Annotated in this window: 56 protein-coding genes, 1 tRNA gene and 2 pseudogenes (1 of these 59 running past the window's edge); 18 read left to right on the top strand and 41 right to left on the bottom strand. The window is 68.6% G+C overall.

The annotated features are described in order from the left end of the window. Positions 1 to 76: 76 nt before the first annotated feature. Positions 77 to 274: pseudogene (locus AWB94_RS27640) on the bottom strand (MFS transporter); the annotation flags it as partial. Beyond that, positions 271 to 1,602, bottom strand: a complete 1,332-nt coding sequence (locus AWB94_RS27645) for an NAD(P)-binding domain-containing protein (RefSeq protein WP_062658424.1) — start codon at positions 1,600 to 1,602, stop codon at positions 271 to 273. The pseudogene AWB94_RS27640 and the gene AWB94_RS27645, both read right to left, overlap by 4 nt. Positions 1,603 to 1,756: 154 nt before the next feature. Between AWB94_RS27645 and AWB94_RS27650 the strand changes: the two genes are divergently transcribed. Continuing rightward, entirely contained in the window at positions 1,757 to 2,059 is a 303-nt protein-coding gene (locus tag AWB94_RS27650) for an ArsR/SmtB family transcription factor (protein WP_062658425.1), read from the top strand. Positions 2,060 to 2,180: 121 nt separating this feature from the next. Here the strand turns inward: AWB94_RS27650 and AWB94_RS27655 are convergent. After that, positions 2,181 to 2,263 (bottom strand) — tRNA-Tyr (locus AWB94_RS27655). Positions 2,264 to 2,371: 108 nt separating this feature from the next. On the opposite strand from AWB94_RS27655, the gene AWB94_RS27660 reads away from it, so the two are divergent. Next, a complete protein-coding gene (locus tag AWB94_RS27660; protein ID WP_062658426.1) occupies positions 2,372 to 2,863 on the top strand; it encodes a YajQ family cyclic di-GMP-binding protein in 492 nt (163 codons plus the stop codon). Positions 2,864 to 2,925: 62 nt separating this feature from the next. Here AWB94_RS27660 and AWB94_RS27665 read toward each other — a convergent pair whose 3' ends face one another. From AWB94_RS27665 to AWB94_RS27680, 4 genes are all read right to left on the bottom strand, one after another. Then, positions 2,926 to 3,426, bottom strand: a complete 501-nt coding sequence (locus tag AWB94_RS27665) for a hypothetical protein (protein WP_062658427.1) — start codon at positions 3,424 to 3,426, stop codon at positions 2,926 to 2,928. A 333-nt stretch (positions 3,427 to 3,759) separates the two neighbouring features. After that, complete coding sequence (locus AWB94_RS27670) at positions 3,760 to 4,206, bottom strand: hypothetical protein (RefSeq protein ID WP_062658428.1); 447 nt, start codon at positions 4,204 to 4,206, stop codon at positions 3,760 to 3,762. A 175-nt stretch (positions 4,207 to 4,381) separates the two neighbouring features. Continuing rightward, positions 4,382 to 4,849: a lipoprotein LppJ family protein gene (locus tag AWB94_RS27675; RefSeq protein ID WP_109762452.1), complete on the bottom strand. Its 468-nt coding sequence runs from the start codon at positions 4,847 to 4,849 to the stop codon at positions 4,382 to 4,384. Positions 4,850 to 4,895: 46 nt separating this feature from the next. Further along, entirely contained in the window at positions 4,896 to 6,728 is a 1,833-nt protein-coding gene (locus AWB94_RS27680; RefSeq protein ID WP_062658430.1) for an alpha/beta hydrolase, read from the bottom strand. Positions 6,729 to 6,832: 104 nt separating this feature from the next. On the opposite strand from AWB94_RS27680, the gene AWB94_RS27685 reads away from it, so the two are divergent. Next, complete coding sequence (locus AWB94_RS27685; RefSeq protein WP_062658431.1) at positions 6,833 to 7,858, top strand: NAD(P)H-dependent glycerol-3-phosphate dehydrogenase; 1,026 nt, start codon at positions 6,833 to 6,835, stop codon at positions 7,856 to 7,858. 18 nt (positions 7,859 to 7,876) lie between these two features. Here AWB94_RS27685 and AWB94_RS27690 read toward each other — a convergent pair whose 3' ends face one another. The 4 genes from AWB94_RS27690 to AWB94_RS27705 are packed head-to-tail and all read right to left on the bottom strand — an operon-like array spanning position 7,877 to position 10,913. Beyond that, entirely contained in the window at positions 7,877 to 8,422 is a 546-nt protein-coding gene (locus AWB94_RS27690) for a hypothetical protein (protein ID WP_234811904.1), read from the bottom strand. 18 nt (positions 8,423 to 8,440) lie between these two features. Continuing rightward, positions 8,441 to 8,668, bottom strand: a complete 228-nt coding sequence (locus tag AWB94_RS27695; protein ID WP_131805368.1) for a hypothetical protein — start codon at positions 8,666 to 8,668, stop codon at positions 8,441 to 8,443. Then, positions 8,665 to 10,134 carry a sensor histidine kinase gene (locus AWB94_RS27700; protein WP_062658433.1) on the bottom strand — a complete coding sequence of 490 codons (1,470 nt, stop codon included), beginning with the start codon at positions 10,132 to 10,134 and terminating at the stop codon, positions 8,665 to 8,667. The genes AWB94_RS27695 and AWB94_RS27700 overlap by 4 nt, the downstream gene beginning before the upstream one ends. Then, positions 10,131 to 10,913, bottom strand: coding sequence for a response regulator transcription factor (locus AWB94_RS27705; RefSeq protein WP_062658434.1), 783 nt, complete (start codon positions 10,911 to 10,913; stop codon positions 10,131 to 10,133). The genes AWB94_RS27700 and AWB94_RS27705 overlap by 4 nt, the downstream gene beginning before the upstream one ends. A gap of 344 nt (positions 10,914 to 11,257) precedes the next feature. Here AWB94_RS27705 and AWB94_RS27710 point away from each other — a divergent pair, with 344 nt between their 5' ends. Continuing rightward, on the top strand, positions 11,258 to 13,399 hold the full coding sequence (locus AWB94_RS27710; RefSeq protein ID WP_062658435.1) for a SulP family inorganic anion transporter: 2,142 nt from the start codon (positions 11,258 to 11,260) through the stop codon (positions 13,397 to 13,399). A 63-nt stretch (positions 13,400 to 13,462) separates the two neighbouring features. Here the strand turns inward: AWB94_RS27710 and htpX are convergent, their stop codons facing one another. Together htpX and grcC1 are read right to left on the bottom strand one after the other, a co-directional pair. Beyond that, positions 13,463 to 14,335, bottom strand: coding sequence for a zinc metalloprotease HtpX (gene htpX, locus AWB94_RS27715; protein WP_062658436.1), 873 nt, complete (start codon positions 14,333 to 14,335; stop codon positions 13,463 to 13,465). 72 nt (positions 14,336 to 14,407) lie between these two features. After that, positions 14,408 to 15,415, bottom strand: coding sequence for a nonaprenyl/(2E,6E)-farnesyl/geranylgeranyl diphosphat synthase (gene grcC1 / locus AWB94_RS27720; RefSeq protein WP_062658437.1), 1,008 nt, complete (start codon positions 15,413 to 15,415; stop codon positions 14,408 to 14,410). Positions 15,416 to 15,439: 24 nt separating this feature from the next. Here grcC1 and menJ point away from each other — a divergent pair, with 24 nt between their 5' ends. Then, the gene (gene menJ / locus AWB94_RS27725; RefSeq protein WP_062658438.1) at positions 15,440 to 16,657 is read left to right on the top strand and encodes a menaquinone reductase MenJ; all 1,218 of its coding nucleotides are present in this window, start codon (positions 15,440 to 15,442) and stop codon (positions 16,655 to 16,657) included. Between the two features lie 63 nt (positions 16,658 to 16,720). Here the strand turns inward: menJ and ppnP are convergent, their stop codons facing one another. From ppnP to AWB94_RS27740, 3 genes are read right to left on the bottom strand one after another with little or no spacing between them, the layout of a single operon-like run. Further along, on the bottom strand, positions 16,721 to 17,005 hold the full coding sequence (ppnP, locus tag AWB94_RS27730) for a pyrimidine/purine nucleoside phosphorylase (protein ID WP_234811905.1): 285 nt from the start codon (positions 17,003 to 17,005) through the stop codon (positions 16,721 to 16,723). 34 nt (positions 17,006 to 17,039) lie between these two features. Next, on the bottom strand, positions 17,040 to 17,984 hold the full coding sequence (locus AWB94_RS27735) for a CobW family GTP-binding protein (protein ID WP_234811906.1): 945 nt from the start codon (positions 17,982 to 17,984) through the stop codon (positions 17,040 to 17,042). Between the two features lie 11 nt (positions 17,985 to 17,995). Next, complete coding sequence (locus tag AWB94_RS27740) at positions 17,996 to 18,691, bottom strand: demethylmenaquinone methyltransferase (RefSeq protein ID WP_062658440.1); 696 nt, start codon at positions 18,689 to 18,691, stop codon at positions 17,996 to 17,998. Positions 18,692 to 18,788: 97 nt separating this feature from the next. On the opposite strand from AWB94_RS27740, the gene AWB94_RS27745 reads away from it, so the two are divergent. Beyond that, positions 18,789 to 19,613 (top strand): SDR family oxidoreductase, encoded by an 825-nt coding sequence (locus AWB94_RS27745; protein WP_062658441.1) that lies wholly within the window; start codon positions 18,789 to 18,791, stop codon positions 19,611 to 19,613. A gap of 19 nt (positions 19,614 to 19,632) precedes the next feature. Here AWB94_RS27745 and AWB94_RS27750 read toward each other — a convergent pair whose 3' ends face one another. Beyond that, positions 19,633 to 20,760 (bottom strand): glycosyltransferase family 4 protein, encoded by a 1,128-nt coding sequence (locus tag AWB94_RS27750; RefSeq protein WP_062658739.1) that lies wholly within the window; start codon positions 20,758 to 20,760, stop codon positions 19,633 to 19,635. Positions 20,761 to 20,847: 87 nt separating this feature from the next. On the opposite strand from AWB94_RS27750, the gene AWB94_RS27755 reads away from it, so the two are divergent. After that, positions 20,848 to 21,519, top strand: a complete 672-nt coding sequence (locus tag AWB94_RS27755; RefSeq protein WP_062658740.1) for a DsbA family protein — start codon at positions 20,848 to 20,850, stop codon at positions 21,517 to 21,519. Here the strand turns inward: AWB94_RS27755 and AWB94_RS27760 are convergent. The 4 genes and pseudogenes from AWB94_RS27760 to AWB94_RS27775 all read right to left on the bottom strand — a co-directional run. After that, positions 21,494 to 22,009 (bottom strand): DUF3592 domain-containing protein, encoded by a 516-nt coding sequence (locus tag AWB94_RS27760; RefSeq protein WP_062658442.1) that lies wholly within the window; start codon positions 22,007 to 22,009, stop codon positions 21,494 to 21,496. The genes AWB94_RS27755 and AWB94_RS27760 overlap by 26 nt on opposite strands. Then, positions 22,009 to 23,658 (bottom strand): 2-succinyl-5-enolpyruvyl-6-hydroxy-3-cyclohexene-1-carboxylic-acid synthase, encoded by a 1,650-nt coding sequence (gene menD / locus AWB94_RS27765; RefSeq protein WP_062658741.1) that lies wholly within the window; start codon positions 23,656 to 23,658, stop codon positions 22,009 to 22,011. The genes AWB94_RS27760 and menD overlap by 1 nt, the downstream gene beginning before the upstream one ends. 9 nt (positions 23,659 to 23,667) lie before the next feature. Further along, complete coding sequence (locus AWB94_RS27770) at positions 23,668 to 24,489, bottom strand: alpha/beta fold hydrolase (RefSeq protein WP_062658443.1); 822 nt, start codon at positions 24,487 to 24,489, stop codon at positions 23,668 to 23,670. A 10-nt stretch (positions 24,490 to 24,499) separates the two neighbouring features. Next, positions 24,500 to 24,832 (bottom strand): annotated as a pseudogene (locus AWB94_RS27775) (DJ-1/PfpI family protein); the annotation flags it as partial. Between the two features lie 117 nt (positions 24,833 to 24,949). On the opposite strand from AWB94_RS27775, the gene AWB94_RS27780 reads away from it, so the two are divergent. After that, a complete protein-coding gene (locus tag AWB94_RS27780) occupies positions 24,950 to 25,294 on the top strand; it encodes a type II toxin-antitoxin system HicB family antitoxin (RefSeq protein ID WP_062658742.1) in 345 nt (114 codons plus the stop codon). A gap of 89 nt (positions 25,295 to 25,383) precedes the next feature. Here AWB94_RS27780 and AWB94_RS27785 read toward each other — a convergent pair whose 3' ends face one another. The 9 genes from AWB94_RS27785 to AWB94_RS27825 form a co-directional block, all read right to left on the bottom strand. Then, positions 25,384 to 26,343 (bottom strand): o-succinylbenzoate synthase, encoded by a 960-nt coding sequence (locus AWB94_RS27785; RefSeq protein WP_062658445.1) that lies wholly within the window; start codon positions 26,341 to 26,343, stop codon positions 25,384 to 25,386. Next, complete coding sequence (locus tag AWB94_RS27790) at positions 26,327 to 27,910, bottom strand: AMP-binding protein (protein WP_062658446.1); 1,584 nt, start codon at positions 27,908 to 27,910, stop codon at positions 26,327 to 26,329. The genes AWB94_RS27785 and AWB94_RS27790 overlap by 17 nt, the downstream gene beginning before the upstream one ends. Positions 27,911 to 27,971: 61 nt before the next feature. Then, the gene (locus AWB94_RS27795) at positions 27,972 to 29,561 is read right to left on the bottom strand and encodes a gamma-glutamyltransferase family protein (RefSeq protein WP_062658447.1); all 1,590 of its coding nucleotides are present in this window, start codon (positions 29,559 to 29,561) and stop codon (positions 27,972 to 27,974) included. A 48-nt stretch (positions 29,562 to 29,609) separates the two neighbouring features. After that, on the bottom strand, positions 29,610 to 30,410 hold the full coding sequence (locus AWB94_RS27800) for an amino acid ABC transporter ATP-binding protein (RefSeq protein WP_062658448.1): 801 nt from the start codon (positions 30,408 to 30,410) through the stop codon (positions 29,610 to 29,612). Beyond that, a complete protein-coding gene (locus tag AWB94_RS27805; protein ID WP_062658449.1) occupies positions 30,407 to 31,195 on the bottom strand; it encodes an amino acid ABC transporter permease in 789 nt (262 codons plus the stop codon). The genes AWB94_RS27800 and AWB94_RS27805 overlap by 4 nt, the downstream gene beginning before the upstream one ends. A 6-nt stretch (positions 31,196 to 31,201) precedes the next feature. Continuing rightward, entirely contained in the window at positions 31,202 to 32,080 is an 879-nt protein-coding gene (locus AWB94_RS27810; RefSeq protein ID WP_234811907.1) for an ABC transporter substrate-binding protein, read from the bottom strand. Positions 32,081 to 32,228: 148 nt separating this feature from the next. Beyond that, the gene (locus AWB94_RS27815; protein WP_062658450.1) at positions 32,229 to 32,906 is read right to left on the bottom strand and encodes a TetR/AcrR family transcriptional regulator; all 678 of its coding nucleotides are present in this window, start codon (positions 32,904 to 32,906) and stop codon (positions 32,229 to 32,231) included. A gap of 12 nt (positions 32,907 to 32,918) precedes the next feature. Beyond that, a complete protein-coding gene (locus AWB94_RS27820) occupies positions 32,919 to 34,538 on the bottom strand; it encodes an amidohydrolase (RefSeq protein ID WP_062658451.1) in 1,620 nt (539 codons plus the stop codon). A gap of 56 nt (positions 34,539 to 34,594) precedes the next feature. Further along, positions 34,595 to 35,560 (bottom strand): acyl-ACP desaturase, encoded by a 966-nt coding sequence (locus AWB94_RS27825; RefSeq protein WP_062658452.1) that lies wholly within the window; start codon positions 35,558 to 35,560, stop codon positions 34,595 to 34,597. A 432-nt stretch (positions 35,561 to 35,992) separates the two neighbouring features. Between AWB94_RS27825 and AWB94_RS27830 the strand changes: the two genes are divergently transcribed. The 5 genes from AWB94_RS27830 to AWB94_RS27850 all read left to right on the top strand — a co-directional run bounded on the left by AWB94_RS27830 (position 35,993) and on the right by AWB94_RS27850 (position 41,363). After that, positions 35,993 to 36,448: a YciI family protein gene (locus AWB94_RS27830; protein WP_062658453.1), complete on the top strand. Its 456-nt coding sequence runs from the start codon at positions 35,993 to 35,995 to the stop codon at positions 36,446 to 36,448. A 96-nt stretch (positions 36,449 to 36,544) separates the two neighbouring features. Beyond that, the gene (fadD8, locus tag AWB94_RS27835) at positions 36,545 to 38,146 is read left to right on the top strand and encodes a fatty-acid--CoA ligase FadD8 (protein WP_062658454.1); all 1,602 of its coding nucleotides are present in this window, start codon (positions 36,545 to 36,547) and stop codon (positions 38,144 to 38,146) included. Positions 38,147 to 38,165: 19 nt separating this feature from the next. Next, positions 38,166 to 39,401 carry an RNA polymerase sigma factor gene (locus tag AWB94_RS27840; RefSeq protein ID WP_062658455.1) on the top strand — a complete coding sequence of 412 codons (1,236 nt, stop codon included), beginning with the start codon at positions 38,166 to 38,168 and terminating at the stop codon, positions 39,399 to 39,401. Between the two features lie 28 nt (positions 39,402 to 39,429). Further along, positions 39,430 to 40,668, top strand: a complete 1,239-nt coding sequence (locus tag AWB94_RS27845; protein ID WP_062658456.1) for a GNAT family N-acetyltransferase — start codon at positions 39,430 to 39,432, stop codon at positions 40,666 to 40,668. Between the two features lie 14 nt (positions 40,669 to 40,682). Further along, the gene (locus tag AWB94_RS27850) at positions 40,683 to 41,363 is read left to right on the top strand and encodes an HAD family hydrolase (RefSeq protein WP_062658457.1); all 681 of its coding nucleotides are present in this window, start codon (positions 40,683 to 40,685) and stop codon (positions 41,361 to 41,363) included. Here the strand turns inward: AWB94_RS27850 and AWB94_RS27855 are convergent. Genes AWB94_RS27855 through AWB94_RS27875 form a run of 5 tightly spaced genes read right to left on the bottom strand, consistent with a single transcriptional unit; the run spans position 41,360 to position 45,942 of the window. Then, positions 41,360 to 42,550, bottom strand: a complete 1,191-nt coding sequence (locus tag AWB94_RS27855) for an amidohydrolase family protein (protein ID WP_234811908.1) — start codon at positions 42,548 to 42,550, stop codon at positions 41,360 to 41,362. The two genes, AWB94_RS27850 and AWB94_RS27855, sit on opposite strands and share 4 nt — an antisense overlap. Positions 42,551 to 42,576: 26 nt before the next feature. Beyond that, positions 42,577 to 43,221 (bottom strand): GntR family transcriptional regulator, encoded by a 645-nt coding sequence (locus AWB94_RS27860; RefSeq protein ID WP_062658459.1) that lies wholly within the window; start codon positions 43,219 to 43,221, stop codon positions 42,577 to 42,579. Beyond that, positions 43,218 to 44,267 (bottom strand): isopenicillin N synthase family dioxygenase, encoded by a 1,050-nt coding sequence (locus tag AWB94_RS27865; protein ID WP_062658460.1) that lies wholly within the window; start codon positions 44,265 to 44,267, stop codon positions 43,218 to 43,220. Before AWB94_RS27865 ends, AWB94_RS27860 begins: the two co-directional genes overlap by 4 nt. Before the next feature lie 17 nt (positions 44,268 to 44,284). After that, positions 44,285 to 45,166: an ABC transporter permease gene (locus tag AWB94_RS27870; RefSeq protein WP_062658461.1), complete on the bottom strand. Its 882-nt coding sequence runs from the start codon at positions 45,164 to 45,166 to the stop codon at positions 44,285 to 44,287. Next, positions 45,163 to 45,942 (bottom strand): ABC transporter ATP-binding protein, encoded by a 780-nt coding sequence (locus AWB94_RS27875; protein ID WP_062658462.1) that lies wholly within the window; start codon positions 45,940 to 45,942, stop codon positions 45,163 to 45,165. Before AWB94_RS27875 ends, AWB94_RS27870 begins: the two co-directional genes overlap by 4 nt. A 285-nt stretch (positions 45,943 to 46,227) precedes the next feature. Between AWB94_RS27875 and AWB94_RS27880 the strand changes: the two genes are divergently transcribed. Beyond that, a complete protein-coding gene (locus AWB94_RS27880; RefSeq protein WP_062658463.1) occupies positions 46,228 to 47,394 on the top strand; it encodes a hypothetical protein in 1,167 nt (388 codons plus the stop codon). Then, positions 47,391 to 48,356, top strand: a complete 966-nt coding sequence (locus tag AWB94_RS27885) for an isopenicillin N synthase family dioxygenase (protein WP_062658464.1) — start codon at positions 47,391 to 47,393, stop codon at positions 48,354 to 48,356. Before AWB94_RS27880 ends, AWB94_RS27885 begins: the two co-directional genes overlap by 4 nt. Positions 48,357 to 48,362: 6 nt before the next feature. On the opposite strand, the gene AWB94_RS27890 is transcribed toward AWB94_RS27885, so the two are convergent. Next, a complete protein-coding gene (locus tag AWB94_RS27890) occupies positions 48,363 to 48,638 on the bottom strand; it encodes a hypothetical protein (RefSeq protein ID WP_024450767.1) in 276 nt (91 codons plus the stop codon). Positions 48,639 to 48,744: 106 nt separating this feature from the next. Here AWB94_RS27890 and AWB94_RS27895 point away from each other — a divergent pair, with 106 nt between their 5' ends. Then, positions 48,745 to 49,656 carry a 1,4-dihydroxy-2-naphthoyl-CoA synthase gene (locus tag AWB94_RS27895; RefSeq protein ID WP_062658465.1) on the top strand — a complete coding sequence of 304 codons (912 nt, stop codon included), beginning with the start codon at positions 48,745 to 48,747 and terminating at the stop codon, positions 49,654 to 49,656. Positions 49,657 to 49,665: 9 nt separating this feature from the next. After that, on the top strand, positions 49,666 to 50,523 hold the full coding sequence (locus tag AWB94_RS27900) for an SDR family oxidoreductase (protein WP_062658466.1): 858 nt from the start codon (positions 49,666 to 49,668) through the stop codon (positions 50,521 to 50,523). Between the two features lie 2 nt (positions 50,524 to 50,525). On the opposite strand, the gene AWB94_RS27905 is transcribed toward AWB94_RS27900, so the two are convergent. Genes AWB94_RS27905 through AWB94_RS27925 form a run of 5 tightly spaced genes read right to left on the bottom strand, consistent with a single transcriptional unit; the run spans position 50,526 to position 55,265 of the window. Continuing rightward, a complete protein-coding gene (locus AWB94_RS27905) occupies positions 50,526 to 51,404 on the bottom strand; it encodes a polysaccharide deacetylase family protein (protein WP_062658467.1) in 879 nt (292 codons plus the stop codon). Then, positions 51,391 to 52,362 carry an agmatinase gene (speB, locus tag AWB94_RS27910; protein ID WP_062658468.1) on the bottom strand — a complete coding sequence of 324 codons (972 nt, stop codon included), beginning with the start codon at positions 52,360 to 52,362 and terminating at the stop codon, positions 51,391 to 51,393. The genes AWB94_RS27905 and speB overlap by 14 nt, the downstream gene beginning before the upstream one ends. After that, positions 52,359 to 53,120: an SDR family NAD(P)-dependent oxidoreductase gene (locus tag AWB94_RS27915; protein WP_062658469.1), complete on the bottom strand. Its 762-nt coding sequence runs from the start codon at positions 53,118 to 53,120 to the stop codon at positions 52,359 to 52,361. The genes speB and AWB94_RS27915 overlap by 4 nt, the downstream gene beginning before the upstream one ends. After that, positions 53,117 to 53,815, bottom strand: a complete 699-nt coding sequence (locus AWB94_RS27920) for an SDR family NAD(P)-dependent oxidoreductase (RefSeq protein ID WP_062658470.1) — start codon at positions 53,813 to 53,815, stop codon at positions 53,117 to 53,119. The genes AWB94_RS27915 and AWB94_RS27920 overlap by 4 nt, the downstream gene beginning before the upstream one ends. Beyond that, the gene (locus AWB94_RS27925) at positions 53,808 to 55,265 is read right to left on the bottom strand and encodes an APC family permease (RefSeq protein ID WP_062658471.1); all 1,458 of its coding nucleotides are present in this window, start codon (positions 55,263 to 55,265) and stop codon (positions 53,808 to 53,810) included. The genes AWB94_RS27920 and AWB94_RS27925 overlap by 8 nt, the downstream gene beginning before the upstream one ends. 164 nt (positions 55,266 to 55,429) lie before the next feature. Between AWB94_RS27925 and AWB94_RS27930 the strand changes: the two genes are divergently transcribed. Further along, positions 55,430 to 56,423: the 5' portion of a PucR family transcriptional regulator gene (locus AWB94_RS27930; RefSeq protein ID WP_062658472.1), read on the top strand. The gene runs 344 nt beyond the window's last position; only the first 994 of its 1,338 coding nucleotides appear in the window; it begins with the start codon at positions 55,430 to 55,432; its stop codon lies beyond the right edge, outside the window.

Below are 56,423 nucleotides of genomic sequence, written 5' to 3' on the forward strand. Positions count from 1 at the left end.
CTCATTTTCGAGAGACCTCGACCTCTATCCCGGCAACGACGCGCCAACCACCTCTACACCCTCATCTGTGAAGAGCCACCAATCCGGCGGAGAAGGCCCCGGTCACCGCCGGCGCCGACCACCCGGTGCCGGTGCCGATGCGGCCCGACAGCACCGTGAAGGCGTAGTACAGCACTCCCCAGCTGGTGATTTCGGTGACGCAGAGTGTTAGCAGCACCGTGCGCAGACCGGCACCGCGGCCGGCCTGCGCGGGTTCTGGTTGTGGCGAGATCATCCGCCAATCGGGTTGAGCGACAACGTCAGTGGCTGCGGACTGACCGGGCCACCACAGCAGCCGCCTCCGTTGGCGGCACCGGGATCGTCGAACAGGCCCGCGCCCCCACACACCCCGGTGTCAGGCAGCACCAGCTCCACCCGCCGGGCCGCCTCGTGATCACCGGCCAACTCAGCGGCGACACTACGGACCTGCTCATAACCGGTCATCGCCAAAAACGTCGGCGCGCGGCCGTAGGACTTCATCCCGACGATGTACAGATCCGGTTCCGGGTGGGCGAGCTCAACTGCCCCGTGCGGGGCTACGCTGCCACACGAATGCAGATTCGGATCGATCTCGGGGGCGAGCTTGGCGGGGGCCTGCAGGATCGGATCGAGATCGATACGCATCTCGGACAGGAACGACAGATCCGGTCGGAACCCAGTCAGCACCACCACATGATCGGCGGCCGGGAGCGCCCGGCCATTCTCGGCGGTCACCACGGCCCGCCCTCCGGCGACCTCGACACGCTCGGTGCGGAAGCCGGTCACCAACCGGACCAGACCTTCATCGACAGCCTGACGGGACCGCACGCCCAACGCGCCACGCCGGGGAAGCTCGTCGGCAGCACCCCCGCCGAACGTGTCAGCGGTGACGCCCCGGCGCAACACCCACGACACCGTGGTCGCCGGCTCCTCGCGGACCAGTTCGGCCAGCTCGATCACCGCGGTCATCGCGGAGTGCCCACTGCCGATTACCACCGCATGCTTACCCCGCAGCGCAGCCACCTCGACCGGCGAGGGCGGAGTATAGGAAACCAACCCGGCTTCGGCGGCACCCCGCTCACCGAGGGCCGCAACACCGTCTGCACCAGCAGGATTGGGCTGGCCCCAGGTACCAGAGGCATCGATGACCGCCCGCGCATCCAGGCGCGACTCGACACCGTCTTCATCCACGACATGCACCACGAACGGTTGCTCCGCGCGGCCGTCACTGACCAAACGATCGCGCCCGCGCCGTGACACCGCCACCACCCGCGTCCGCACGCGAAGCCGTTGCCCCAGCGCACGGGCCAGCGGTACAAGGTAGGCGTCGATCCACTCGCGACCGGTCGGGTAACCCGTGTCCGGCGCCACCCATCCCGTGGACTCCAGCAGCCGTGCGGCGGCGGAGTCGATCAGCTCGGTCCACGGCGAGAACGTGCGGACGTGCGCCCACTGCTCGATCGCCGCACCGGCACCGCCGCCGGCTTCCACGACCAGCGGCTGCAAGCCCCGCTCCAGCAGGTGCGCAGCGGCGGCCAGACCCTGCGGACCGGCACCGATGACCACGACGGGCAAAGCACTCATCACCACTCCTCATATCGATGACCCTCGATGGATCAACCTTCTTCTACCCATCGATGTTTGTCAATGCGTATGCGATGATCGATTCATGTCGCGCACCGCCCAGCCTCTGGCGATCGGGGATCTTTCTGCGTGCTGTTCACCTCGAACCGGCGGTGTGATCAGCACCGAGACCGCTGAACGACTGGCCGCCGCCTGCAAAGCACTGGCAGATCCGGCGCGGGTCAAGCTCCTGTCGCTGATCGCGGCATCCAAGAACGGGGAAGCCTGCATCTGCGACCTGACCGCACCGCTGGGACTGAGCCAGCCCACCGTGTCGCACCACATGAAACAACTCGCGGACGGGGGTTTGGTGAACCGTGAGCAGCGCGGCAAGTGGGCGTACTACCGGGTCGAGACCGACGCGCTGACTCGACTCGGCGTCGCCATCGCCACCAATTGGACCTCGGACTCCCGCTGACGCGGCTTTCTGTCGCCACGGTGCACGGTCAGAGATACCGAAAAGACTCCAAAGGGTTTTCGGCGGCAGGTCATCTGCACAAAGAGGTCAGACCCCTCACAAAGAGGGGTCTGACCAGGCGTGGCAGGTACAGGATTCGAACCTGTGTAGGCGTTAGCCGACGGATTTACAGTCCGCTCCCATTGGCCGCTCGGGCAACCTGCCGGGTGTCGCACCGCCGGACTCCGGTTTGGTGCGAGGAGAAGACTACAACGAGGATGTACCGAAGACGAAAACGGCCCACGCCGAGACAACACGGAGAGGGAGGATCCAATGGCGGATTCCAGCTTTGACATCGTCAGCAAGTTCGATCGCCAGGAGGTCGACAACGCGCTCAACCAGGCAGCCAAGGAGTTGGCGACCCGGTTCGACTTCCGCGGTACCGACACCACCATCGCCTGGAAAGGTGAGGAGGCCGTCGAGATCGTCAGCTCCACCGAGGAACGGGTGAAGGCCGCGATCGACGTGTTCATCGAGAAACTGGTCCGCCGCGACATCTCGATGAAGGCGTTCGAGGCCGGTGAGCCGCAGCCGTCGGGCAAGACCTACAAGGTGACCGGCACGCTCAAGCAGGGCATCTCCAGCGAGCAGGCCAAGAAGATCACCAAGATCATCCGCGACGACGGCCCCAAGGGCGTCAAGGCGCAGATCCAGGGCGACGAGATCCGCGTCAGCTCCAAGAAGCGCGACGACCTGCAGGCGGTGATCGCCCTACTCAAGGGCGCCGACCTGGATGTGGCGCTGCAGTTCGTCAACTACCGCTGAGCCGAAAACACAGAGCCCGGCGACGGTGACCGTCTCCGGGCTCTGTCGATCCAGACGCGCTACTACTGGGACTCTGGGTCGGTTCCACCGTTCAAGATGGCGCGGACGAACTGACCCGGCGCGGCCGCGAGGCTGCCGGCGATCGTCTGCGGCGCAGTCGCAATCTGCTGCGCGCCGAGCGCGGCCTGCGCTGGCAGCGTCGCGATACCCGTGAAGAGCTGGCCGGGCACGGCAGGCAGGCCGCACTGTTCCACCCTGCCGCCATTGTCGTCAGGCGGGCAGCCCGTGCCCGCCAACAGCTGCTGCGGGGCACCCACCAAGCCGCAGGTGCTGTCCTGCTGAGCCGGCGCGTCAGGCTGCGCACAGCCCCGCCCGGCCAGATTCCCGGGCGCCACCGCCAGACCGTCGACGATCTGCTGCGGCGCCTGCACCACGTTGTCCGCGATGGTGCACGGAATGGACGTGAATCCCGGTGCACACGAGGCCTGGGCGGGCGCCGCGACGGTGAACCCACCGAGGACCGCGGCGCCGATCAATGCGGCGATGACGAAGATGCTCTTCACTGCTGCTCCTATGAGGAAGTTGACGTGATCGCCAACGCGCAAATGGAATACGCACAGCGTAGCGCCTCTATGGCTTTACTGTGAGCTTGTTTTGATCGCTACGAGGCTCGTTCCGGTCGCACGATCCATTCACTGACATGTCGTTATGTGCAGAACCCTGACGGAGCTGCAAGTTTGCGGTATCGACACCCGGCAGCTTTTTTGCATAGTCAATTAAATTTGCTGAAGCCCTTTTGCGAAGTCAAATACATCGAGGGGAATACGACCCGCGGTACAAATCGAAGAGCCCAGAGACATCTGATGTCTCCGGGCTCTTCGGTTGGCGCGAAAGGGCTACTGCGACTCGGGGTCGGTGCCGCCGTGGGTGATGGCGCGGACGAACTGGCCCGGCGCGGCCGCGAGGCCACCGGCGAGCTGTCCCGGAGCGGCCGCGAGGTTGCCCGCGATGGTCTGCGGCGCGGTGGCGATCTGGTTGGCGCCGACGACCGCCTGGACCGGCAGCGTCGCGATACCCGTGAAGAGCTGGCCGGGCACGGCGGGCAGGCCGCACGCGGTGTCGTTGCCGTCATCGTCCTTCGGGCAGCCGACACCGACCAACTGCGGCGCGGTGGTGGCCAGGCCGTTGGCCACGTCGACCGGTGCCGACGCGACGTTGGTGACGATCGTGCACGGGATCGACGTGAACGACGGCGCGCACGCCGCCGAAGCGGGCGCGGCGAACGCGAAACCGCCGGCGGAGGCGGCGCCGATCAGGCCGGCGACGATGAGGGTGCTCTTCACTACTTCTCCCCGAGATAGACGTGTTGTTGCATATGCAAGAGAATGAGGCTCAGCCTAACGCCTCGGTGCGAGATTTGTGCGCCGCTCGGACGACATCACTTGTCCGCCGGTCGGATGACTGATCCTGGCACGCCGAAGCGGCGACCGCAGGACGGTCGCGATGCCGTGCGAAGGGTCAGCCGTCGCCGAGAAGTTCCTCGGTGATCGGGCGGCCGATGGTGGCCCCGTCGTCGCGGTGGTCGGTGGTGTCGCGGCACTCCCCGAAGATGGTGTACGCGACGCGGCCGTCCACGTGGGCGCGTCCCATCACCACCATGACGCCGTCCTTGTTGATGACGGTGCCGTACGGCTTCTTGCCCGGCGGCGGCCCGTCGGTCCAGCCGGCGGCCACCATGGCGTCGGCGACCCGGCGCGCGTACGCGTCCGGCGCCATCCCGGCCGGCAGCACGGAGCTCATCTCCACCTTGCCGCGGTACGGCGGCTCGCCCTGGTCGTTACACGACTCGAACGAGAAACCGCCCGAGACCCCTTGTAACCCAGCGACTTTGCGCAACTGTCTGCCGACGTCGACCACCTGCTGGGTGGACTGGTCCGCGGTCAGCGGGTCGGCCGGCCAGTCGGGATCGGGATGTCCGGGATTCATCCCACATCCTCCTAACATCAACATGGCGGCGATGGTCGCCGTGGCCTTACCTGTATTCATGCTCTGTGGTCACCGAACTTCCTGCGCGCTCTGCCTCGGGGTCGATGAATGCCGGCGAACCGGGGATGTCGGAATCGAGGTGCGGCAACGGGATGTCGATCCCGAACGGCAGCTCGACGTGGCTGGGCGTGGTGATGTGCGGCTGACGGCGCGCGTCGGCCAGTAACCCATCCCCCGCCAGCCGGTCGGCGTTGCCGCTGGCGATATCGGTCATGGCGCGCAGTGATTCGCTGCCCATGTCGTAGTAATGCGAGTGGTCGTGCACGCTCCAGCCACCGTGGCCGGCCACTTCGGCGCGGAACCGCACCGACCCGAACTCGTCACCGGCGGGGTCGGCGCCCAGACCGGCCTGCAACCCGACCGGGTAGCCGAGTTGCTGATTGAGCACATTGGCCGGGATGGCACCCGGCGTGCCGATCCAGCTGACCGGGTCGGTGGATGCCGAACCGACGTACACCTTGCCACCGTCGAGGTGGAAGTCCGCCGCACTCTTCGCCAAATCCGTTCCGGGAGAGCCGATCAACACGGCGTCGTTGGCGCGCATCCCGCTGCCGGCGAACGCGTCGGCGACCGTGGTGGAACCGTAGGAATGCCCGATGACCGTCACGTGGGAGGCGCCCTCGTGGGTGGCGGACAGGCCGTTGACGTCCGCGGCCAACAGCGAGCCGCCGTAGCGGGCCAGATCGGGATTGGCCACCCGGGGATCGGTGAAGCCGTCCGGTGCGTCGTAACCCATCCACATGATGACGGCCGTCGGGTCGTCCGGATCCGCAAGCTGGGACTGGTCGTAGAGCTTGATGGCATCGTCGTGGCCGTCGGCCAGCCAGCCGTCCCGCACGCTGCTGCCGGTTCCCGGCACGATCACCGCCGTGTTGCGGGCCTTGTCCGGATTGCCGATCGCGATCGCGGCCCGGCCCTGCCCGTTGTCGGCCAGCGGCCGATAGCCCCACAGCAGCACCGGCCGCGGGTTCTCCGGATCGGCGCCACGCTGGTGCGCCAGGCCCTCGCTGGTACGCCGGGCGTTGTAGAACCGGGTCGCGTCTTCGGCGGTCAGCCCGTACTTGGCGGGGTCCTTGATGACGTCGTCCTCAGATATTCCGTTGCGGCCGGCGACCTCTCGCACGCGGTTCAGGTCGTCGTTCATCACCGCTCGGTTCACCTTGTCGCGGATCTCGGCCGGGATACCGTTGAGGTTGCCCAGTTCGGCGGGATGCTCGGCGACGTACGTCTGCCGCTGTTCGGCCGTCAGCGCGTCCCACCACTTCTTCACGTCCTCGGGTGTGGTGCCGGCCGCGGGGATCTGAGGCGGGGCCGGCACCCCGGGTGGCTGCTGCCCGACCGCCCCACCGGCCGCCGCCCGCACGGCATCCGCCGTCTCGCGGTCGATCTCGTCGTACAGTTCCAGCAGCTTCTTGACAATTGCGGTCCATGCCCGGCCCAGGCCGGCGAACACCGGAGGCAGGAACGGGGGCGGCGTGCACGTTCCGTCGTCGGCCACCCGCCACCCCAGCGCGCGCAGCCCGGACACGATGGACAGCAACCCGATCCGGGCCGAAGACAATTGGGCGCCGCCCCGCTGCAATGCCGCCCGGCAGGCCACCAGCCGACCACGCACCTGCTCCATGTCGGTGATCTGACGCTGCGCGCGGGCGACCGCGGCATCCGCGGCCGCACCCGTCCACGATCCACGCAGCGCGGCGATGATCTGCCGCTGGCCGGCGATGGCGGAGTCGAGCTGGGCGATCGCGCCGCCCAATTGGGTGGCTGCGGTCAGCAGCGTCTCCGGCTGTGACGCCGCCACCTGTGAGACTGAAGCCACCGAACCCCTCCACCGACTGAATTGATCGTCGCACAGCCCGCGGGGGTTTCCGCGCAACAATCGAATCGGCCCCCAACCGGGGACGCTCGACCTAACCTGGCCGCATGGCAGCCGTGCAACGCGAACCGAATGTCGTCGTCCTTGGTGGTGGCTCGTGGGGCACCACCGTCGCGTCGATCTGCGCGCGCCGCGGCCCGACCCTGCAGTGGGTTCGCTCGGAGGACACCGCCAAGGACATCAACGTCAACCACCGCAACTCCCGCTACCTCGGCGACGAGGTGGCGCTGCCCGACGGCCTGCGGGCCACCACCGACTTCTCCGAGGCGGCCAACTGTGCCGACGTCATCGTCATGGGTGTGCCGTCGCACGGGTTCCGGGGCGTGCTGGTGGAGCTGGCTCGCGAGCTGCGGCCCTGGGTGCCGGTGGTGTCCCTGGTCAAGGGCCTGGAGCAGGGCACCAATATGCGGATGAGCCAGATCGTCGACGAGGTGCTGCCCGGGCACCCGGCCGGCATCCTGGCCGGTCCGAACATCGCCAGGGAGGTCGCCGAAGGTTATGCCGCGGCGGCGGTGCTGGCCATGCCGGACCAGCATCTGGCGGCCAATCTCGGGAACTTGTTCCGTACCAGGCGGTTTCGCACCTACACCACCGATGACGTGGTGGGCGTCGAGATGGCCGGTGCGCTGAAGAACGTGTACGCCATCGCGGTGGGCATGGGCTACTCACTGGGCATCGGCGAGAACACCCGCGCCATGGTGATGGCCCGCGCCGTCGCCGAGATGTCCAAGCTCGGGGTGGCCATGGGTGGGCATCGCGATACGTTCGCCGGACTGGCCGGGATGGGCGACCTGATCGTCACGTGCACGTCGCAGCGCAGCCGCAATCGCCATGTCGGCGAACAGCTCGGCCGGGGTAAGTCCGTCGAAGAGATCATTGCCGCGATGAACCAGGTGGCCGAGGGCGTGAAGGCCGCCTCGGTGATCATGGAATTCGCCGAGGAGTACGGGATCACCATGCCCATCGCGCGGGAGGTGGACGGGGTGATCAACCACGGCGCCACGGTCGAAGACGCCTACCGCGGACTGATGGTGGAAAAACCCGGCCACGAGGTGCACGGCTCGGGATTCTGATAACCGCGAGCGCGACGGTCAGTTGAAGAACGGGTTGCGTGCGGTGCCCTCGGGACGGTCGACCAGCGGATTGGTCTGGTTGACGATGAAGCTGCCGGACGGGCTCAGCACGAAGCCCGACTGGTCGAACGAGTTCTGGCAGGTGGTCATCACGCCGTCGGTGCCGCACGTGATGTTCTTGTAGCTGATCTTGTTGTTCGGCAGCAGCGGGTTGATCTTGCCGACGAGCGACCCGTAGATCGAGGCGTTGGTCATCGCGAAGGCGGGTGGCCCGACCTGTCCGCCCGTCACGGCGTTGGCCTCGACCGGCGGGGCAGGGATCTGCCCGCCGCAGCCGTAGTCACCGGTGGTGCGCATCATGATGCAGGTGAGTCCGCCCGGCACGACGAAGGCGTACATCGATCCGTCGTTCAACATGAACTGTGAGGGCTTGGCCAACTCGTAACCGCTGATGTTCGGGGGCGGCGGTGGCGGCGGGGCCGGGTCGGCCGCGGAGATGCCGGGCACCCCGACCGCTGCCGCGCCCACGGCGCCCACCAGCGCGGTCAGCATCTTGCACAGCATGGCCACACCCTAACTCGGTCATCTCGCGCAGGCCAGATCAACGTAAACCGTGGTGCAGCGAACCACCTGCTGGGCGTTGCCGCGCGGGAACGCCGTGAGCTCGGTGCTACCGCGGCCCGGCCGCACCCCACTGGCGCTGCACCGGTCGATGGAGCCGGCGCCGACCTTGGTGGTGATCACGCGGTGGCCCTCGGCCTCCAACTGGTGCATATCAAATGCAAACAATGCAATTCCGGCCGAATTCATACCAATATCGGGGACGGAACCAGCGGCAAAACGACGGTGAAAGTCGTTTTATCAGAGGATGATTCGACGCTCACCGAGCCCTTGTGGGCTTCCACGATGGACGCCACGATGGCCAGCCCGAGTCCGGTGCTACCCAGCTCCCGGGACCGGGACTTATCGGCGCGGACAAATCTCCCGAACAGGTTCGGCAACAATTCCGTGTCAATTCCCGGACCGTCGTCGGTGACCGTCAGCCGGGCGTGGTCCCCATCGGTGCCCAGCCCGATCGTCACCGTCACGCCAGGCGGGGTGTGCATCCGCGCATTGGCCAGCAGGTTGCCCAGCACCTGGTGCAGCCTGGCCCGATCACCACGGACCCACACCGGCGCGTCGGGCAGTTGCGTCACCCAGTAGTGCGACGGCGCCGACACCGCGATGTCGTTCACCGCGTCGACCACCAGATCACCCAGATCGACGTCGTCGGTTTCCAGGTCCTGTCCTTCACCGAGCCGGGTCAGCAGCAGCAGATCCCCCACCAGACCCGTCATCCGGCGGGCCTCCGCCTCGATGCGCGCCAGGGCGTACTCGGTGGTCGGTGGCAGCTCGGCACTGTCCTGCCGGGTCAGCTCGGCATAGCCCTGGATGGCCGCCAGCGGGGTCCGCAGTTCGTGGCTGGCGTCCATCAGGAACTGCCGGGTCCGCCGGTCGGAGGCCGCCAGTTCGGACAGCGCGCTGTCCACGTTGGCCAGCAGCCGGTTCAACGCCTCGCCCACCACCCCGACCTCGCTGTCGGGATCGGTGTAGCGCGCCTGCACCCGTGCGGTGATGCGGTGATCGTCGGCGTCCAGACGCAGGGTGGCCACCTTGGCCGCGGTCGACGCGACCCGGCGCAGCGGCCGCAACGCGTACCGGACCACCATGACCGTGCCCAACGCCGTCACCACCAACGCGACGACGATGATCACCGCCAGCGTCACCGTCTTGCGGGCGATCACCTGGTTGGCGCTGTCCAGCGACACCCCGCACACCAGGAAGTCGCCGTCACTGGATGGCTCGGCGGCCATCCGGTAGGCGCCCAGCTCGGGCAGCTTCACCGTCCGCGGCCCTGCTCTGGACCAGTCCATATTGTCCAGCGCGGTCACCACCGCTCTCGGCGCGGGCCGCGGTTCACCGTCGGAGAACACCGCCGACTGCACCACCTCGCCGTCGCGCACGAGCGCGATGAGGTTGCCCGGGGCCTGCCCGACGAACGCCGACAGGGCGTCGGCGTCGATCACATGCCCTTCGTCATCCTGCTTGAGCCGGAACTTGTGGAACGAATGGCTGAACGCCGCCAGCGAGCGCGACAACTCGGTATCGCCCATGGTGCCCACATACGTGCGCAGGCTGTACACCGACAGCACGCCGACCGCCAACAGTACGACGGTGACGACGGCCGTCACACCGAGCACCAATTGCCGGCGCAACGACCGGGGCCACCAGATCACGCCGGATCGCTGGACGGCCGCAACATGTAGCCCACGCCGCGCACCGTGTGGATCATCGGCGCACGATCGGTGTCGACCTTCTTACGCAGATACGAGATGTAGAGATCGACGATGCTGGACTTGCCACCGAAGCCGTAGTTCCACACCCGGTCCAGAATCTCGGCGCGGCTGATCGCCCGGCCCGGATTGCGCATCAGGTACCGCAGCAGTTCGAACTCCGTGCCGGTCAGGGCGATCGGCGCGCCGTCCCTGGTGACATCGCGGCTGGCACCGTCGAGCTTGAGGTCGCCGACCGTCAACACCTCGTCGGCAGGCGGGATGGTGTGGCTGGACCGGCGCAGCAGGCCACGCAGCCGGGCCACCAGCTCTTCCAGGCTGAACGGCTTGGTCATGTAGTCGTCGGCACCGGCGGTCAGGCCGGACACCCGGTCCAGCACCGAATCCCTGGCGGTGAGGAACAGGGTCGGCGTGTAACCCTGAGCTTCCCGGACCCGCTGCAAGATCTGCATGCCGTCGATATCGGGCAGCATGATGTCGAGCACCACCACGTCGGGTTCGGTCTCGTCGAATTTGGCCACCCCGTCTTTGCCGTTGTGCGCCACGTCGACAACCCAGCCCTCGTAGTGCAGAGCCATCTTGACCAGATTGGTCAGCGCCGGCTCGTCGTCCACCAGCAGCACCCGGATGGGCGACCCGTCGGCGCGATGGATCTTGGGCAGCTGGCCCAGGATCGCCTGGCGCGGCTGATGGGTACGGGGAGGTAGCGACATCGTGGCCATACACCCATTCTGCGGACCGTGCAGGGCACTGTCACGGACTTCATAGCGAGTTCTTAGATGTTACAACGATATGACTCACGTCACTTTGCCCAGGGCCAAGTGACACGCAACGAAACAATCTGCGGTACAAAGCCTTTCACAGCACAATGAAAGGCAGCACACAGAAGAAGATTTGGGTTCGATATGCAAGTCCGGATCTTCCTTGACCGCACGTCAACACGATAAATACTCTCGCCCTTAGCAATTGCCCGCAGAACATCGTAAAAGTCTGCAATGCAAGCTATTTCGTTCCAACGGCGACAAAGACGTCGTTTGTGCCCACATTCCCGCGATGGAGTTTTCACATGCGACAAACAATTCTGCGGTATGACCTACCTGCCTCGCTGGTGGTGTTCCTGGTCGCCTTGCCGCTATCCCTGGGCATCGCGGTCGCCTCCGGCGCACCGGTGCTGGCCGGCCTGATCGCCGCCGCCGTCGGCGGGATCATCGCCGGCGCACTGGGCGGTTCACCCTTGCAGGTGAGCGGCCCCGCCGCCGGCCTCACGGTGATCGTCGCCGGCCTGGTGGCCGAGTTCGGCTGGAAGGTCACCTGCGCGATCACCGTGTGCGCCGGGATCCTGCAGGTGCTGTTCGGCCTCAGCCGCGTCGCCCGCGCGGCGCTGGCCATCTCCCCCGTCGTCGTGCACGCGATGCTCGCAGGCATCGGCATCACCATCGCGCTGCAGCAGGTGCACGTGCTGCTCGGCGGTAGTTCACACAGCTCGGCATGGGCGAACGTGACCGAACTGCCCGGCCAGATCGTCTCCGCGCACGGCCCGGGGCTGTTCCTCGGTGCGCTGGTGATCGCGATCCTGGTGGGCTGGCGTTGGGTACCGGCGCGCGTCCGCAAGGTGCCCGGGCCGCTGGTCGCGATCGTGGGCGTGACCGCGCTCAGCGTGGTCGCCTCCTTCGACGTGCCCCGGATCCAGCTCGACGGCTCGCTGCTGGACGCCTTCGCCCTGCCGAGCCTGCCCGAGGGCAACTGGGGTGCGTTCGTCACGGGTGTGCTGACGGTGGCCCTGATCGCCAGCGTGGAGAGCTTGCTGTCGGCGGTGTCGGTGGACCGCATGCACACCGGTCCGCGCACCGACTTCGACCGTGAACTGATCGGCCAGGGCGCGGCCAACATCGCCTCCGGTGCCGTCGGCGGGCTGCCCGTCACCGGCGTCATCGTGCGCAGTTCCACCAACGTCACCGCCGGCGCGAAGACCCGGGCGTCGGCCATCCTGCACGGCGTCTGGATCCTGGTGTTCGCGGTGCCGTTCGCCGGACTGGCCCAGCTGATCCCGTCGGCGGCGCTGGCCGGACTGTTGATCGTCATCGGCATTCAGCTGGTCAAGGCAGCGCACATCGAAACAGCCAGGCGCACAGGTGATCTCGCTGTCTACGTGGTCACCGTGCTGTGTGTCGTGTTCATGAACCTGCTGGAGGGTGTGCTGATCGGGCTGGCCCTGGCCGTCGCCCTGACGGTCTGGCGGGTGGTGCGCGCCAAGATCGCCGCCGAGGAGGTCTCGGACAACCACTGGCGGGTCGACATCGAGGGATCGTGCACGTTCCTGTCGCTGCCGCGACTGACCAGCGTGTTGGCCACGGTCCCCGGCGGCACACACGTCACGGTCGACCTGACCGTCGACTTCATCGACCACGCCGCGCACGAGGCCATCGAGGAATGGCGCCGCCAGCACGAGGCATCCGGGGGCACCGTGCACATCCACGACCTGGGCGCCGTCGAGATGGGCAGTGCGGTGGACGGGCCGCCCGAGCGCGGCTTCACTCCGTTCGACAAGCGTTCCGGCGTGGTGCCCTGGAGCTCCTGGCAGCAGAAGCAGGCGCCGTCGGTGCTGGACGGCTTGGCCACCTATCACCGCAGGACCGCGCCGGTGCTGCGCCCGCACCTCAAGGAGCTGGCCGACGAGCAGCAGCCGAAGACGCTGTTCCTCACCTGCGCGGACTCCCGGGTGGTGCCCAACGTCATCACCAGCAGCGGCCCCGGTGACCTGTTCACCGTCCGCAACGTCGGCAACATCGTCGCGGCCGGGCAGAAAGATGCCTCGGTGGAGGCGGCCATCGCCTTCGCGGTGGACCAGCTCGGCGTGTCCTCGATCGTGGTGTGCGGGCACTCCAGCTGCGGTGCGATGAAGGCACTGCTGCACGGCGCTCCGGACGACGCGCACCTGAAATCCTGGCTGGCACATGGCAATCCGACGCTCGAAGCGTTCGGCGACGGCGGCCATCCGGTCGCCCGGTCGGCGGCGGTCGCCGGCTTCGGCCGAGAGGACCAACTGTCGATGGTGAACATCGCGGTTCAGGTGCAGACCCTGGCGCAGCATCCCCTGGTCGCGGGCCGACCCGGCGTCGAGGTGATCGGGTTGTTCTACGACATCGCCAGCGCCGGCGTGCTGCGGGTCACCCCGACCTATGTCGAGACCCTGGTCGGCGCGGCCTGACCTGATGACTTCGGCGCGCTTACCCGCGGTGACCGCGGGTAAGCGCGCCGAACTCGCTGGGGGTCAGAGGCGGCGGCCCGCCATCCCCTCCAGGCGGCGGATCCGGTCCTCGATCGGCGGGTGGGTGGAGAACAGCTTGCCGATCTTCTCCCCGGCCCGGAACGGGTTGGCGATCATCAGGTGCGCCTGGTCGGCCAGCTGCGGCTCGGGCGGCAGCGGTGCGGCCTGCACACCGTAGGCGATCTTGCGCAGCGCGCTGGCCAACGCCAGCGGGTCACCGGTCAACTCGGCGCCGGACTGGTCGGCCTGGTACTCGCGCGACCGGGACACCGCCAGCTTCACCACCGTCGCGGCGATCGGGCCGAGCAGCGAGACCAGCAGCAGGGCAAACGGATTGGCACCGCCCTCGCGGTTCCCGCCGAACATGCCCGCGAACATGGCGATATTGGCCAGTGCGGTGATCACCGAGGCCAGGGCGCCGGCCACACAGGAGATCAGGATGTCGCGGTTGTACACGTGCGACAGTTCGTGGCCCAGCACGGCGCGCAGTTCACGCTCGTCGAGGATGCGCAGGATCCCGGTGGTGCAGCAGACCGCGGCATTGCGCGGGTTGCGCCCGGTGGCGAACGCGTTGGGCGCATCGGTGTCGCTGATGTAGAGCCGGGGCATGGGCTGGCGCGCGATGGTCGCCAGTTCCCGCACGATCCGGTACATCGCCGGTGCCTGCATCTCGGTGACGGGCTGCGCGTGCATGGCCCGCAACGCCATCTTGTCGCTGTTGAAGTACACGTAGGCGTTCATGCCGACCGCGAACAGCACCGACAACCACAGGATGGACGGGTTACGGAACAGCGACCCGATGAAGACGATCAGTGCGGACATGCCGACCAGCAGCACAAACGTCTTCATCCGGTTGGCATGGGGATGCCAGGTCATCGGTTTCCCTTCCTACGAAAGTCGTCGCAACATCTAACGCCGCGCAACCCCCGCAGGTTCCTCAGTACTCACTCAGCCGTGCCGGTTGACGGTGTAGTCCACCAGCGTCGCCAACGCGGCCCTCCCCGGCCCGTCCGGCAACAGGTCCAGCTCGGCGCGGGCCTGCCGGGCGTAGTCGGCGACCGCCTCCTTGGCCCGCGTCATGCCCGCCGACCGGCGCAGCAGCGCCAGCGCCTCGGCCACCTCGGCATCGTCGTCGACGGGGCCGTCCAGCAGCATCCGCAGCCGGTCACCGTCGGCACCGGGTTCCCGCAGGGCATAGAGCACCGGCAGGGTGTGCACGCCTTCCCGCAGGTCGGTGCCGGGCAGCTTGCCCGACTCGTCGGGATCGCTGTCGATGTCGATGATGTCGTCGGAGATCTGGAAGGCAGTGCCGACGATGCCGCCGAGACGGGCCAGCCGCTCGATCTGCTCCTCGTCGGCGCCGGAGAAGGTGGCGCCGAACCGGCCCGACGCGGCGATCAGGCATCCGGTCTTCTCGTAGACCACCTTCAGGTAGTGCTCCACCTCGTCGGCACCCGTCACCGCGCCGCGGGTCTCCCGCATCTGGCCGGTGACCAGCTGGGCGAAGGTGTCGGCGATCACCCGCACCGCGTCCGGGCCCAGCCGCGACACCAGCCGCGACGCCGTCGCGAACAGGTAGTCACCGGCCAGGATGGCGATGTTGTTGCCCCAGCGGGCGTTGGCACTGTCCGCGCCGCGGCGGACCTGGGCCTCGTCCATGACATCGTCGTGATACAGGGTGGCCAGGTGCACCAGCTCGATCACCGCACCCGCGATGGCCACATCGGGATGGTCGGGCCGCGGTCCCAGCGACGCCGAGAGCACCGTGAACAGCGGCCGGAACCGCTTACCGCCGGCCTGGAACAGGTGCTGGACGGCCTCGGCCATCAACTCATCGGCTTTGCCCAGCTCGGTGGACATCAGGTCCTCGACGCGGGCCACCCCCTCGCGTACCCGTGTGGCAAACTCCGGGTCCCCGAAGTCCACCCCCGCCACCACGCTCGCCGGTGTCCTCATTCGTCCAACATACTGTGAGGCGTTATGAGGCGAGCAGATGTGGTTGTCGTCGGGGCCGGGCCGGCCGGTTCCTCGGCGGCCGCATGGGCCGCCCGTGCCGGGCGCGACGTGCTGGTCATCGACTCGGCGCAATTCCCGCGTGACAAGGCCTGCGGCGACGGCCTGACGCCGCGCGCGGTCGTCGAGCTCGAACGGCTCGGGCTCGGCGACTGGCTGGACGGCCGGATCCGGCACCACGGTCTGCGGATGTCCGGATTCGGGGCCGATGTCGAGATCCGGTGGCCCGGGCCGTCGTTCCCGTCCACCAGCAGCGCCGTACCGCGCACCGAACTGGACGACCGCATCCGCATGGCCGCCGCCGACGAGGGCGCCAAGATGCTGTTGGGCACCAAGGTGGTTGACGCTGCGCGTGACTCGCGGGGGCGGGTGACCGCGCTGGTGCTCGCCGACGGCACCGAGATCGCCGTCGGCACCGTGATCGTCGCCGACGGTGCCCGCTCGACGCTGGGCCGCGTGCTGGGGCGGCGCTGGCATCAGGACACCGTCTACGCGGTGGCCATCCGCGGCTATGCCGGCAGCCCGCGCGCCGACGAACCGTGGCTGACATCACATCTCGAATTGCGTTCCCCCGAAGGCGATGTGCTGCCCGGCTACGGCTGGATCTTCCCGCTGGGCAACGGCGAGGTGAACATCGGGGTGGGCGCGCTGGCCACCGCGAAGCGGCCCGCCGACGTCCGGCTGCCGCGGCTGCTGTCCTCCTACGCCGGATTGCGGCGGGCGGAATGGGGTTTTTCCGCAGAGCCGCGGGCCGGGCTGTCCGCGCTGCTGCCGATGGGCGGCGCGGTATCCGGTGTGGCCGGCCCCAATTGGATGTTGATCGGCGACGCGGCCGCATGCGTCAACCCGCTCAACGGGGAGGGCATCGACTATGGGCTGGAGACCGGCCGGCTGGCCGCCGAACTGCTGGACTGCAGCGATCTGTCCGCCGCTTGGCCCGCCGTGCTCACCGAGCATTACGCGCGTGGGTTCTCGGTGGCGCGCCGGCTGGCCCTGCTGCTGACCTATCCGCGGTTCCTGCCGTCGACGGGGCCGCTGGCAATGCGGTCGGAGTTCCTGATGACCGTCGCGGTGCGGGTGATGGGCAATCTGGTCACCGACGAGGACGAGGACTGGATCGCCCGGGTGTGGCGGACGGCCGGGCGGGCCTCACGCCGGCTGGATCAGCGCAAGCCGTTCAGCTGAGCGCCCCCAAAATGCCACGTTCTGCGCCGTGTCACTGCGCAGACACGGCCGCTCGCGTGAGGATCAGCGGTACTCGCACAGGTAGGCGGTCTCGACCTCGGTGCGCACCCCGAACGAACTGTCGCCCGGCACGGTGAACTGCGTTCCGGCGGCGAAGGTTTCCCACTCGTCTCGGCCGGGCAGCTTGACGGTCAGAGCACCGGAGACGACGTGCATGATCTCCACCGACGAGGTGCCGAACTCGTATTCGCCGACGGCCATCACGCCGACGGTCGCGGGCCCGCCGGCCGTCCTGAAGGCGATCGACGCGACGTCACCGTCGAAATACTCGTTGACCTTGAACAACACGGCTCCTCAGTTTTCCGATGAGCGGTCAGGATACCTACACCACGAACTTCAGCACGCCGAGGATCCCCTGCTCGTCGGCGGGCACCCGGACGCACTCGTCCAGCGCGGACTGCAGCGCGTCGGTGTCGATCTCGGTACCGATGAACACCAGCTCGGTACCGGCCCGCCGCGTCCGCTCGAACCGCACCGAGCCGCCGACCAACTGCAGCAGGTACCGGTGCGCCGGGCCGAAGTCCACGAAACCCTTTGCGCGATAAAGTCCTTGGGGACGGTCCCGCAACAAGTTCATGAACAGGCGTGGATTCAGCGGGGTGTCGCACGGGAATTCGATGCTCTGATAGGCCGGGTGCTCGTGGTCGTCATGGTGATGCTCGTCGTGTAGCAACTCGTCGAAGGACATCTGCGCGCGCAGCGGTCGCGGTGCCGGGTCGATCAACAGCCGCGGGTCGACCTTGGCGAAATCCGTGGGCACGATGGGCGCCACCGGATTGAGCGCCCGCACCGCCTGCCGCACCGTCACGAGGTCCTCGGCGACCGACACCTTGTTCAGCACGATCAGATCGGCGACGCGCGCGCCGTGCTCCAGACCGGTGGGTGCGACGGCGTCGACCACCAGCACCAGGCCGGCATAGTGAAACCTGTTGTTGTCCACCGCCATGATGGTCCGGGCCAGCGCGGGCGGCTCGGCGATACCGCTGGCCTCCACCACGATGAGGTCGAGCCGGGGTTTCACCGCCGCCAGCTTGCCGAGCATCTCGGCCACCTCACCGTCGTCGGTGACACAGCAGATGCAGCCGTTGGTCAGTGCGGCCATCGCGTCGACCTGGCCGGCGACCAGCATGGCATCGATGTTGACGGCACCGAAGTCGTTGACCAGAGCGCCGATTCGCGCACCGGAGCCGTTGCGCAGCAGATGGTTGAGCAGGGTCGTCTTACCGGCGCCGAGGTGGCCGGCGACGGCCAGCACGGGAACACTCACGCCTGCCCGCCTCAGTCGACGGGCGGTTTCACCGCCGCGTGCAGCGCGACGATGCCGCCGGTGAGGTTACGCCAGCGCACCGAGCCCCAGCCGGCCTCGGCGATGCGGCCGGCCAACGCGGCCTGATCGGGCCACGCCCGGATCGACTCGGCCAGGTACACATAGGCATCCGGGTTGCTGGACACCGCCGACGCCATGGCCGGCAGCGCTTTCATCAGGTACTCCTTGTACACCGTCGCGAAGGCGCGGTTGGTGGGGGTGGAGAACTCGCACACCACCAGCCGCCCGCCGGGGCGGGTCACCCGGGCCATCTCCCGCAGGCCGGCCACGTGGTCGACGACATTGCGCAATCCGAAGCTGATGGTCACCGCGTCGAACACGCCGTCGGCAAACGGCAGCCGGGTGGCGTCCGCACCCACCTTCGGCACCGCCCGGCCCTTGCCCGCGGCCAGCATCCCCACCGAGAAATCGGCCGCCACGCACCAGGCGCCCGAGGCCGCCAGCTCCACCGTCGACACCGCGGTGCCGGCAGCCAGGTCGAGCACCGTGTCTCCCGGCCCGACACCCAGCGCCGCCCGCGTCTGCCGCCGCCAGAACCGGTCCTGCCCCAGCGACATGACGGTGTTGGTCAGGTCGTAGCGGCGAGCGACGGCGTCGAACATCGACGCCACCTCGTGTGGGTCTTTCTCCAGCGTCGCGCGGTTCACCGCTCCAAAACTACCTGTGAGTCTCGGGCTTGCGGGAATGGCCTCGACGGTGGGGGCCTTGAAAACGATCAGGTGCACCGAAGAAGAGAGGGACGATATGACGGAGAAAGTCTGGTTCATCACGGGGGCGTCGCGCGGCTTCGGCCGGGAATGGGCGATCGCCGCCCTGGAGCGCGGTGACAAGGTGGCCGCGACGGTCCGCGACACCGCCACGCTGGACGACCTGGTGGGCAAGTACGGTGACGCGCTGCAGCCCCTGCGCCTGGACGTCACCGACCGGGAGGCCGATTTCGCGGCGGTCGCGCAGGCCCATGACCGGTTCGGGCGGCTCGACGTGGTGGTGAACAACGCCGGGTACGGGCAGTTCGGCTTCATCGAGGAACTGTCCGAGGCCGAGGCGCGCGACCAGATCGAGACGAATGTGTTCGGCGCGCTGTGGGTGACCCAGGCCGCGCTGCCCTATCTGCGGGCGCAGCGCAGCGGCCACATCATCCAGGTGTCCTCGATCGGCGGCATCACCGCGTTCCCGCTGGTCGGCATCTACCACGCCTCCAAGTGGGCGCTGGAAGGCTTTTCGCAATCGCTGGCCCAGGAGGTGGCACCGTGGGGTATCCACGTGACGCTGATCGAACCGGGCGGCTTCTCCACCGACTGGGCCGGCTCGTCGGCCAAACACGCGACGCCGCTGCCGGATTACGCCGAGGCGCGCGAAGCCGCCCAGCGGGCCCGCGCCGCGCGCACCTCGAAGTCCGGTGATCCGAAGGCGTCGGCCGCGGCGGTGCTCAAGATCGTCGACGCGGACAAGCCGCCGCTGCGCGCGTTCTTCGGTGAGTTGCCGCTGACCCTGGCCAAGGCAGACTACGAAAGTCGGCTCAGGACATGGGAAGAATGGCAACCGGTGGCCATCGAAGCCCAGGGGTAGGCCCAGGGCTCGGTCGAGCCTAGGCGGCAGCGCGCCGCCGCAGGCCGATGACGGCCTCGTAGTGGCCCATCAGTTCGTCGCAGACCGCGGGCCAGGTGCGGGCCAGCACGCTGCGCCGGGCGGCCGCCGAATACCGGGACCGCTCGGCGATCAGGTGCTCGACGGCGCCGGGCAGCCGGGTTTCGAACTCGTCGACGCCCAGCAGCAGGCCGGTGTGCATCGGGGTGACCAGGTCGCGGGGCCCGCCGGCGTTGGGCGCGACCACCGGAACGCCGGAGGCCATCGCCTCTTGCACGGCCTGACAGAAGGTTTCGTGTTCACCCGGGTGCACGAACACGTCCATGCTGGCGTAGGCGGCGGCCAGTTCGGCGCCGTAGAGCGCCCCGGTGAACACCGCGCGGGGCATCAGGCCGGCCAGCTTGGCGCGGTCGACACCGTCGCCGACAATCACCACCTGCAGATCGTCGCGGGCGGCCAACCCGGCCAACCGTTCCACGTGCTTCTCCGGGGCCAACCGACCGACGAAGCCGACGATCGGCAGGCCGGCGGGTGAGAGCCTGCGGCGCAGCGCCTCGTCACGGGCCGACGGCACGAACCCGGCGATGTCGACACCGCGGCCCCATTTGTGCACCCGCGGAATGCGATGGGCCGCAAGGTCTTCCATTGCCGCGGTGGACGGCGCCAAGGTGCGGTCGGCCTTGCTGTGCAGCCGCCGGGTCCACGTCCAGGATGCCCGGGACAGCATGCCGACCCCGTAGCTCTGCGCGAACCCGGCGACATCGGTCTGGAACACCGCCACCGTCGGCACGCCCAGGTGCCGCGCGGCGTGCACCCCGCCCCAGCCCAGCAGTGCAGGCGAGGCCAGGTGCACCACGTCGGGATCGAATCCGCGCAGCACGTTGACGATTCGTGGGCGGGGCACACCCAGCGGCAGCGAGGTGACCTTCGGGAACATCATCGACGGGACCCGGTGGATACGGACGCCGTCGTGCACCCGGTCGGCCGGCGCCTGGCCGCGGGGGGTGTCGGGGGCGATGACGATGACCTCGTGGCCGGTGCGACGGAGATGCTCGATCACCCGAAGCACCGAGTTGGTGACGCCGTTGACATTCGGGAGGAAGGATTCGGCAACGATTGCAACGCGCACGAGCCCACTGTCGCAGCGGCGGTTGACCACGCGGTTGCGTGCCGGCATATGGCGTGCGAACAGCATGACAGCGGTACGGTTGCCCCTGTGCGTCCGTGGTTGGTGGTGCTGGCCTTGTTAACGCTGCTGGCCGGGGTCGGGTGCGCCAGGCAGGTCAGCGGCGCCGCGCAGCCCGATCCGGTACGCCCGATGACCGAGGTGAGCAAGGACGGCTTCGGTGTGGTCGCCGGATTCGCGGAGGCGCCGGCGCGGATCGAGATCTACACCGAGCCGCAGTGCACGCACTGCGCCGACCTGCAGCACGACTTCGGGGACGCCATCCGCTACTACATCGGCATCGGGGCACTCCAGGTCACCTACCGGCCGATGACCTTCCTGGACAAGGACGGCAATCACCATTCCGAGCGGGTTGCCAACGCGTTGTTCGTGGCCGGTGCCGGCAAGCACACCCCCGCTGTGGCATTCCAGCGGTTCGTCGAGGACCTGTGGGCCAATCAGGATCCGGGCGGTTTAGGCCCCACCGACGACGAGCTGGCCGCGATGGCCCGCAAGGCCGGGGTGCCCGACGAGCAGGCCCAGCAGATTGCCGACGGCGACGCGGCGGTGGACGCACAGGCGATGGAGGACATGAACTTCGAGTTCCTCTACGAGATCGACCCCACCGGCACCGGGACGCCGACCGTCTACGACCTCAACAAGGACCGCAAGCTCGACGTCTACGACGACGACTGGCTCAAGAAGCTGATCGACTCGGCGTGACGCGCCGGGCCACCACCTCGACGGCGACCAGCGCGGCACCGGCGACCAGCCAGCCGAGCACGGCGATGGATCCGGCCGGGACGATCGCCAACGCGGCGTTACGGTGCTGCACCCGGACCAGGTCCGGATCGGTCTTGTCGTATTCGACGTAGATGCGCATGCCGTTCTCCAGCTCCGACGGGTAGAGCACCCCGAGCTCGGGCCGGTAGGTGACGCGGTCGGGGGTGACGAATTCGATGGTCGAGCGGCGTGGGCCCGCGTCGAGCACCTCGGCGGCGGCCACCCCCATATTGCGTTCGATCTGCCGGTCGTTGACCCACGCGCCGATCACCAGCAGCACGGACTGGAACGTCACCAGTGCGGCCGCGAGCACGATGCCGACCCGGACGCGGCGCACCACCCGCTGCGCCCTGGTTTCGGTACCGTCGCCGAGAAGGTGCGGAACCACGATGCGCCACAAGGCTTCCAGCCGCCGGACCCAGGTCGGCACTAGAGCGCCGCCCTGATCGACGCGTGCAGTGCCCGCAGCGACGACCGGTCGGCCTTCACCTCCAGCACCCGCATCCCGTCATACGGTTCGGCCAGCGCCGTGGCGAGATCATCGGCCTCGATCTGCGCGCTGTCGACATGGTAGGCACGGCACAGCGCACCGACGTCCACATCGTGCGGGGTGCCGAAGACCCGCGAGGACACGTCGGAGAACCGGGGATCACCCTGTTCGAGCAATTCGAAGATGCCGCCGCCGTTGTCGTTGGACACCACGATGGTCAGGTTCTTCGGGTGCGGCTCGGTGGGACCGATCAGCAGGCCGGAACTGTCGTGCACGAAGGTCAGGTCGCCGATCAGCGCGACGGTTTTGCCCGGCGAAGCGCCGCCGCGCTCATGGGCCAACGCGGCCCCGATGGCGGTGGAGACGGTGCCGTCGATACCGGCGACGCCGCGGTTGGACCGCACCCGCACGCCCGGTGTGGCCAGTCCGACGAGCGCCACGTCGCGAACCGGGTTGGAGGCGCCCAGCACCAGCTGGTCGCCGTCGGCCAGGGCTTCGGCCACCGCGGCGGCGACGTGCAGGCCGGTGGTCAGGTGGTGCTGTTTCAGCTGGGTGTGCACCGCGGCCAGGGTGCGCCGGTGGATCTCGGCGCAGCGATTCAGCCAACCCGGCTCGGGTGCCCCGGTGGTGACCGCGCGGGTGCCGGTGGCCTGCGAATTGCCGGACACGTCGGGCCAGCGCGGGCCGGTGGTGAGCGCGAAGACCGGCACCGCGGGATCGGCCAGCAGCGCCGACACCGGGCGGTGCAGCGTCGGTCGGCCCAGCATGATCACGTGCTTGGGGTGCAGCAGCGGCAGGGCCAGCGGGTGCAGTGGGTTGGCCGGGACCGGCGCCGTGGGTTCGGCCACGGTGGGCAGTGCGGCCAGGTTGGGGTGCCGGCCGGCGCCGTGCCCGGCGATCACCACGGTGTCCGGGCTCAGGTCGATGTCCAGCGGCTGGTCGAAGCTGACCGGCGGGGTGTAGGTCCACGGTTTGCCGTCCGGCCGCCCCGCCGGGGTCTCGTCGCGGTGGTCGTCGGCATCGGGGACCAGCGGTTCGCGCAGCGGGATGTCGAATTGCACGGGGCCGGCGTTGGCGGTGCGCGCCCCGGTGGCGGCCACCAGTACCCGGCAGGTGGCCGAGCGCCATTGCGCGTTCAGGGCGGCCAGGTCGTTCTCGGCCCGGTGCTCGGCCAGGCCCAGGCTGATGTTGGCCCGCACCTGGCTGCCGAAATAGCCGAGCTGCTCCATGGTCTGGTTGGCGCCGGTGCCCAGCAACTCATAGGGTCGGTTGGCGCTCAGCACGATCAGCGGCACCCGGGCGTAGTTGGCCTCCACCACGGCGGGGCCGAGGTTGGCCACCGCCGTGCCGGAGGTCATCGCGATGCACACCGGGGCCATTCCGCCGCCGACCGCCAAGCCGATGGCCAGGTATCCGGCGGTGCGTTCGTCGATCCGGACGTGCAACCGGATGCGCCCGGCGCGGTCGGCGTCGTGCAGGGCGAAGGCCAGCGGCGCGTTACGTGAACCGGGGCACAACACCACGTCGCGCACGCCGCCGCGAACGAGTTCGTCGACGACGACGCGCGCCTGGGTCGTCGAGGGGTTCACCACGTCAGCCTATGCCCGGCCGGACGGGGTGGCTTCGATGGGCAACTCCGTGCGGCCTTCGCCGAAGAACTCCAAGATGGCGGTGTTGACGGTGTCGGGCTGTTCGATGAAACCGAGATGCCCGGCGTCACCGATCTCCAGATACCGGGCGCGCGGAATCGCGTCGGCCACCTCCCGGCCCAGGTGCGGGGGCATGACGACATCGTCGGTGAACCCGATGACCAGCACCGGCGTCGTGATGCTCTGGTAGGCGGGCAGCCGGTTGGTCTTCGGGGCGATGTCCAGCTGGCTGCGCAGGCCGGGGGTGGGCTTGGTGGGCCACATGGTGAACATCTCGGCCCAGTCCATCACCGCGCGGTCGTCGTTGAGGGTCTTGGGCGAGAAGCTCTCCAGCAACCGGATCTTGGCGTCGTAGGCGGGGGGCAGCGCGACGCCGGCGGCGGCGAGTTCGCGTTCGGCGGTGCTGAAGAACTCCCTGGCCTTGTCGTGCCTGCCGCGGGTGGCCATCAGCACGGCCTGGGTGACGAGGTCTGGGCGGGCCAGCATCAGTTCCTGCGCGATATAGGAGCCCATGGACACGCCGACGACGCGCACCGGCCCGCCGACGACGTCGTCGATCAGTTTGGCGGTGTCGGCGACCACCTGTTCGGTGGTGAAGCCGCTGGCGTTCTCGGTGGCACCGATGCCGCGGTTGTCGAAGGTGATGATGCGGTAGCCGGCACGCCGGAACGCGGGTACCTGGTGCAGATGCCAGGTGCGACCGGCGCCGCCACGGCCGGCGATGAACAGGACGGGATCACCGCTACCGCGGTCGTCGTAAGCCAGGTTCACCCGGCCGACCCTACTTGCGGGCGCGCACCTTCTTGATCGCCTGGTCCCACAGCAGCAACGTGCCGGCCTTCAGCGCGGCGGGTTTCAACAGCTCGCGCCACATCAGGGCGGCCAGCCACAGCCCGAGGTCGATACCTGCCGACACCCCGGCGCAGGTCACCACGTCGCCCTGGTGCACGATCCGCTCGTCGCCGACCGGTTCGACCCCGAACGTCTTGAGCACCGGCAGCGCCGCCCAGTGCGAGGTGGCGCGTTTGCCGTCGAGCACGCCAGAGGCGGCCAGGATGATCGAACCGGAACACACCGATGCCGTCCACGTCGCCGTGCGGCGGGCGCGCAACACAATGGCGGTTTGGGTCACCGTCTCATCGTGACCGCCGGCGGCCATGGCGTCCAGGACATGGGCTCAGAGCCGCTTGAGTACGCGATCGGTGTCGGTGCCGCGCGCGATGATCCGGCCATGCCGCGCTACACGTATCGCGCCGAGTGGTCTCCCGAAGCCAGGAAGTACATCGGCCTGTGCCTGGAATTCCCCACGCAGTTCGCCTACGGCCCCACCGCCGCGAAGGCGACCGCCGCGATCGAGCAGGAGGTGGGCGCCTATGTCACCGAGATGGTCGAGGACGGTTTCGACCCGCCGCCGTCGCTGACCGACCGCAAGTACAGCGGCCGGTTCGTGGTGCGCACCTCGCCGGTGCTGCACGGCAAGCTGATGGTGGAGGCGGCCGAGCAACGGGTGTCGCTGAATCAGTGGGTGGTGCAGAAGCTGTGCGGCCGCCCGCCGTCGCTCGACGACCTGTTCTGAGCCGCACTCGAGTCCGGAAAGCGATATCGCATGCGATATCGCTTTCGACAACCATGTGCCGCCCGGAACTGGGCGCCGCCACCCGGCCGTCACAGCAGCGGGTAGCAGTCCCGCACGCGGTCGATCCACCACTGCCGCCGATCCGCCGACACCGCCAACCCGGCCAACCGGGCCGGGTCGGGAGTGACCGACCCGACCGGCAGAAAGCCGTCGGTGGGCAATGCGACATCCGCCACGTCCTCGACGAACAACCCGCCGGTGCCCAATCCGCAGGCGTGCGGCAACTCCGGTAGGCACGCCGCGGCCAGCAGACCGCGGGACATCCCCACCGCCGAGTCCAGCGCACTCGACACCACCAGCGGGATGCCGATCGCCGCGGCGATGTCCAGCAGCCGGCCCACCCCACCCAGCGGGGCGACCTTGACCACCGCGATATCGGCCGCCTGCAGCCTGGCCACCCGGAACGGATCGGTGGCCTTGCGGATCGACTCGTCGGCCGCCACCGGCACGTCGATCAGCCGGCGCAACTGCGCGAGCTCTTCGGCCGTCGCACAAGGCTGTTCGAGATACTCCAAGGGCCCGAGACTGGCGGCCGCCCGCACCGCCTGGTCCACCGTCCAGCCCCCGTTGGCATCGACCCGGACGACGGGCACCAGGGCGCGCACCGCCGCCACCCGGTCGATGTCGTCGGCAAGGGTCTGCCCTGGCTCGGCGACCTTCACCTTCGCGGTCCGTGCGCCGGGAAACCGGGCCAGCACCTCGGGCACCTGCGCCGCGGGCACCGCGGGCACGGTCGCGTTGATCGCAATACGGTCCCGTCGCGGCATGGGCGAAACCCCGTACGCCGCTTCGATTCCGGACGCCAGCCAGTGCACGGCCTCGGGCGGCTCGTACTCCAGGAACGCCCCGAACTCACCCCAGCCCGCGGGCCCGTCGATCAGCGCCACCTCGCGCACGGTGATCCCGCGGAACCGCACCCGCATCGGCAGGGCGACGATGTGCAGCCGCTCCAGCAGGTCGTCGAGCGGTGCGTCAAACGGTGGCGCGATCGCGACCCTCCCAGTGTGGTGTGCGCAAGTCCTTCTTCATGATCTTGCCAGTCGGGTTGCGCGGCAACGCGTCGGTGAAGTCCACCGTCTTCGGGCACTTGTAGGCAGCCAGCCGTTGCCGCGCCCAGGCGATCAGCTCGTCCGCCGAAACCTCGCCGCCGGCCTCCCCGACGGCCTCTCTGTCCAAGGCGACGACGGCCTTGACGGCCTCACCCCACTTCTCGTCGGGAACCCCGAACACCGCCACCTCGGCCACCGCCGGGTGCTCGGCGAGCACCCGTTCCACCTCGATCGAGTAGATGTTCTCCCCGCCGGAGATGATCATGTCCTTGAGCCGATCCTCGACGAAGACGTAACCGTCGGCGTCGACCCGGCCGATGTCGCCGGTGCGGAACCAGCCGTCCGGGGTGATGGCCTCGGCGGTGGCCTCCGGCTTGTTCAGATATCCCTTCATCAACTGCGGTGTGCGGAACCACAATTCGCCTTGCTCTCCGTCGGGCACATCCTCGCCGGTATTCGGGTCGACCACGCGCAGCTGCGCCTCGGGGATCAGCGTGCCCGCGCTGATCAGGCGCTCCTCGTTGCCGCCGCGGTGATCTTCGGGCATCAACCGGGTCACCACACCGCACACCTCGGTGAGCCCGTACACCTGGATGAACTCGGTGTCCGGCCAGGCCTGCAGCGCCCGCCGCAACAGCGGCAGCGGCATGGGCGAGGCACCGTAGGCGTAGGTCTTGAGCGCCCCGAACAGCTGCACCGCGTCCGGGCCGGTGTCGAGCACCTTGGCCAGCACGGCGGGCACCAGGAAGGTCCGGTTGGCGCCGGCGAGGATGCCGCCGGCCAGCGCGGCCCCGTCGACATCGCGGGTCATGTAGCTGGGTACACCGTTCTGCAGGCCGTACTGCATGTAGGACGTGCCGCCGACGTGGAACAACGGCATGGCGACCAGATTCTTGTCGCCCGGCTCGGCGGTCCAGCCCTCGAAGGCGTTGACGGTGTGGGCGATGACATTGGCCTGCGTCAGCGCGACACCCTTGGGCCGGCCGGTGGTACCCGAGGAGTACATCACGATGCACACGTCATCGGGGGTGACCTCCGGGGACCGCCCGACCGGGCTGGCCGCGGCCAGCATCGCCTCGTACCCGTCATCTCCGTCGGGCTTGACCTCGACGATCTCGGTAACGGCCGGCAGCTTGTCGCGGATGGCCTCGACGGCCGGCATCAGTTCGGCGCCCACGAACAGCAGGGTGGCGCCGGAATCGTTGAGCACGTAGTCCAATTCCTCGGCGGCCAGCCGGAAGTTGATGATGGCGTTGGCCGCACCGAGCGACGCGGCCGCCAGTGTCGCCTCCACGCAGGCGGGGTGGTTCTTGTCCAGGAACGCGACGACGCCACCGCGCCCGACGCCGCGCGCCGCCAGCGCCCCGGCCAGCCGCCGGACCCGATCGTCCCATTGCGACCAGGTCCAGCTGCGCTGCAGATAGGTCACCGCCTCGGCATCGGGTGTGGTGGCCGCCCACCGCGCGACACGTTCATCGAGAAACCGGGGTGCGGGCAACTCTGACATGCCAGCAGCGTGCCATGACGGATCCCGCACCAGCCGGCTTTCCGGCAAACCTGTTCTGCGCTCAGGTCGCCCGGTGGTGGCGCGGGAACTGGGCCACCACAGCCGAGCCGTCCGCGCGGGGATCCGCCGCCGCGATCAACCGCCCGTCCTCGCCCACCTGCACCACGTTGGCCTGCCCCAGCCCTTCGGTGTGCGGTGGCACCTGTACCACGTCGAGACCGGACGCGGCCAGTGCCGCAGTGGCGGCGGGGTCGAGCCCGGTCTCGACGACGACCGTGTCGTCGGTGCAGCCCGCCACCTGTTGCCCGACCACCGCACGGGGCGCGGAGACCGCGTCCGCGGCGCTTACCCCGGCGATCATGCGCAGCAGCACCTGCGTGAGGATCTGCGGTTGGCCCTGCCCGCCCATCGTCGCCAGCACATGACCGACCGCACCGCCACGGGTGGTCAGCACCGGCATCAAGGTGTGCAGCGGACGCTTCCTGGGCGCAAGGACATTCGGTGACCGCAGGTCGAGGGAGAAGCTGGTGCCACGGTTGTGGAACAGGATGCCGCTCTGCGGATCGATCAGGCCCGAACCGAAGGCGTGGTAGACGCTCTGGATCAGGGACACGGCGAAGCCGTCCTCATCGGCCGCGGCCACGCCGACGGTGTCACCGCCCGGCACCGCCCGCGTGGGCCCCTCCGCGGATCCCAGCGGGGCCGCAGCGGCGAGGTCCTCGCTCACCAGCGCGGCCACGTCGACCTGGGCCAGCCGTGGATCCGCCAGCCGGGTCGACCGTAACCGGTTGCCCTGATGGAACACTCGCATCAGCGTGCCGAGGTCGGTGCCGAGCGGCGCGTCCAGACCCAGATCGCGGATGGCCGTCAGGGCCCGCAGCATCACGAACCCGTGTGTGTTCGGGGGGCTGGTCAGGACGGTCAGGCCATGGAAATCCATCGCGATGGGATCGGTGACCTCCGGCCGGAACTCGGCGAAGTCGGCAGCGTCGAGCACCGAGCCGTGCGAGCGCAGATACCGCACCGTGCGATCGGCCAGACCGCCGGTGTAGAACTCGTCGGGCCCGGCACCGGCCAGTGCGCGCAGGCTGGCCGCCAGGGCGGGCTGGCGCAACAGCTCCCCCCGTCGCAGCGGACGCCCCGCGGGTCGGAAGATCTTGTCGAAATCCGCCATGCCGAACAGGTCGGCGTTCTCGGGATCACGCAGGTGACTGTCGAGGGATTCGGCCACCGGCACCCCGGCCTGCGCAATCCGCTCGGCCGGGCGCAGCAGCCGCTCCCAGGGCAGCCGAGCGCCGAAGCCGCGCAGGGTTTCCCAGCCGCGGACTCCGCCGGGCACGGTCACCGCGTCGGCGCCGCGCACCGGAAGGGCGCCGCCGTGGGTCGCCCGCATCCCGGCGGCATCGGCGCCGGTCCCCGACCAGCCCGAGGCGTTGACGCAGCGCACCACCCCGTCCGGGGTGCGGACCAGCGCGATCAGATCTCCGCCGAGTGCGACATTGTGTGGATAGACCACGGTGAGCACGGCGGCCGCGGCGATCGCGGCGTCGATCGCGTTGCCACCGTCGCGGTAGGCGGCCGTCGCCGCCTCGGTCGCCAGGACGTGCGGGGTGGCGATGGCGCCGGTGAACGGCGACGCGCCGTTGGTCATGGGCACTGCTGATCAACTCCCTCGGGAGGACGTACCGGCATCCGGCGGTCAGTGGATGGTGGACAGGAACGCTTTGGTGCGTTCGCTTTTGGGCCTGGCGAACAGTTCGTCGGGCGGCGCGTCCTCGATGATCCGGCCCGCGTCCATCACGATGATCCGGTCGGCGACATCGCGCGCGAACCGCATCTCGTGGGTCACCACCACCATCGTCATCGCCTCGCGGGCGAGTTCGCGCATCACCGCGAGCACCTCCCCCACCATCTCGACGTCGAGGGCACTGGTGGGCTCGTCGAACAGCATCACCTTGGGACGCATGGCCAGGGCCCGGGCGATCGCCACGCGCTGCTGCTGCCCGCCCGAGAGCTGGCTGGGCCGTGACTGCTCCTTGTCCCCCAGGCCGACTCGTTGCAGCAGGGCCCTGGCGTCCTCACGGGCCTTGTCCTTCGGCTGGCCGAGCACCCGGACCGGCGCGTTCCACACGTTCTCCAACGCGGTCATGTGCGGGAACAGGTTGAAATGCTGGAAGACGAACCCGATTTCCCGGCGCCTGCGGGCCAGTTCGGTCTTGCCGATCTTGCGGCCGCCCGCGCCGTGTGCGATGGACTGTCCGGCGATGCGGATCTCGCCGCTGTCCAGCTCTTCGAGATGGTTGATCGATCGCAGCAAGGTCGTCTTGCCGGCTCCGGACGGCCCGATGAGCACCACCACCTGGCCGCGATCGATGTCGAGGTTGACATCGTCGAGCACCCGCCGGCCGCCCAGCGTGCAGCGCGCGTCGTGGATCGAGACGATCGGCTGAGCCGGCTGGGTGTCGTTGTCGTTCACTGCTTCTCCTGACGGGACGGTCATGCCTGCGGCTGTAGGGCCGGGTTCGGCGCGGCCCGCCGGGCGCCCAGCAGCCGCTGGGTGATCGGCACGCGCGCCTGGATGCCCAGCTGACGGGCCAGCCGGTTCTCGATGCCGGCCTGCACGAAGGTCCAGATCGTGGTCAGCGCAAGGTAATAGATGGCGGCGACGATGAAGATCTCGAAGGTGTGAAACGTCGCCGAGCTGATGGACTGGGTGACCAGGAACATCTCGCTGACACCGATCACCGACAGCACCGAGGTGGTCTTCATCATCCCGTTGAACGAGTTGCCCAGCGGCGGGACCATCACGCGCAGCGACTGCGGGACGATCACCCACCGCATGAGTTTCATCGGTGTCATGCCCAGCGACGCCGCCGCCTCGAACTGCCCTTTCGGTACGGAATCCAGTCCGGCCCGGACGATCTCGGCGATATAGGCGCTCTCGTTGATCATCAGTCCGATGATGGCGGCCTGCACGGCGGCCTTCACCGACAAGCCGGCCAGTGACACATCGTGGAACTGGTACAACCCGACGGCCGCCAGCCCGGTGTAGATGATGACCAGTTGCACCAGCAGCGGCGTACCGCGGATCACCCAGATGTACACGCCGGCACACCAGCGCACCACGGCGAACTGCGAGCGCCGCATCAGGGCCAGGACCAGCCCGAGCAGGGTGGCCAGCACCATCGCCACCACCGAGATGACGATGGTCAGTACCAGTCCGTCCAGGAATGGCGCGCTCGGGGTGAGCAGCGCCTTCCAGAAGAACTGCCAGTCGAAGGTCATGACGGGCTACTTCCGGATGCTGAGGTCGGCCTGACCCCACTGGGCCATGATCTTGTCGTAGCTTCCGTTGCCTTCCAGCGTGGCCAGGGCGGTCGCGATGGCGTCGTGTAATTCCTTGTTGCCCTTGAGCGTTGCCGCACCGATCTTGATGGTGCCGAACGGCTGTCCGGCCATCTGGATCTTGGCGCCGGTCTTGGTGGCGTAGTAGCCCAGTGTCTCGGCGGTATCGAGATAGGCGTCGACCTGCCCGTTCTGCACCTGTTGCAGTGCCACGTCGGCATGGCTGTTGCGGTTGATGTCGACGGCGGGCTTGCCTGCGGCCGTGCACTTCTCGGACTGTTCGGTGGCCAGCGCTTCGGCGGTGGTTGCCACGGCCACGATGACCTTCTTGCCGCACAGGCTGTCGTCCATCCCGGTGACCGCCGCCGGTTTGTCCTTCGACACCGCAATTCCGGTGCCGGAGTACACATACGGCACGAAATCGACCACCGCCTCGCGTTCGGGCTTGATGTAGAGCTGCGCCATGATCACATCGCACTGCTTGGCCTGCAACGTCGGGATGACGGCCGAGAACGCCGACTCGACGAACTGCGATTTGAGACCCATCTCGGCAGCCAGGGCCTTGCCCAGGTCCACTTCGCTGCCCACCAGGGCGCCGGTCTCGTCGTGATAGACGTTGGGCGGCGTGCCGTCGTTGGGGGCACAGATCTTCAGCGTGCCGGCCTGCAGGATGGCCGGTGGGGCCACCTTGGCCGGCCCGCTGGGCGCCGGCGCCGACGAGTTCGACGACGAGCACGCCGCGAGCGCCGGCGCGGCCAGCAATGCGGCTCCGGCCAGTCCGGTGATCAGGGCTTTCTTCAGGGCTTTCTTCAGGGCTTTCTTCAACGGTCCTCCAGAAGTCGTACCGATGCCGGCATGGTTCACGTCACCCTCACGGCGCCTATCGAACGATAGGCCGCTATCGATCGATAGGGAAGCATTGGCCGGAACTCGTTACACAGTTAACGCAGTCGTCACGGGAGGAGGTGGACGGTCAGTTCGCGTCGGCTACGGCCGGCACCGGCAGCCGGCCGCGCGTCATATCCCGGACGGCGTCGAGCCGGGATTGGTCGACGAGCAGTGCGCGCAGCACGAAATCGGCCGCCTGCAAAGGACGTTCGCCGTGCATCGGCCCGGCCGGTCCGCCCTGTTCACGCAGCGTCTCGAACAGCGTGCCGTTGATCACCCGCAGCACGAAGCCCGGCTCGAAGGCCACGAACTCGCCGGCGGCGCGACCGCCCTCGACCAGACGCTCGACCTGGTCGTGGAACATCGCGATACCCTCGCGCTCGGCTTCGAACGCGTCGAGCGCCAGCACGGCATCGTGGTACAGGCCGCGGGCATCGAACGGCTGGGCCAGGCCCTCGAGCACGTCATAGGCGATCCCGAGATGGAGTCTCTCCGCCCAGGAGGACGTCTCCTCAAGCCGGCGTTGCATGCGGTCGATGCTCGGGCCCAGGTCGAGTTCGACCAGGGTGCGGAAGATTTCGTGCTTGGCCTGGAAATGGTGGAACAGCGAGGGCTGCCGGATGGCCACGGCCTCGGCGATATCGCGCGTCGAGGTGCCGAAGTAGCCACGCTGGGCGAACAACACCGACGCCGCGAGCAGGATGCGGCCCCGGGTCGAGGACCAGTCCACCGCCCTCGGCTCCCAGCCCTGCCCGTATTTCACGGCTCAACTCTGTCACACGGTGGCGCCGGGAGGTTTCGGATAGACCTGCCGGCCGGCCAGGAACGTCGCCCGCACCTCGATCCCGGCGATGTCCTCGGGCGCGGTTTGCAGTGGATCCGCCGCCAGCACAACGAAATCGGCGTACTTGCCGACCTCGATGGAGCCGACCACGTCATCGGCGAACAGCTGGTAGGCGGCGTCGATGGTCTGCGCCCGGATGCCCTGCTCCACCGTGAGCCGTTCCTGTGGGGCCAGCACCCGCCCGCTGGGCGCGGTGCGGGTGGCGGCCACGGCGATGTTGCGCAGCGGTTCCTCCGGAGTGACCGGTGGATCGTTGTGCAGCGAGATCCGCATGCCGGTGGCCACCGCCGAGCCGCAGGGCATCCACTGCTCGCCGCGTTCGGGCCCGAACAGTCCGTCGACGATCACGTCCCCCCAGTAGTGCAGTTGGTCGACGAACAGACTGCAGGTCACTCCGAGATCGTGCGCCCGCTGCAATTGGGCCGGGGTGATGGCCCCGATATGTTCCAATCGCAGTCGATGGTCGTCGCGCGGATTGGCTTGCAGCGCTTGCTCATACACGTCCAGGATGGTGTCCACCCCGTGGTCGCCGTGCACGTGGCAGGACATCTGCCAACCCTTGGGGTAGAACGTGCCGACGATCTCGGCGAGCTGTTCACGGGTGTAGTTGGCATGTCCACAGGAGCCCGGGACCACACCGATGATGCGGGTGTCCTCGGTGTCCAGGTACGGGAAGGTCAGGTCGATATTGCCGATCCACGGCGAACCGTCCACCCAGATCTTGATGCCGACCTGGCGGACCAGGTCGTCGCCGTCGCCGGGCTGCGCGTCGGTGTGCAGTTCGGCCGTCGACATCTCGTAGGTGCGCAACCGCACCGTCAGCCGGTCGTGCAGGGCCGCCAGCATCGGACGGAACATCGGGTCGAACGCCATCTCCGAACAGGTGGTCAGCCCCGCCCGGTTCAGCCGGGCACACTCGGCCAGCAGCATCGCCGGATAGTCGCTGACCTTGATGGCCCCACCCAGCAGCGGGAACACCGCGGCCGACTCCTCGGCGGTGCCGTCCAGCTCGCCCTCGGCGTCGCGGCCGTACCGCGCGCCCTTCGGATCGGGAGTGTCGCGGTCCAAACCGGCGACCCGGGCCGCCGCCGAGTTGAAGAACGCCTTGTGCCCGGAGCTGTGGATGATCACCAGCGGGGTGTCCGCGACCCCGTCCAGCCACTGCAGCGTGGGCTCGGGCAGACCGCGCTGCAGCAACGGATCCCAGCCGTTCAGATACGCGCCGTCGGCGCCGCGGCGGGCGACCTCGGCGTGGATCGCCGCGACGACATCGTCGGCCGAGCCCACGGTGACCGGCCGGATGTCGACCATCCGATCCGACAGCGCGACCGCCTCCATCAACGGATGACCATGTGCCTCCACGAATCCGGGCAGCACGCACCCGTCGTCGATATCGAGCACCGTGGTGTCCGGGCCCACCCAACCGGCGGTGTCGTGCGGATCCATCCCGACGGCGACGATCCGGCCGTCGGCCACCGCCAGCCATCGCGCGGTGGGCCGGGCGTCGTCGACGGTGCGGATGTGTCCGTTGATGACCAGGTCGGCGGGCATGCCCCGGATGCTAGGGCCTGGCCGTGTCGGCCGCAGGTGTCCCCGCGAATCGGTCGTCAGGCGATCCGCTCGGCCTTGGCGGCCTCCCGGGCCAGCATCCGGTCGCGCTGCTCCTCGAACCGGAGGACCTGTTTGCCCAAGTCCTCCAGATACCGGGCCAGTTGCTCGCGGCGCTGCTCACCACGCGCCGTCACGTCGTCACGTTCGAAGATCCGCCACTTCTTCACCGTGGGCAGCACGACTTCCTCGAGGTGCTGGCGCAGATCGTAGATGCCGTGCTTGGCCATGATGACGCTGTTGCGCCGCCAATTGGGCATACCGCGGCCCGGCATCTGGAACCCCTCGATGATCGCACACACGGCCTCCATCGCCTGATCCGGCGACAGGTCGAAACCGGCGGAGAACACGTTGCGGTAGAAGACCATGTGCAGGTTCTCGTCGGTCGCGACGCGTTGCAGCATCGACTCGGCGAGCGGGTCGTCGCAGACCTTTCCGGTGTTGCGATGGCTGACCCGGGTCGCAAGCTCTTGAAGGGTGGCGTACGCGGCGATCATGAGTGGGCCCGGTTCATGGATTCGGCGCTCTTCTTCGCTCGGGTCGTAGCCGTTGCGCATGTGTTCCATACGGGCCCGCTCGAGGGCGACCGGGTCCACACCACGGGTCACGACGAGGTAGTCGCGGATGACGATGCCGTGCCGGTTCTCCTCCGCCGTCCACAGGTTGACCCACTGGCCCCAAGCGCGGTCCAGCGAGAAGTGTTCCGCCGCGCCACGGTGGTAGGACGGCAGATTGTCCTCGGTCAGCAGATTGGTGACCATCGCGACCTTTGCGACTTCGGACAGCTGCGACTGCTCGGGCTCCCAATCCTGCCCGCCGAGCGCGGCGAAGTTGCGGCCGCGGTCCCAGGGAACGTAGTCATGCGGATGCCATTCCTTGGCCACCGCCACATGGTGGTTGAGGCCGTCTTCCACCACCGGCTCGAGCTCATCGAGGATCTCGGTGTCGGTCAAATGTCTCTGCATGCATCCCCTAGGTATCGACGTGGCCATGGCCTGTCCGCACAGCTGCGCAGTGCACCGGCGCCTGGGCACCAGGCTGCGATGACAGATGTGCGGGCCCGTTCGGGGAGCGGCCGGCCAGGAGTGCTATCCGCCCATGTCCACGTGATTGCGTCGGGGACGGTCCCGGCCAGCCCTACGGGGTGTAACTTTGTCCGACCTCGGCGGTCGGTCCCTTCCAGTGATTTCCGAGAAGCCTACGCGTCCGACATGTGCACTCCGGACAACGGCGCACGGAGACCGGCACGGGCCCCGTCCCATCGGGGGTGCGCGCACCCCCGATGGGACGGAAAAGAATTTCGTGCGCCATGTCGATTTGGTGGTGGTGTCGCTCGACGTATCAGCGAGGGCCACCCGAAAAGATGGCAAGAGCCCCGAACCCGAGGAGAGAACACGATGTCGCGCTACATGCTGATCATGCGGTCCACCCCGGCGGCCGAGGAGTTCGTCGCGCAGAATGTCGATTTCGACGAGATCATCGCGGCGATGGGCCGCTACAACGAGGAACTGATCAAGGCCGGCGTCATGCTGGCCGGCGAGGGACTGACCCCGCCCGAGGAGGGCTTCGTCGTCGATTTCGACGCCGACCCGCCGGTGGTGACCGACGGCCCCTACGCCGAGACCAAGGAACTCTTCAACGGCTTCTGGATCCTGGACGTGTCTTCGAAGGAAGAGGCCAAGCAGTGGGCGCGCAAGTGCCCGCTCGGGCCGGGCGTGTTGCTGGAGGTGCGCCGGGTCAGCGAGTCCGACGAGTTTCCGCAAGACAACGAGTGGATCCAGAAGGAGATCCAGTGGAAGGCCGATCTCGCGGAGAAGGCCGCCGCAGCCGCCCGCGCCGCCGCCGGGCGCTGAGATCCTGATCGCGGATTCCCCGGCGCTGCCGCGCACTGCCGGGGAATTCGGGGCATCCCCTGGCTTCATTTCTGGAACACGTTCTAGTGTGTCCTTATGAGTGACGAATTGCTGCGCCACCCGATCCATTCCGGACATCTCACCGTCGGCGCCCTCAAGCGCAACAAGAACAAGCCCGTACTGTTCCTCGGCGACACCACGCTGACCGGCGGCCAGCTCGCCGAACGCATCAGCCAGTACATTCAGGCGTTCGAGGCGCTGGGCGCGGGCACCGGTGCGGCCGTCGGGCTGCTGTCGCTCAACCGTCCCGAGGTGCTGATGATCATCGGCGCCGGGCAGACCCAGGGGTACCGCCGCACCGCACTACACCCTCTAGGCTCACTGGACGACCACGCCTACGTGCTGACCGATGCCGAAGTCAGCACCCTGGTCATCGACCCCACGCCCGCGTTCGTGGAGCGCGCGCTGGGACTGCTGGAGAAGGTGCCCTCGCTCACGCAGGTGCTCACCATCGGCCCGGTCCCGCAGGCGCTCGACGGTGTCGCGAAAGACCTGGCCGCCGAGGCCGCCAAGTACGATCCGCAGCCGCTGGTCGCCGCCGACCTGGCCCCCGACCATATCGGCGGGCTCACCTACACCGGCGGTACCACCGGCAAGCCCAAGGGCGTCATCGGCACCGTGCAGTCCATCACCACGATGACCACGATCCAGCTCGCCGAGTGGGAGTGGCCCGAGCATCCGAAGTTCCTGATGTGCACCCCGCTGTCGCACGCCGGGGCGGCGTTCTTCGTGCCGACCATCATCAAGGGTGGCGAACTGGTGGTGCTGACCAAATTCGACCCGGCCGAGGTGCTGCGGGTGATCGAGGAGCAGAAGATCACCGCCACCATGCTGGTGCCGTCGATGATCTACGCCCTGATGGATCACCCGGATTCACACACCAGGGACCTGTCCTCGCTGGAGACCGTGTACTACGGCGCCTCGGCGATGAACCCGGTGCGGCTGCGGGAGGCGATCGACCGGTTCGGCCCGATCTTCGCGCAGTACTACGGCCAGTCCGAGGCCCCGATGGTGATCACCTACCTGGCCAAGGGCGACCACGACGAGAAGCGGCTGACCTCGTGCGGTAGGCCCACCGTGTTCGCCAGGGTGGCGCTGCTGGGCGAGGACGGAAAACCCGTGCCCCAGGGTGAGGTCGGCGAGATCTGCGTGTCCGGGCCGCTGCTGTCCGGCGGGTACTGGAATCTGCCGGAGGCAACCGCCGAAACCTTCAAGGACGGCTGGATGCACACCGGCGACCTGGCCCGCGAGGACGAGGACGGCTTCTATTACATCGTCGACCGCACCAAGGACATGATCGTGACCGGCGGCTTCAACGTGTTCCCGCGCGAGGTGGAGGACGTCATCGCCCAGCATCCCGCCATCGCGCAGGTGTGCGTGATCGGCACCCCCGACGACAAGTGGGGGGAGGCGGTGACGGCGGTCGTCGTGTTGCGCCCCGGCACCGACGGCTCGGAAGCGGCCGTCGCGACCATCACCGCCGAGATCCAGGCGGCCGTCAAGGACCGCAAGGGTTCGGTGCAGGCGCCCAAGCAGGTCGTCGTCGTCGACGCGGTGCCGGTGACCGCGCTGGGCAAGCCGGACAAGAAGGCGGTGCGGGCCCAGTTCTGGGCCGGCGCGGCCCGCTCGGTGGGCTGACCTCGGCAGAATAGGCGGTATGCCCGCCGACATGCGCGAGACCGTCGACGCGGTCTGGCGGATGGAGGCCGCCAGGGTCGTCGCGACCCTGACCCGCTGGGTCGGTGACATCGGGCTGGCCGAGGACCTGGCGGCCGACGCCATGGTCGACGCGCTGACCCAGTGGCCGCAGAGCGGGGTGCCGCGCAATGCCGGCGCCTGGCTGACCACGGTGGCCAAACGCAAGGCCGTCGACCATTGGCGCCGCCAGGACAACCTGGACGCCAAGTACGCGGTGCTGGCCCGCGACCTGGCCGATCATGTCGACGAGGATTGGGATCCCGATCGCATCGACGACGACGTGCTGCGGCTCATCTTCGCCGCCGCCCACCCGGTGTTGTCCCGGGAGGCCCAGATCGCGCTGACGCTGCGCGTCGTCGGCGGGCTGACCACCGACGAGATCGCGCAGGCCTTCCTGACGCCGAAAGCGACGGTGGCCGCACGCATCACCCGCGCCAAGAAGAGCCTGGCCGGGCTGGCGTTCGAGGTGCCCGACCGCGGCGAGTTCGGGTCCCGGCTGGCGGCGGTGCTCGGCGTCATCTACCTGATCTACAACGAGGGCTACTCGGCGTCCTTCGGCAGCCGCTGGATCCGTGACGAATTGTGCAGTGAGGCAATGCGTCTGGCCCGCATCCTGGTGGCACTGGCGCCCGGTGAGCCCGAGGCGCACGGGTTGCTGGCGTTGATGGAGTTCCAGTCCTCGCGGTTCGCCGCCCGCACCGATGCCGACGGCAACGCCATCCTGCTGGAGGATCAGGACCGCACCCGCTGGGACCGCGCCGGCATCCAGCGCGGCATCCAGGCGCTGCGGCGCGCCGAGACCGCGCGCGCCGGCCGCGGCTGGGGCGCCTACGGATTGCAGGCCGCACTGGCCGAATGCCATGCCGTCGCCCCGACGAGCGCCGACACCGACTGGACCCGCATCGTGGCGATCTACGATGCGCTGCTGCAGATTTCGCCGTCACCGGTCATCGAACTGAACCGCGCTGTCGCGGTGGCGATGGTGCACGGGCCCGCCGCCGGCCTGCGCATCGTCGACGAGATAACCGGCCTGGACCGGTCGTACCTGCTGCCCAGTGTGCGCGGCGAACTACTGGACCGGCTGGGCCGGCATGACGAGGCGGCCGGCGCCTTCCGGGCCGCGGCGGCGCTGGCCGGCAACGAACGCGAGCGCGACGTGTTGCTGCACAAGGCCACCCGATATTCACGTGACTGACACCGCGCCGTGCGGTACGCATGAGGGCGTGTCCGACCTGACCCTGCGCACCGTGACCGATGACGACGACTTCCACGATTTCATGTCGGCGATGTCGGCGGTGTTCCTGGAGGATCTGCACGAAGACGAGTACCAACTCGGCCGTGCCTTCACCGAATTGGACCGCATGTTCGGCTTCCATGACGGGAAGCGCTGGGCCGCCACCACGGGCGACTACCACAAGAAGGTGAGCCTGCCCGGCGGGGCACTGGTCCCCGTCGCCGCCGTCACCGGGGTGACGGTGGCGTCGAGTCACCGGCGCCGCGGCCTGCTGACGGCGATGATGCGCCACCAGCTCGAGGACATCCGGTCCCGCGGCACCGAGGCACTGGCCATGCTGTTCGCCTCGGAGACCATGATCTATGGCCGGTTCGGCTACGGCCTGTCCAGCTTCAACGCCGTGCTGTCCGGACAGGTACGCGACCTCGCGTTCCGCCCCGAGGTCGATCTGGGTGGCGGCACGGTCTCCGAGGCCGACGCCACGGCCCTGTTGGACACCGCCCCGGCCATCTACGACCGTGCGCTGGCCGGACTGCCGGGCCGGATGGACCGCACCCTGCCGTGGTGGAAATACGTGATCGCCGACCTCGAGCGCCGACGCAAGGGCACCGGCGGCCTCCGGTTTGCCCTGCACCACGAGCCCGACGGCACCGCGAGCGCCTTCGCGGTCTACCGCGCCAAACCCGAGTGGACGTCCACCGGACCCAATGGCGAACTGCATGTCCAGGAGGTGCGGGCCACCAACCCCCGCGCCTACGCCCGCATGTGGCGATTCCTCCTGGAGGTGGACCTGGTGCGCAGCATCACCTACGACGGAGCCGCGGTCGACGAACGACTGCGCTATCTGGTCGCCGACCAGCGCGCGCTGCACTGCGAGGTCAATGACGGCATCTTCACCAGGCTCGTCGACGTGCCGGCCGCGCTGAGCCTGCGCCGGTACGCCGCCGACATCGATGTCGTGCTGGAGGTCGACGACCGGTTCTGTCCGTGGAACACCGGACGGTACCGGCTGCGCGGCGGTGGCGACGGTGCCGAATGCGAAAAGACCAGCGCCCCAGCAGATATCACCATCTCCGCACGAGACCTGGGCGCCGTCTACCTGGGTGGGGTCAACATGGCGACGCTGGCCTCGGCCGGCCTGGTCGGCGAACACACCGCAGGCGCGGCGCATCGGGCGGCCACGGCCTTCGGCTGGCCGGTGGCGCCGGCCAGGCCCGATCACTTCTGAGCCAAGATGGAACGGTGACTCGACTACGCGCGGTGCTCTTCGACTACTCCGGCACGCTGTTCCGACTCGAGGAAGACGACAGCTGGTTCGACGGCATCACCGTCGACGAGCAGGCTGTCGAAGGCCACGTGCAGGCCGAGCTGATGCGCCGGGTCACCGCGCCCACCGGCAGCTCCGTGCCGATGTCACCCGAACAGCAGCACAACTGGGCCCGCCGGGACCTGGAACCACATCTGCACCGGGAGGCCTATCTGCACGTGCTGCGCGAATCCGGGCTCACCGGCGAGGATGCCGCGGCCCTGTACCCCAAGCTGGTCGACCCGGCATCGTGGACGCCGTATCCCGACACCGCCGCCACCTTGAACGGATTGCGCGCGGCCGGCATCAGGACGGCGGTGGTGTCCAATATCGCCTTCGACCTGCGGCCGGCGTTCGCCGCCGCCGGCACGGCCGCCGACGAATACGTGCTGAGCTTCGAGGTGGGTGCCATCAAACCGGATCCCGCCATCTTCGGCATCGCGCTGCAGCGCCTGGGCGTCGACCCCGCCGAGGCGTTGATGGTCGGCGACAGCGAGGAGGCCGACGGCGGGGCGCGTGCCGTCGGCTGCGCCTTCGCCCTGGTGGACCCGGTGCCCACCGCGGAACGGCCCGACGGGCTGACGCGGGCGCTGCGCCAGTACGGCCTGGTTGTCTAGCCCGCCGTCCAGGTCTGCGTCCGGGTGCGCGACACGACGGCGCCGCCGTGGATGACGACGCGGTCGGCCGGCGCGTTGGCGATCACGTCGGGGACGCTGGTACCCCGGATCGCCAGCAATTCGGCGCGGGCACCGACGCGCGGACCGGCGTCGGGGAGGCCGAGGACCGAGCGCGCGTCGTCGGTCACCATCGCCAGCGCGGTGCCGGGCTGCACGTGCGCGGCGATCACCGCCAGCATCGCGGTCTCCAGCGCATCGCTGCGGCCCAGCGGATTGAACGGATCGCGGACGTTGTCGGCGCCGGCGGCGACGGTGACCCCGGCCGCCCGCAACGCCGCGACCGCAGTGATCCCGCGTGGTGTCGCCGTGGGCGTGTCCCGGCCCTGCAGATACAGGTTGGTGATCGGATTGGCGACGACGCCGATACCCGCCTCGGCGATTCGCGGTAACAGCCGGTCGAGTTCGTCGACCGTCATGGTGCCCAGCCGGGTGCAGTGGCTCGCGGTCCGGATGTGTCCGTCCGGCCAGGTCCGCACCCGTTCGGCATAGTCGGCGATCGAATGATGGTCACCGAACAGGAATTCGTCGGTGTGCAGATCGGCTCCCACCCCGCGGGACTCGGCGGCACCGAGCAGCCGGTCCAACTCGGCGAGCGGGTCCGCGGCGCTGTGCGGCGATCCGCCGACCAGATCGGCGCCGGCATCCAGCGCCTGGTGCAGCAACTCCACCGGCGAATATGTCTTGATCAGCGCGACGATCTGGATGTCCATCACCGCGTGTAACTCGCGACGGACGGCGGCCACGGCGCGGATCCCGCGCAGCGGGTCGTCGCCGGTCAGGACGTCGACATGGGTACGCACGGCGGTGGTGCCGTTGCGCAGCAGCGCCAGTGCGGCCGCGCGGGCGCGTTGCCGGAACGACTCCTCGTCGAACCGCACGGACCCTTGCTTCCAGGTGGCGATAGCGTCGTGCAGGTCGCCCGGCTGCGGCCGCAGCGCATCCCACGACAGCGCCTTGTCCAGGTGCGCATGCGGTTCGGCGGGCGCGGTGATCACCAGATGCCCGTCCAGGTCGAGCACATCGGGGCCCGTCCGCGCGGACGACGCCGGCCGGACCGCGGTCACGGTATCCCGCTCGATATCGATGTCCACCACGGAACCGTCGACCAACGTGGCGGCGCGGATCAACGAGAGAGGTTGCGGCGCAGCCGTCATCACAGCCGCCGGGTGCGGACGTACAGCCCGGCGACATGTGCGCAGGCGGCCGACCGGGCGCCCTCCGCGTCACCGGCCTCGACGGCGGCGACGATCCGCTCGTGCTCACCGACGGCCAGCCGGCGGTTGAGTTCGGTGGTCCACATGTCGGAGCGGTACAAGTGGGACTGGCCGTCGAGCCGGGCCAGCGCGTCGCTGAGTGGCCGGTTGCGGGCGGTGTCCCGGATCAGGGTGTGGAACTCCAGGTCCAGCCGGGCGTCACGGTGCCGGTCCGGTGCCTCGTCGAGCAACTCCCGCTGCACCTCGACCATCTTGCGCAGTTGCTCGACGGTTGCGCGGGTGGCGATCAGCGTGGCGTTGTGCGCGGCCAGCCCGTCGAGCACCTCACGGACCTCGAACACCGCCTTGACCGCATCATCGTCGAGCAGGGTCACCCGGGCCCCGGCGTTGCGGGTGTGGGTGGCCAGCCCTTCGTAGATGAGTTGCTGCACCGCCTCCCGGACCGGGGTGCGCGAGACGTTGAGCCGCGCGGCGAGCGCCGGCACCGACAGGGGGCTGCCGGGCGCGAGTTCCCCGCTGAAGATCAGCTCCTGCAACGCGTCGTGCACCGACTCGGTGAGCAGGGTGCCGTCCGATGCCGTCATGTACGCGCCTCCTGGTTCGCCGCCGCAGACACCCGGGCCGCCTCCCGCAGCTGGGTCTGCGGCGCGGCCCCGGTGCGCAAACCCGCGACCTTCATCGCGATGTTCTCGGCAACGGTAATCGGCTGGTACCCGACCTCGCCGTCGGCGAGGGTGCCCGGCAGCGCTTCGAGCACCGCGTCGTAGTTCCCGTCGAAGAAGAACGCCGCCGACCGCCTGCGCTGGATCCGGCCGTCGACCACCGGCGGATCGACGCGGTGCACGGTGGACAGCCACCGGTCGTTGGTCCACCGGGCCATCGCGTCGCCCAGGTTGATCAGCAGCGCGCCGTCCGCGGGCTGCACGTCATGCCACCCGCCGTCGCGGTCCAGCACCTGCAAACCCGGAACCTGGTCCGCCCACAGGACGGTCAGGATGCCGAAATCGGTGTGCGCGCCCATCCCCTGCAGATCCTCGGCGGGCTCGCCTTCGGGCAGCGCGAAGTTGTTCATCTTCAGCACTTCGATCGAGTGGTCGATCATCGGGTCGAAGTAGCGCGGCGGGAGCGCCAGCGCGTCGGTGACCACCGTCATCAGGGTGCGGGCCAGCCGCTGCGCCTCGGCGAAATACCGTTCGACGCGGGGCCGGAAACCGGGCGCGGCATCCGGCCAGTTGTTGGCCGCATAACTGCTCTCGGGCACCTGCAGCGGCCCGAAGGCCGACGCGGGCACTCCGACCGTGTACGCCTCGTAGTAGTCGTTGGTCGGGTTGGTGGCGATGCCGAGGCTCATGCTCAGCGATTCGCTCTTGGGCGGCGAATAGCCCCGGTTGGTCGACGGATCGCGGCGGTGGGGCACCTTGGCCGTCAGCGGCAGGCCGAAGAACTCGTCGAGGGCGGCAGCCAGATCGGCGATCGCCTCGGCGTCGATGCCGTGACCGACGACCTGCACGAAGCCGACCTCACGGCACGCGGTGTCGAAGGCTGCCGCCACCCGCGCGCAGGCGGGATCGCCGGCCGCGCTCCCGCCCGCGGTGTAGCAGCTGATATCGAGCACAGGTACGTCGAACATGGTGTCTCCCTTGCTGATCAGAGTGTGCGGCCGGATTCGTGCCAGCGGCCGATCATCAGCCGGGTCGCCAGGCCCATGGCCCCGAACACCAGCACCCCGAACACCGAGGCGAGCACGATCGCCGCGATCAGATCGTCGGATTGCAGCCGGCCGCGGTACACGTCGAGCAGGGTGCCGATACCGGGTTGCCCCTTGGCGAAGAACATGTCCCCGATGATCGCGCCAACCACCACCAGGCCGGCCGCGGTGCGTACGCCGGCCAGAATGGCCGGAAGTGCCGCGGGCAGTTCGAGTTTGACCAATCGGTCCCACCGCGACGCCCCGGACACCGTGAACAGTTCGTGCATACCGCGGTCCACCGAACGAATGCCGAAGTGGGTGTTCGTGATGATCGGGAACACGGCGATGAGGACGCAGACCAGCGTTCGGGCGGCCATCCCGTAACCGAGCCACAGCCCGATCAGTGGCACGATCGCCAGGATGGGGATCACCTGGATGACGACCGCGTACGGATAGATCACCTTTTCCAACCAGCGGGCCTGGCACATCAGCACGCCGATTCCGACCCCGATCAGGACGGCAACGGCGAACCCTGCCGCCGTGACCTGCGCGGTCACCGACAACGCGGCCAGCATCGGCCGCAGATGCGCCCAGTCCAGCAGCGAGTGGCGCAGCACGTCGGCCGGCGGTGGCAGCATGAATCGGCGTTCGGGCGCCAGCACCAGGTAGCTGACTGCCGACCACACGCCGAGCCCAACCGCCAACGACAGCAGTGGGTACCAGACGGCGGCTCCGATCCGCTTGCCGCGCTTGCCCTCTGGCCGGGCGGCCACCGGGACCGTCCGTCCTGCCAGCCACCGGCCGGCCAGGCCGGAAACGGAACCGAGCACTGCCATCATGACCTCCCGCGCAGCAGCGCCGACACCTCGGCGGCCTTGTCCGTGAACCGGGACTCGAAGCGCAGGTCCTGGTGTCGCGGCGCGGCGAAGTCGATGTCGACGATGCCGGCGATGCGGCCCGGTCGTGCGGTCATCACCACCACACGGTCGGCGAGGTAGACGGCCTCGGGCACCGAGTGGGTGACGAACACGGCGCTGAAACCGCGTTCGGCGTACAGACGTTGGAGTTCGACTTGCATGTCCAACCTGGTCATCTCGTCGAGTGCACCGAACGGTTCGTCGAGCAGCAACACCTCGGGCGACAGCGTCAGCGCACGGGCCATCGACACCCGCATCTTCATGCCTCCGGACAGTGTCCTGGGAAGCTGATCGGCGAACTGATCCAGACCCACGGCCGAAATGGTCTCCTGGGCAGTACTTTTGACAACCCTCGGGTCGATGCCGTTGAGCTCGGCGCAGAGTTCCACGTTGGCCCGTACGCTGCGCCACGGCAGCAGCGTGGGTTCTTGGAAGATGAACCCGACCGAGGTGGTGTCCAGGAGAACCGATCCCGAGGTGGGCTGTTCCAAACCGGCCGCCATCCGCAGCAGCGTCGACTTGCCGCATCCCGACGGTCCGACGATCGCCACGAACTCGCCTCGGCCGATTCGCAGGTCGACATGCTCGATCGCGACCGTTCCGGTATCGAAACGCTTTGCGACACTGTCGAATACGATTCGAGACTGCCCGACGGCGGGTCCTTGGTCGATACCGCGCACCGCGGTGACCGGTTCCACATGCACTCCTCGAGGGTCGACCTCATCCAATTTACATGCACACGATCGAAGTCATCGCGATAACCAGAGTCGATTACATGTATTACGCCGCGATTTCCCAACGTTAACCCGCGGTAAGAAGATCGCCGCCGAGGCGCGAAACCGCCAGTTAAACCGGGGGGGATTGCACGGCGGATGCAATCGTTAACACCGTCGCAACGCGAAGCATGATTGCATGTAATCACGACTTCCGGCCCACATACCGTCCCAGCGGGTCACCCACCAGCCACCCTACCGAGGAGCATCATGTATCGATCAGCGTTGCGGACGGCGACGGCCATTGCCGGCGCCGCAGTCTGCCTGACCGCCTGCGCCTACGGCGCGGAACAGCCCGCCGGCCAGCCCACGCTGGAACCCGCGGCCGACGCGCAACGGCTCGCCGGTGTCTGCCCCGCGAACATCGGTATCCAACTGCAGTGGCAGCCGCAGTCGGACATGGGCGCGGTGTTCGACATGCTCGGCCCGGGTTACCGGGTGAACACCCAGGACAAGTCGGTGACCGGGCCCCTGGTCGCCGCGGGCAAGGACACCGGGGTGACGTTGACCCTGAAGTCCGGCGGTCCGGCGATCGGCTTCCAGTCGGTCCCATCCCAACTCTATGTGGACGACTCGCTGATGATGGGCATCGTCCACGGTGACCAACTGGTCGCCGCCGCGGCCAGCCAGCGCGTCGTGGGCGTCACGCCGCTGCTGAAATACAGTCCCGCAATCCTGATGTGGGACAGGCAATCCCACCCGTCATGGTCGACGGTGGCCGACATCGGAAAGTCGGACGCCACGGTGGTGGTATCCAAAGACCAGATTTTCCCGCAATGGATGGTGCAGAAGGGCATGCTCAAGCCATCCCAGATCGACACCAGCTATGACGGCGCACCCGCACGCTTCGTCGGCGATCCAACGGTGGCGCAGCAGGGTTTCGCCAACTCCGAGCCCTACACCTACGAACACGACACCCCGGCATGGAACAAGCCCGTTGCCTACGGTTTGATCAAGGATGTCGGCTACGACGTCTACGCGTCGAACATCGCGGTACGGGCCGACAAGGTCGACCAGTTCGCCCCCTGCCTTGAGCGACTGGTACCGATCATCCAGCAGTCCGGCCTGGACTATGCCGCGGCGCCGACCGCGGTGAACAAGGTGATCGTCGACGTCGTGTCACAGGACAGCACCTACTCGCCGTACACCGAGGGGGAAGCCGCCTTCAGCGCCGACCTGCTGGTGAAGAAGGGCCTGCTCGCGGCGGAGGACAACGGGTCCTTCGGCGTGTACGACCCCGCACGCACCGCACACAATCTGACCGACCTGCGCGCCGTGCTGGCCGCCAGCGGGAACATCGTGCCCGGCGACCTCACCGCCGACGATCTCTTCAGCAACCGGTTCACCGATCCCACCATTCGAAAGGCCACCGCATGAACGACATGACCGAACTCCTTCGCGAACGGTCCATGGGGGCACTCGGCACCGAGAGCATGCGCGAGGTCCGGCGCATCTCGCTGGCCGGGCTGCCCGGGCGGCGCAGCCAGATCGCGGACGAATTGTGGTCCGCAGCAACCGATATCGGGTTCTTTCAGGTAGTCGACCACGGGATCGACCTCGCCGACGTACGGAACGCCTTCGCCGCGGCCGAGCGGTTCTTCGCACTACCCGAGGAGGTCAAGTCCAGGCGGCCGAAACGGTTCAACTCCGGGTGGGAACAACTGACCCAGGTGCGGCCGTCGGTCGGGGTGCCCGATCAGAAGGAGTCCTACCAGATCACGCTGTCCAACATGGACGGACTGTGGCCCGGCGAGGACGAACTGCCCGGGTTCCGGGCCACCATGCTGGACTTCGAACGCAAATGCTGGGCCTTGGCGATGGAACTGTTGTCGCTGTTCGCCGACAAGCTCGACTTCGACCGCGACTTCTTCACCCGCGCGCACGATCCGGCCTCGCCCACCTACCAGAGCACGCTGCGGCTGCTGCACTACTTCGCGCTGCCCGCCGACGCCGACCTCAACGGAGTGTGGCGTGCGGGCGCGCACACCGACTTCGACTGCTTGACCCTGCTGTTCCAGCGCGATGGGCAGGGCGGCCTGCAGGTCTGCCCGGGCAAGGAGATGGCCGCCCAGGAGTGGACCTCGGTGCAGCCCTCGGAGGAAGCGATCACCTGCAATATCGGCGACATGCTGATGCGCTGGAGCGACGACCAGCTGCCGTCGAACTTCCACCGGGTCAAGAGCCCCGGGCCCGACGACCACCGCGGGGCGCGCTACAGCATCGCCTTCTTCGCGCAGGCCAACAGCGAGGTCACCATCGCCGGCCCGACCGCCAAATACCCGCCCATCAGCGCGAAGGACTACCTGCAGCAACGGATCAGCGCCAACTTCACACGGTAGCCACTACTACAGGTGCGGGGCTTCCTTGATCTTGCTGTCCTGCTTGCCCGCGGTCTGGCAGAACGTCTGTACCGAAAGCCGGGTACCGGTGATCTCCAGTTGGGCTGCGTCGGTGCCCTTTTCGTCCTTGAGCATCTTGGCGACCGCGTCGGTCTGGGTCTTCTCGTCGGCTTCCAGGAAGCTCTTGCACGACGTGTCACCGCCGGTGATCGAAGGGGCGGAGCATCCTACGAGCAGTCCGGCCGCCGCGACCATCGTCACCAAACCCGCAGAGAACTTCATCGTCACCCTCCTGTCCTGGGCGCGCGTCGGCGCCGCTGTGGCGGCAGGTTGATACCCGGGCGCACCCTGTGCCAAACGTGAGCGTGCTGCGCAATACAGTCGCAGCATGAGCGACAACCCGTTCGACCCCGCGCTGTGGCAGCCCGTGCCCGGCTTCGAATTGACCGATATCACCTATCACCGGCACGTCGTCGACGGTGTCGCCCAGCCGACGGTGCGGGTGGCGTTCGACCGGCCGGAGGTGCGCAACGCGTTCCGTCCGCACACCGTGGACGAGCTGTACCGGGTGCTCGACCACGCCCGGATGTCCCCCGCCGTCGGGGTGATCCTGCTGACCGGCAACGGCCCGTCGCCCAAGGACGGCGGCTGGGCGTTCTGCTCGGGCGGCGACCAGCGCATCCGCGGCCGCAGCGGCTACCAGTACGCGGCCGGTGAGACCGCGGAGACGGTGGACCCCGCGCGGGCCGGCCGGCTGCACATCCTGGAGGTGCAGCGGCTCATCCGGTTCATGCCGAAGGTGGTCATCTGCCTGGTCAACGGGTGGGCGGCCGGCGGCGGACACAGCCTGCACGTGACCTGCGACCTCACCCTGGCCAGCCGCGAGCATGCCCGGTTCAAGCAGACCGACGCCGACGTCGGCAGCTTCGACGGCGGGTTCGGCAGCGCCTACCTGGCCCGGCAGACCGGCCAGAAGTTCGCCCGCGAGATCTTCTTCCTGGGCCGCGCCTACGATGCACAGACCATGTATCAGATGGGCGCGGTCAACGACGTGGTCGATCACGTGGATCTGGAGAAGACCGGCCTGCAGTGGGCCGCCGAGATCAACGGCAAGTCGCCGCAGGCCATCCGGATGCTGAAATTCGGTTTCAACCTGATCGACGACGGTCTGGTCGGCCAGCAGGTATTCGCCGGTGAGGCAACGCGTTTGGCGTACATGACCGACGAGGCGGTGGAGGGCCGCGACGCTTTCCTGGAAAAGCGCGACCCGGATTGGAGCCGGTTCCCGCGCTACTTCTAGATTGACTGGGTGGCCAAGAACCCCCTGCGTCGGCTGTCCGACGCCGTGCTGCTGACCAGCATGCGCCCGCCGCTGACCGAACACCTGCACCGCGGACCGGAGATCGAACTGCGCGGCAAGCGCATCCTGATCACCGGTGCGTCGTCCGGGATCGGTGAGGCGTCCGCGCGCAAACTCGCCGCGTGCGGGGCCAGCGTCATCGTGGTGGCCCGCCGCGCCGAGCTGCTGCAGGCCCTCACCGACGGCATCCGCGCCGACGGCGGCATCGCCGAAGCGGTCGCCGCCGACCTGTCCGATCTGGAGGCCGTCGACGCCGTCGCCGCGCAGGTGCTCGAAAGCCACGGCGGGATCGACATTCTGGTCAACAACGCCGGCCGGTCCATCCGGCGGCCGCTCATCGAATCGCTGGACCGCTGGCACGACCTGGAGCGCACGATGGCGCTGAACTACTACTCACCGCTGCGGCTGATGCGCGCGCTGGTGCCGGGGATGATCGCCCGCGGTGACGGCCACGTGATCAACGTGTCGACGTGGGGTGTGATGAACGAATCGTCACCGTTCTTCGGCGCGTACCAGGCGTCCAAGGCCGCGCTCACGGCGATCAGCCGGGTCGCCGAGACGGAATGGTCGGCCAAGGGCGTGCACACCACGACGCTGTTCTATCCGCTGGTGAAAACGCCGATGATCGAGCCCACCAAGGCTTTCGTGAACATGCCGGGCCTGTCGGCCGACGAGGCCGCCGACTGGATGGTGACGGCAGCACGCACCCGCCCGGTGCGCATCGCACCCCGGATGGCCGTGACCGCGAAGCTGCTCGACGGGGTGGCCCCCAGCCTGCTGGACGCCATCATGAAACGCGGGGTCTGACTTCACGGCGGGGTGATGCTGCGCGGGGCCAGCCCGAGCGAGCGGACGTGCTCGGCGATGGCACCCAGGTTGGTGGTCCATACATCGGTGTGCTCCACCACGTAGCGCATCAGGTCACCGAGTTCCACCGCGCGGGAAGGCCGCCCGGACAGGAACGGGTGGTTGGTCAGCACCCAGCAGGCACCGGCGTCGCGCAGCGCGTCGAATTCCAGCTGCCACAATTCCCTTGCCTTGCGCGGACTTTCGATCAGCCCGCTGCCGGAGATGTCGGGTAGATAGCAGTACTGCTCCCAGTCGTCGAGCGCCCACTGGATGGGGATTTCCACCAGCGAGGTCTCCCCCACCTCGAGCTCGTAAGGGTGGTCGGCGTCCATCAGGCTGGAGTCGTAGAGGAATCCGCGCTCGGCCAGCAGGCCCGGCGTGCGCCAGGACAGATCCCACATCGGCGCGCGGTACCCCACCGGGCGCACCCCGGCCACCTCGGCCAGCGCCTCCAATCCGCGGTCCAGGGCCTCGATCTCCTCCTCCAGGGTCAGCGCCGTGGGTTGTTCGTGCAGGTAGCCGTGGTGGGCGAGCTCGTGCCCGGCCGCGACGATGCTGCGCACCGCGTCCGGATATCGGTGTGCGGTGTGGCCCGGCACGAAGAAGGTCGCCGGGATCTGATGCCGCTCCAGCAGATCGAGGATGCGCGGCACCCCCACCAGCGGCCCGTACGCCTGATGCGATATCACGCTCATCCGGGCCGCGACGGCGTCGTTGCCCCACAACACCGCCGACTCGGCGTCCACGTCGAAGGTGAAGGCCGCCGCCGCGGACTTGCCGGCGGGCCAGGCAAATTTCCCGTCGCTTCGCTCGCCCCAGGACACGTCAGGAGAAGTCATCGGCCATCAAACTAACCAACTCGTAGGCCAGATTCGCGCCGGCCACGGCGGTCACCTCGCCGTTGTCGTAGGCGGGCGCGACCTCGACGACGTCGGCGGCGACGATGCGCAGACCGCGCATCGCCCGCAACACGGCGACCAGTTCGCGGCTGGTCATCCCGCCGATCTCGGGTGTCCCGGTGCCGGGCGCGAAGGCCGGGTCCAGCACGTCGATATCGATCGACACGTACACCGGGTGCTCGCCCACCCGGGTCAGGATGCGTTCGATGACGCCGTCGATGCCGATCCGGTCGACGTCGCGGCAGTGCACCACGGTGAAGCCGAGCGATTCGTCGTCCAGCAGGTCGGCTCGGTCGTACAACGATCCGCGGATCCCCACGTGCGCCGAGCGGTCCTTGACCAGCAGGCCCTGTTCGGCGGCCCGGCGGAACGGCGTGCCGTGCGTGCATGGCGCACCGAAATAGGTGTCCCAGGTATCCAGGTGGGCGTCGAAGTGCACCAGCGCCACCGGTCCGTGCACGGCGTGCACGGCCTGCAGCGCGGGCAGCGCGACGGTGTGATCACCGCCGAGCAGCACCACCCGCTGCCCGGGGCGCGCCAGCAGGTCGGTCAGCCCGTCGCGGATCTGGTCGACCGCCTCGGTGATGTCGAACGGGTTGGCCGAGATGTCGCCGGCGTCGACCACCTGCGCCCGCTCGAACGGGCTGATGTCCAGCGCCGGGTGGTAGGGCTTGAGCAGCCGGGAGGCCTGCCGGATGGCGGCGGGTCCGAACCGGGCACCCGGGCGGTAGGTGACGCCGCTGTCGAACGGCACACCGACGACGGCGATGTCGTGGTCGGGCAACTCGTGGCGTTGCGGTAACCGCGCGAAGGTGGCCAGCCCCGCGTAGCGCGGCACCACCTGCGCGTCCACCTGTCCGACCTTACCGGTGTGCGACCGCACGTAACGCTGTGTCATACCCTGCCCCTCGTGGATCCCCCGTTGCAGGAAATCACCTGTCCGACAACCGCTTCCATGTCAAAATCGGTCAACAATCGCACCGCCTCGGCGACCTCGTCCGCGGTTCCGATGCGACCCAACGGGATCGAGCGCGCATACCGCGCCTGCACGGTCGCCAGGTCGACGCCGGCCGCGTCGGCGTCGACGCGCAGCTGCGGGGTGTCGATCACCCCGGGGGCCACCGCGTTGACGATGATCCGCTCCGGGGCCAGTTCCCGGCCCAGCGTCTTCACCAGCGCAATGAGCCCGGACTTCGACGCGGCGTACGCGGTGGCCTGCGGCCAGCCGGTGACACCCCATTCGCTGCTGATCACCACGATGCGTCCCGCCCCCAGCCGTCGCATATGCGGCAGCACGGCCTGTACCAGGTGGAAGGTGCCGCCGAGGTTGGTGTCCACGACGCGCCACCAGTCCCGTTCGTCGTGCTCCAGCAGCGGGGCCATGGTCATGTACGCGTGGTTGGCCACCAGGATGTCGAGGCGCCCGCTCGCCGCGACGACCGTGTCGGCGATCCGCGTACAGATGCCCGGATCGGCGACATCGCCCGGTGCGGTCAACCCACCGATCTCGGTGGCCAGTGCGTCCAGCCCCGCACTGGGCCGAATATCGTTGACGGCCACCGTCGCCCCGGCCGCGGCCAGCCGCCGGGCGTGGGCGGCACCCATGCCCTGCGCGGCGCCGGTGACCAGGGCGACCCGCCCGGTCAGGCCGCTCATATCACCGCCCCCGAATTCACGTTCAGCACGTCACCGGTGCTGAAGCCGGCGTCGCAGACCAGGTATTCCACGCAGCGGGCCACCTCGGCCGGGGCGGTGAGCCGGCGCAGGGGCAGCGTCGCGAGGTATTCCGGTGCGCGCCAGGGGGAATCGGGCGCCAGCAGCGGGGTGTCGGTGGGTCCCGGCGCGACGGCGTTCACGCGGACGCCGCGGTCGGCCACCTCCGCGGCCAGGCTGCGCACCAGGCCGAGGATCGCACCCTTGGCCGCGGCGTAGTGCGCGTCGTGTTCGCCGCCGCCGACGGCCAGTTCGCTGGATACCGCGACCACCGCGCCGGATCCGCGGTCCAGCATGTCGGGCAGGCAGGCCCGGGTGGCGTGGAACAATCCGCCGAGATGCACCCGCAGCATGCGCCGCCAGGCCTGGGTGTCGATCTCGGCGACGGGAGCCATCTCGTAATGCCCGGCCGAGGTCACCAGCGCGGTGATCGGGCCCAGCGTGCGGCGGATTTCGGCGACGGCGCCGCCGACGGCGGGACCGTCGGAGACGTCCACCGCGACAACGTGATCGGCGTCGGCGTCGGCGCGCAAATCCAGCGCCGCGACCCGGTAGCCCCGCCCGCGCAGCGCCGCGACGACGGCCGCGCCGATACCGCTGGCGCCGCCGGTGACCACCGCCACCGGCCGCTCAGGCACGGGCGGTCTCGAGTTCCTCGGCGACCTCGGCGCCCACGATGCGGCCCCGCACCCCGACCAGGATCGCGATGCCGACGGCCAGCACCACCGCCACGCCGATCCACACCGACCAGTCCAGGTACCGCTGGTCGTACACCGGGCGCGGCCAGGAGATGTTGAGCATCTGCAGCACCGCCCACACCGCGGCCAGCACGGCCACCGGGACGGTGGCCCTGCCGAGGGAGAACGCACCATCGCTCCATTGCCTGCGCGCCAGCACCACCACGAATCCGATGAGCGGGAACAGGAATGCCAGGTAGAACCCGCCGGTGGTGAAGTTGACCATCAGGGAGTAGATGTCACCGGCGACGATGCTCAAACCGAACAGCGCGCCGCCGACGACGGTGGTGACCAGGATGGCCAGTACCGGGATTCGGGCGCTGCCGCGCAGCCGGGCCAGTGCGGTGGCCGCGGGTAGCGCGCCGTCGCGGGCGTACGCCCAGATCACCCGGGACGCCGAGGTCTGCAGCGCCAGGAAGCTCGCGATGAACCCGATCACGAACAGCACCTCGACCGGTTTGGCGATGCCGTGACCCAAAGCGGCGGTCAGGGTTTCGTAGACAGGGTCGGCCACCGAACCGGCCGCCACGGCATCCAGGTCCGGGATGGCCAGGATGATCGCCAGGCTGGAGTAGGCCACCACCAACGCGATGAACGTCAGCGAGAACAGCACCGCCTTGGGCAGGTAGCGCCGCGGTTGGTGCACCTCCTCGGCGATGGCGCCGGCGCTCTCGAACCCGACGAAGGAGAACCCGATGAACGCCACCGCGATCAGGAACGGTCCGCTCAGATACGCCCAGGCGCCGGTGTCCGGGCCGCCGCCGTCGAACAGCACCGAGATCGAGTTCTGCCGGTGGAACAGCAACAGCCAGGTACCCAGCCCGACCGAGCCGATCACCTCGGCCACGATGCTGGCGGTCATGAACACCTTCAGCGCGCCCCGGCCGATCAGGTTGATCGCCGTCCCACCGACCAGGATCACCAGCGCGATCACGGCCCGCAGTCCACCCGAAGGGGCCTCCACGCCGGCGATGTTCGCCACGAAACCGGCCGCGCCGAGCGCGACCGTGGCCATCGCGATCACCAGCGTCCACATGTACACCCAGCCCGCCAGCCAGCCGTAGCTGGTGCCGAGCAGCCGCCGCGACCATTGGTAGATGGATCCCTCCAGCGGCCAGCGTGACACCAGCATCGCGAAGACCAGCGCGACCAGCAGCTGGCCGCCGAACACCAGCGCGAAACCCCACCAGAAGCTGGGGCCGGCGGCAGCCAGTGCCAGGCCGAAAATGCCGTAGAGGGCGACGATCGGCGAGATGAAGGCGAACGCGAAGGCGAAGGCCGACCACAGGGAGAATTCGCGCCGCAGGACGTGCGGCTCGTCGGTGCCGGGTGCCGAGCCGGGTGTTGACATGTGCTGCTCCTCAGGACGTGTTGGACGAACTATCAACCCCGGCCCGGGCACGCACCAGAGTTCGCGGCGAACACGCTGCAAGTGCACCACCGGCACCCGATCGCATTGGGCGATCGCACAAAGGCCGCCGGGCGGTGATGTGACGCCGGCGTTACGCTCGGCTGATGCCGGACCCGACTGTGCGCGACCTGCTCGGTTCGGTGCTCGGGCTGAGCGCCCGCGACGACGCCGGCGGCGACCTGGACCGGCCCATCAGCTGGGCGCACACCACCGAGCTCCGGGACCCGTCGCGCTATCTGCGTGGTGGGGAGCTGGTGTGCACGGTGGGGATCAGCCTGCAGACACCCCAGGACTGCGCGGACTTCGTCGGCGCATTGTGCGCCGCGGGCGCGTCCGGGCTGTGCTTCGGTATCGGTGATGTGCACGAGGCCGTCCCCGACGGGCTGACCGCGGCGTGCCGGCGGCAGGGACTGGCCCTGCTGGTGGCACCACCGGCGGTGCCGTTCGCGGCGCTGAGCCGGTTCGTCGCGGACTTCCGGATGGGCGGCGAGATAGCGGTTGCCCGTGCGACCAACAGTCTTGTCCCGGAACTGCTTTCGTCGCAGCGCCGGGGCGAGACGGTACGCCAGCTGCTGGATCGGGCCGGGGCGGTGCTCGGTGGCTACTTCGTGCTGGACGCCGACGAGACCGTCGCGGTGGAGGGCGTGGGCAGCCTGTCGTGGGTGGGAAGCGGTCGGGCGCCGGAACCGGCGGTTGTGGAGATGATCACCCGTTTCGCGCAGGCGGCACAGGGCGATCGGGACATCGAGTCGGCGCTGTCCCGGGAACGGGTCGGACAGCTGCTGTCGCTGGTGGAGCGGCGCATGCTGCTGCCCGATGCGCTGGGCCAGCTGCTGGACTGGCCCGGCCTGTCCGCACCGGAGCTGGGGTGTTCGGCCTGGCCCGCGGGCGCGGGCGCGGTGCTGTCCATGACGTTTCCGACCGCGTTGGTGGGCGATGCCCCGGACGTGTGCCTGGTGCTGACCCCCGGCGGTGAGGGGTTCCGCCGGGCGGCCGCCGAACTCTCACTGCCGTCGGGTCATTCTGCGGCATCGCCGTTGATCGAACTCGGCTCGGCCATCACCCAGGCGCGGATCGCGCTGGACATGGCGCGCCAGC

This window comes from Mycolicibacterium canariasense (assembly GCF_002101555.1).
Taxonomy (GTDB): domain Bacteria; phylum Actinomycetota; class Actinomycetes; order Mycobacteriales; family Mycobacteriaceae; genus Mycobacterium; species Mycobacterium canariasense.

Excerpts from the sequence above, each read along its gene's own strand:
- AWB94_RS27645 (WP_062658424.1), bottom strand. The coding sequence starts at position 1,602 with ATGAGTGCTTTGCCCGTCGTGGTCATCGGTGCCGGTCCGCAGGGTCTG.
- AWB94_RS27660 (WP_062658426.1), top strand. The coding sequence starts at position 2,372 with ATGGCGGATTCCAGCTTTGACATCGTCAGCAAGTTCGATCGCCAGGAG.
- AWB94_RS27675 (WP_109762452.1), bottom strand. The coding sequence starts at position 4,849 with ATGAATCCCGGACATCCCGATCCCGACTGGCCGGCCGACCCGCTGACC.
- AWB94_RS27685 (WP_062658431.1), top strand. The coding sequence starts at position 6,833 with ATGGCAGCCGTGCAACGCGAACCGAATGTCGTCGTCCTTGGTGGTGGC.
- AWB94_RS27690 (WP_234811904.1), bottom strand. The coding sequence starts at position 8,422 with ATGCTGTGCAAGATGCTGACCGCGCTGGTGGGCGCCGTGGGCGCGGCA.
- AWB94_RS27695 (WP_131805368.1), bottom strand. The coding sequence starts at position 8,668 with ATGAATTCGGCCGGAATTGCATTGTTTGCATTTGATATGCACCAGTTG.
- AWB94_RS27705 (WP_062658434.1), bottom strand. The coding sequence starts at position 10,913 with ATGGCCACGATGTCGCTACCTCCCCGTACCCATCAGCCGCGCCAGGCG.
- AWB94_RS27710 (WP_062658435.1), top strand. The coding sequence starts at position 11,258 with ATGCGACAAACAATTCTGCGGTATGACCTACCTGCCTCGCTGGTGGTG.
- htpX (WP_062658436.1), bottom strand. The coding sequence starts at position 14,335 with ATGACCTGGCATCCCCATGCCAACCGGATGAAGACGTTTGTGCTGCTG.
- grcC1 (WP_062658437.1), bottom strand. The coding sequence starts at position 15,415 with ATGAGGACACCGGCGAGCGTGGTGGCGGGGGTGGACTTCGGGGACCCG.
- menJ (WP_062658438.1), top strand. The coding sequence starts at position 15,440 with ATGAGGCGAGCAGATGTGGTTGTCGTCGGGGCCGGGCCGGCCGGTTCC.
- AWB94_RS27745 (WP_062658441.1), top strand. The coding sequence starts at position 18,789 with ATGACGGAGAAAGTCTGGTTCATCACGGGGGCGTCGCGCGGCTTCGGC.
- AWB94_RS27780 (WP_062658742.1), top strand. The coding sequence starts at position 24,950 with ATGCCGCGCTACACGTATCGCGCCGAGTGGTCTCCCGAAGCCAGGAAG.
- AWB94_RS27790 (WP_062658446.1), bottom strand. The coding sequence starts at position 27,910 with ATGTCAGAGTTGCCCGCACCCCGGTTTCTCGATGAACGTGTCGCGCGG.
- AWB94_RS27795 (WP_062658447.1), bottom strand. The coding sequence starts at position 29,561 with ATGACCAACGGCGCGTCGCCGTTCACCGGCGCCATCGCCACCCCGCAC.
- AWB94_RS27800 (WP_062658448.1), bottom strand. The coding sequence starts at position 30,410 with ATGACCGTCCCGTCAGGAGAAGCAGTGAACGACAACGACACCCAGCCG.
- AWB94_RS27805 (WP_062658449.1), bottom strand. The coding sequence starts at position 31,195 with ATGACCTTCGACTGGCAGTTCTTCTGGAAGGCGCTGCTCACCCCGAGC.
- AWB94_RS27820 (WP_062658451.1), bottom strand. The coding sequence starts at position 34,538 with ATGCCCGCCGACCTGGTCATCAACGGACACATCCGCACCGTCGACGAC.
- AWB94_RS27825 (WP_062658452.1), bottom strand. The coding sequence starts at position 35,560 with ATGCAGAGACATTTGACCGACACCGAGATCCTCGATGAGCTCGAGCCG.
- AWB94_RS27830 (WP_062658453.1), top strand. The coding sequence starts at position 35,993 with ATGTCGCGCTACATGCTGATCATGCGGTCCACCCCGGCGGCCGAGGAG.
- fadD8 (WP_062658454.1), top strand. The coding sequence starts at position 36,545 with ATGAGTGACGAATTGCTGCGCCACCCGATCCATTCCGGACATCTCACC.
- AWB94_RS27840 (WP_062658455.1), top strand. The coding sequence starts at position 38,166 with ATGCCCGCCGACATGCGCGAGACCGTCGACGCGGTCTGGCGGATGGAG.
- AWB94_RS27860 (WP_062658459.1), bottom strand. The coding sequence starts at position 43,221 with ATGACGGCATCGGACGGCACCCTGCTCACCGAGTCGGTGCACGACGCG.
- AWB94_RS27865 (WP_062658460.1), bottom strand. The coding sequence starts at position 44,267 with ATGTTCGACGTACCTGTGCTCGATATCAGCTGCTACACCGCGGGCGGG.
- AWB94_RS27870 (WP_062658461.1), bottom strand. The coding sequence starts at position 45,166 with ATGATGGCAGTGCTCGGTTCCGTTTCCGGCCTGGCCGGCCGGTGGCTG.
- AWB94_RS27880 (WP_062658463.1), top strand. The coding sequence starts at position 46,228 with ATGTATCGATCAGCGTTGCGGACGGCGACGGCCATTGCCGGCGCCGCA.
- AWB94_RS27885 (WP_062658464.1), top strand. The coding sequence starts at position 47,391 with ATGAACGACATGACCGAACTCCTTCGCGAACGGTCCATGGGGGCACTC.
- AWB94_RS27890 (WP_024450767.1), bottom strand. The coding sequence starts at position 48,638 with ATGAAGTTCTCTGCGGGTTTGGTGACGATGGTCGCGGCGGCCGGACTG.
- AWB94_RS27895 (WP_062658465.1), top strand. The coding sequence starts at position 48,745 with ATGAGCGACAACCCGTTCGACCCCGCGCTGTGGCAGCCCGTGCCCGGC.
- AWB94_RS27905 (WP_062658467.1), bottom strand. The coding sequence starts at position 51,404 with ATGACTTCTCCTGACGTGTCCTGGGGCGAGCGAAGCGACGGGAAATTT.
- speB (WP_062658468.1), bottom strand. The coding sequence starts at position 52,362 with ATGACACAGCGTTACGTGCGGTCGCACACCGGTAAGGTCGGACAGGTG.
- AWB94_RS27915 (WP_062658469.1), bottom strand. The coding sequence starts at position 53,120 with ATGAGCGGCCTGACCGGGCGGGTCGCCCTGGTCACCGGCGCCGCGCAG.
- AWB94_RS27925 (WP_062658471.1), bottom strand. The coding sequence starts at position 55,265 with ATGTCAACACCCGGCTCGGCACCCGGCACCGACGAGCCGCACGTCCTG.